At 58.0% G+C, this 57,048-nt stretch carries 57 protein-coding genes, 1 tRNA gene and 1 pseudogene (1 of these 59 only partly in view); 11 read left to right on the top strand and 48 right to left on the bottom strand.

Translation table 11 applies throughout. The features are described 5' to 3' along the window. Positions 1-112: 112 nt before the first annotated feature. Positions 113-349, bottom strand: a complete 237-nt coding sequence (locus tag EPE01S_RS12280) for a DUF1435 domain-containing protein (RefSeq protein WP_072277449.1) — start codon at positions 347-349, stop codon at positions 113-115. 296 nt (positions 350-645) lie between these two features. On the opposite strand from EPE01S_RS12280, the gene EPE01S_RS12285 reads away from it, so the two are divergent. Together EPE01S_RS12285 and EPE01S_RS12290 are read left to right on the top strand one after the other, a co-directional pair. Beyond that, on the top strand, positions 646-1,743 hold the full coding sequence (locus EPE01S_RS12285; protein WP_062745396.1) for a GGDEF domain-containing protein: 1,098 nt from the start codon (positions 646-648) through the stop codon (positions 1,741-1,743). Between the two features lie 224 nt (positions 1,744-1,967). Next, a complete protein-coding gene (locus EPE01S_RS12290; RefSeq protein ID WP_062745398.1) occupies positions 1,968-2,447 on the top strand; it encodes a YbaK/EbsC family protein in 480 nt (159 codons plus the stop codon). A gap of 17 nt (positions 2,448-2,464) precedes the next feature. Here EPE01S_RS12290 and EPE01S_RS12295 read toward each other — a convergent pair whose 3' ends face one another. From EPE01S_RS12295 to EPE01S_RS12335, 9 genes are all read right to left on the bottom strand, one after another. After that, on the bottom strand, positions 2,465-3,670 hold the full coding sequence (locus EPE01S_RS12295) for an MFS transporter (protein ID WP_062745400.1): 1,206 nt from the start codon (positions 3,668-3,670) through the stop codon (positions 2,465-2,467). 168 nt (positions 3,671-3,838) lie between these two features. Beyond that, positions 3,839-4,276, bottom strand: coding sequence for a VOC family protein (locus tag EPE01S_RS12300; protein ID WP_062745403.1), 438 nt, complete (start codon positions 4,274-4,276; stop codon positions 3,839-3,841). Positions 4,277-4,523: 247 nt separating this feature from the next. After that, the gene (locus EPE01S_RS12305) at positions 4,524-5,120 is read right to left on the bottom strand and encodes a hypothetical protein (protein WP_062745405.1); all 597 of its coding nucleotides are present in this window, start codon (positions 5,118-5,120) and stop codon (positions 4,524-4,526) included. After that, the gene (locus EPE01S_RS12310) at positions 5,117-5,446 is read right to left on the bottom strand and encodes a hypothetical protein (protein WP_198427162.1); all 330 of its coding nucleotides are present in this window, start codon (positions 5,444-5,446) and stop codon (positions 5,117-5,119) included. The genes EPE01S_RS12305 and EPE01S_RS12310 overlap by 4 nt, the downstream gene beginning before the upstream one ends. Continuing rightward, positions 5,430-5,996: a hypothetical protein gene (locus EPE01S_RS12315; RefSeq protein WP_137269105.1), complete on the bottom strand. Its 567-nt coding sequence runs from the start codon at positions 5,994-5,996 to the stop codon at positions 5,430-5,432. Before EPE01S_RS12315 ends, EPE01S_RS12310 begins: the two co-directional genes overlap by 17 nt. A 17-nt stretch (positions 5,997-6,013) precedes the next feature. Next, entirely contained in the window at positions 6,014-6,376 is a 363-nt protein-coding gene (locus tag EPE01S_RS12320; protein WP_062745411.1) for a DUF596 domain-containing protein, read from the bottom strand. After that, complete coding sequence (locus EPE01S_RS12325; RefSeq protein ID WP_062745413.1) at positions 6,373-14,349, bottom strand: two-partner secretion domain-containing protein; 7,977 nt, start codon at positions 14,347-14,349, stop codon at positions 6,373-6,375. Before EPE01S_RS12325 ends, EPE01S_RS12320 begins: the two co-directional genes overlap by 4 nt. A 19-nt stretch (positions 14,350-14,368) precedes the next feature. Further along, positions 14,369-14,887: a toxin-activating lysine-acyltransferase gene (locus EPE01S_RS12330; protein WP_062745415.1), complete on the bottom strand. Its 519-nt coding sequence runs from the start codon at positions 14,885-14,887 to the stop codon at positions 14,369-14,371. 1 nt (position 14,888) lies between these two features. After that, the gene (locus tag EPE01S_RS12335) at positions 14,889-16,592 is read right to left on the bottom strand and encodes a ShlB/FhaC/HecB family hemolysin secretion/activation protein (RefSeq protein ID WP_062745417.1); all 1,704 of its coding nucleotides are present in this window, start codon (positions 16,590-16,592) and stop codon (positions 14,889-14,891) included. Between the two features lie 421 nt (positions 16,593-17,013). On the opposite strand from EPE01S_RS12335, the gene EPE01S_RS12340 reads away from it, so the two are divergent. Beyond that, entirely contained in the window at positions 17,014-17,454 is a 441-nt protein-coding gene (locus tag EPE01S_RS12340; RefSeq protein WP_062745420.1) for a DUF2946 family protein, read from the top strand. Positions 17,455-17,505: 51 nt separating this feature from the next. Then, on the top strand, positions 17,506-18,945 hold the full coding sequence (locus EPE01S_RS12345) for a PepSY-associated TM helix domain-containing protein (protein ID WP_062745421.1): 1,440 nt from the start codon (positions 17,506-17,508) through the stop codon (positions 18,943-18,945). Between the two features lie 86 nt (positions 18,946-19,031). Here EPE01S_RS12345 and EPE01S_RS12350 read toward each other — a convergent pair whose 3' ends face one another. The 3 genes from EPE01S_RS12350 to EPE01S_RS12360 form a co-directional block, all read right to left on the bottom strand. Continuing rightward, a complete protein-coding gene (locus EPE01S_RS12350) occupies positions 19,032-20,018 on the bottom strand; it encodes a nucleoside hydrolase (RefSeq protein WP_062745424.1) in 987 nt (328 codons plus the stop codon). Between the two features lie 12 nt (positions 20,019-20,030). Further along, complete coding sequence (locus tag EPE01S_RS12355) at positions 20,031-21,047, bottom strand: LacI family DNA-binding transcriptional regulator (protein WP_062745425.1); 1,017 nt, start codon at positions 21,045-21,047, stop codon at positions 20,031-20,033. 126 nt (positions 21,048-21,173) lie between these two features. Next, a complete protein-coding gene (locus EPE01S_RS12360) occupies positions 21,174-22,568 on the bottom strand; it encodes an MFS transporter (RefSeq protein WP_062745427.1) in 1,395 nt (464 codons plus the stop codon). A gap of 651 nt (positions 22,569-23,219) precedes the next feature. Here EPE01S_RS12360 and EPE01S_RS12365 point away from each other — a divergent pair. Together EPE01S_RS12365 and EPE01S_RS12370 are read left to right on the top strand one after the other, a co-directional pair. Further along, positions 23,220-23,774 carry a histidine phosphatase family protein gene (locus tag EPE01S_RS12365; RefSeq protein WP_062745429.1) on the top strand — a complete coding sequence of 185 codons (555 nt, stop codon included), beginning with the start codon at positions 23,220-23,222 and terminating at the stop codon, positions 23,772-23,774. A gap of 172 nt (positions 23,775-23,946) precedes the next feature. Continuing rightward, a tRNA-Ile gene (locus EPE01S_RS12370) sits at positions 23,947-24,023 on the top strand. Positions 24,024-24,508: 485 nt separating this feature from the next. Here EPE01S_RS12370 and EPE01S_RS12375 read toward each other — a convergent pair. Together EPE01S_RS12375 and EPE01S_RS12380 are read right to left on the bottom strand one after the other, a co-directional pair. Next, a complete protein-coding gene (locus EPE01S_RS12375) occupies positions 24,509-25,510 on the bottom strand; it encodes an NADP-dependent oxidoreductase (RefSeq protein ID WP_062745431.1) in 1,002 nt (333 codons plus the stop codon). 81 nt (positions 25,511-25,591) lie between these two features. Next, positions 25,592-26,404 (bottom strand): oxidoreductase, encoded by an 813-nt coding sequence (locus EPE01S_RS12380; protein WP_062745433.1) that lies wholly within the window; start codon positions 26,402-26,404, stop codon positions 25,592-25,594. A gap of 180 nt (positions 26,405-26,584) precedes the next feature. On the opposite strand from EPE01S_RS12380, the gene EPE01S_RS12385 reads away from it, so the two are divergent. Together EPE01S_RS12385 and EPE01S_RS12390 are read left to right on the top strand one after the other, a co-directional pair. After that, positions 26,585-27,628, top strand: a complete 1,044-nt coding sequence (locus EPE01S_RS12385; protein ID WP_062745435.1) for an aldo/keto reductase — start codon at positions 26,585-26,587, stop codon at positions 27,626-27,628. Between the two features lie 82 nt (positions 27,629-27,710). Beyond that, complete coding sequence (locus EPE01S_RS12390) at positions 27,711-28,289, top strand: TetR family transcriptional regulator (protein WP_062745437.1); 579 nt, start codon at positions 27,711-27,713, stop codon at positions 28,287-28,289. 3 nt (positions 28,290-28,292) lie between these two features. Here EPE01S_RS12390 and pqqF read toward each other — a convergent pair whose 3' ends face one another. From pqqF to lysC, 23 genes and pseudogenes are all read right to left on the bottom strand, one after another. After that, a complete protein-coding gene (gene pqqF, locus EPE01S_RS12395; RefSeq protein ID WP_062745440.1) occupies positions 28,293-30,671 on the bottom strand; it encodes a pyrroloquinoline quinone biosynthesis protein PqqF in 2,379 nt (792 codons plus the stop codon). A 3-nt stretch (positions 30,672-30,674) separates the two neighbouring features. Then, on the bottom strand, positions 30,675-31,823 hold the full coding sequence (gene pqqE / locus EPE01S_RS12400; RefSeq protein WP_062745442.1) for a pyrroloquinoline quinone biosynthesis protein PqqE: 1,149 nt from the start codon (positions 31,821-31,823) through the stop codon (positions 30,675-30,677). Beyond that, positions 31,810-32,067: a pyrroloquinoline quinone biosynthesis peptide chaperone PqqD gene (pqqD, locus tag EPE01S_RS12405; protein WP_062745778.1), complete on the bottom strand. Its 258-nt coding sequence runs from the start codon at positions 32,065-32,067 to the stop codon at positions 31,810-31,812. The genes pqqE and pqqD overlap by 14 nt, the downstream gene beginning before the upstream one ends. A gap of 20 nt (positions 32,068-32,087) precedes the next feature. Further along, on the bottom strand, positions 32,088-32,843 hold the full coding sequence (gene pqqC, locus EPE01S_RS12410; protein ID WP_062745444.1) for a pyrroloquinoline-quinone synthase PqqC: 756 nt from the start codon (positions 32,841-32,843) through the stop codon (positions 32,088-32,090). Next, on the bottom strand, positions 32,840-33,751 hold the full coding sequence (gene pqqB, locus EPE01S_RS12415; RefSeq protein WP_062745446.1) for a pyrroloquinoline quinone biosynthesis protein PqqB: 912 nt from the start codon (positions 33,749-33,751) through the stop codon (positions 32,840-32,842). Before pqqB ends, pqqC begins: the two co-directional genes overlap by 4 nt. A 236-nt stretch (positions 33,752-33,987) precedes the next feature. Continuing rightward, the gene (gene pqqA / locus EPE01S_RS22910) at positions 33,988-34,059 is read right to left on the bottom strand and encodes a pyrroloquinoline quinone precursor peptide PqqA (RefSeq protein ID WP_072166356.1); all 72 of its coding nucleotides are present in this window, start codon (positions 34,057-34,059) and stop codon (positions 33,988-33,990) included. A gap of 181 nt (positions 34,060-34,240) precedes the next feature. Then, positions 34,241-35,278 carry a dipeptidase gene (locus EPE01S_RS12420; protein WP_062745449.1) on the bottom strand — a complete coding sequence of 346 codons (1,038 nt, stop codon included), beginning with the start codon at positions 35,276-35,278 and terminating at the stop codon, positions 34,241-34,243. A 100-nt stretch (positions 35,279-35,378) separates the two neighbouring features. Then, entirely contained in the window at positions 35,379-35,597 is a 219-nt protein-coding gene (locus EPE01S_RS12425; RefSeq protein ID WP_062745453.1) for an ogr/Delta-like zinc finger family protein, read from the bottom strand. Between the two features lie 75 nt (positions 35,598-35,672). After that, on the bottom strand, positions 35,673-36,812 hold the full coding sequence (locus EPE01S_RS12430; protein WP_062745457.1) for a contractile injection system protein, VgrG/Pvc8 family: 1,140 nt from the start codon (positions 36,810-36,812) through the stop codon (positions 35,673-35,675). Continuing rightward, on the bottom strand, positions 36,809-37,282 hold the full coding sequence (locus tag EPE01S_RS12435) for a phage tail protein (protein WP_062745460.1): 474 nt from the start codon (positions 37,280-37,282) through the stop codon (positions 36,809-36,811). The genes EPE01S_RS12430 and EPE01S_RS12435 overlap by 4 nt, the downstream gene beginning before the upstream one ends. A gap of 3 nt (positions 37,283-37,285) precedes the next feature. Then, positions 37,286-38,812 carry a phage tail tape measure protein gene (locus EPE01S_RS12440; RefSeq protein ID WP_062745463.1) on the bottom strand — a complete coding sequence of 509 codons (1,527 nt, stop codon included), beginning with the start codon at positions 38,810-38,812 and terminating at the stop codon, positions 37,286-37,288. Further along, on the bottom strand, positions 38,812-38,937 hold the full coding sequence (locus tag EPE01S_RS12445) for a GpE family phage tail protein (protein ID WP_062745465.1): 126 nt from the start codon (positions 38,935-38,937) through the stop codon (positions 38,812-38,814). The genes EPE01S_RS12440 and EPE01S_RS12445 overlap by 1 nt, the downstream gene beginning before the upstream one ends. A gap of 14 nt (positions 38,938-38,951) precedes the next feature. After that, entirely contained in the window at positions 38,952-39,248 is a 297-nt protein-coding gene (locus EPE01S_RS12450; RefSeq protein WP_062745467.1) for a phage tail assembly protein, read from the bottom strand. A 107-nt stretch (positions 39,249-39,355) separates the two neighbouring features. Further along, positions 39,356-39,865, bottom strand: coding sequence for a phage major tail tube protein (locus EPE01S_RS12455; protein WP_062745469.1), 510 nt, complete (start codon positions 39,863-39,865; stop codon positions 39,356-39,358). Positions 39,866-39,877: 12 nt separating this feature from the next. Next, positions 39,878-41,047 carry a phage tail sheath protein gene (locus tag EPE01S_RS12460; protein WP_062745471.1) on the bottom strand — a complete coding sequence of 390 codons (1,170 nt, stop codon included), beginning with the start codon at positions 41,045-41,047 and terminating at the stop codon, positions 39,878-39,880. Positions 41,048-41,287: 240 nt separating this feature from the next. Beyond that, positions 41,288-41,827, bottom strand: a complete 540-nt coding sequence (locus EPE01S_RS24085; protein WP_373279676.1) for a phage baseplate protein — start codon at positions 41,825-41,827, stop codon at positions 41,288-41,290. Beyond that, positions 41,819-42,682: pseudogene (locus EPE01S_RS23800) on the bottom strand (phage tail-collar fiber domain-containing protein); the annotation flags it as partial. The gene EPE01S_RS24085 and the pseudogene EPE01S_RS23800, both read right to left, overlap by 9 nt. Before the next feature lie 10 nt (positions 42,683-42,692). Beyond that, positions 42,693-43,220 carry a phage tail protein I gene (locus tag EPE01S_RS12470; RefSeq protein WP_062745473.1) on the bottom strand — a complete coding sequence of 176 codons (528 nt, stop codon included), beginning with the start codon at positions 43,218-43,220 and terminating at the stop codon, positions 42,693-42,695. Further along, entirely contained in the window at positions 43,213-44,121 is a 909-nt protein-coding gene (locus tag EPE01S_RS12475) for a baseplate assembly protein (RefSeq protein WP_062745476.1), read from the bottom strand. Before EPE01S_RS12475 ends, EPE01S_RS12470 begins: the two co-directional genes overlap by 8 nt. A gap of 5 nt (positions 44,122-44,126) precedes the next feature. Continuing rightward, positions 44,127-44,471, bottom strand: a complete 345-nt coding sequence (locus EPE01S_RS12480; RefSeq protein WP_062745478.1) for a GPW/gp25 family protein — start codon at positions 44,469-44,471, stop codon at positions 44,127-44,129. Then, on the bottom strand, positions 44,471-45,061 hold the full coding sequence (locus EPE01S_RS12485; protein WP_062745480.1) for a phage baseplate assembly protein V: 591 nt from the start codon (positions 45,059-45,061) through the stop codon (positions 44,471-44,473). The genes EPE01S_RS12480 and EPE01S_RS12485 overlap by 1 nt, the downstream gene beginning before the upstream one ends. A gap of 19 nt (positions 45,062-45,080) precedes the next feature. Continuing rightward, a complete protein-coding gene (locus EPE01S_RS12490; RefSeq protein ID WP_167550585.1) occupies positions 45,081-45,539 on the bottom strand; it encodes a phage tail protein in 459 nt (152 codons plus the stop codon). Beyond that, positions 45,472-45,786 carry an Rz1-like lysis system protein LysC gene (gene lysC, locus EPE01S_RS23805; protein WP_072277452.1) on the bottom strand — a complete coding sequence of 105 codons (315 nt, stop codon included), beginning with the start codon at positions 45,784-45,786 and terminating at the stop codon, positions 45,472-45,474. The genes EPE01S_RS12490 and lysC overlap by 68 nt, the downstream gene beginning before the upstream one ends. 4 nt (positions 45,787-45,790) lie before the next feature. On the opposite strand from lysC, the gene EPE01S_RS23810 reads away from it, so the two are divergent. Then, complete coding sequence (locus EPE01S_RS23810; RefSeq protein ID WP_218007819.1) at positions 45,791-46,054, top strand: hypothetical protein; 264 nt, start codon at positions 45,791-45,793, stop codon at positions 46,052-46,054. A gap of 5 nt (positions 46,055-46,059) precedes the next feature. On the opposite strand, the gene EPE01S_RS12500 is transcribed toward EPE01S_RS23810, so the two are convergent. From EPE01S_RS12500 to EPE01S_RS12515, 4 genes are all read right to left on the bottom strand, one after another. After that, the gene (locus EPE01S_RS12500; RefSeq protein WP_062745485.1) at positions 46,060-46,569 is read right to left on the bottom strand and encodes a lysozyme; all 510 of its coding nucleotides are present in this window, start codon (positions 46,567-46,569) and stop codon (positions 46,060-46,062) included. Beyond that, a complete protein-coding gene (locus tag EPE01S_RS12505) occupies positions 46,553-46,780 on the bottom strand; it encodes a phage holin family protein (protein ID WP_062745487.1) in 228 nt (75 codons plus the stop codon). The genes EPE01S_RS12500 and EPE01S_RS12505 overlap by 17 nt, the downstream gene beginning before the upstream one ends. A gap of 3 nt (positions 46,781-46,783) precedes the next feature. After that, complete coding sequence (locus EPE01S_RS12510; protein WP_062745489.1) at positions 46,784-46,987, bottom strand: tail protein X; 204 nt, start codon at positions 46,985-46,987, stop codon at positions 46,784-46,786. Positions 46,988-47,341: 354 nt separating this feature from the next. Then, positions 47,342-47,533, bottom strand: coding sequence for a hypothetical protein (locus tag EPE01S_RS12515; protein ID WP_062745491.1), 192 nt, complete (start codon positions 47,531-47,533; stop codon positions 47,342-47,344). Positions 47,534-47,989: 456 nt separating this feature from the next. On the opposite strand from EPE01S_RS12515, the gene EPE01S_RS12520 reads away from it, so the two are divergent. After that, complete coding sequence (locus EPE01S_RS12520; RefSeq protein ID WP_062745493.1) at positions 47,990-48,604, top strand: phage repressor protein CI; 615 nt, start codon at positions 47,990-47,992, stop codon at positions 48,602-48,604. Positions 48,605-48,649: 45 nt separating this feature from the next. On the opposite strand, the gene EPE01S_RS12525 is transcribed toward EPE01S_RS12520, so the two are convergent. The 6 genes from EPE01S_RS12525 to idnD form a co-directional block, all read right to left on the bottom strand. Next, complete coding sequence (locus EPE01S_RS12525; RefSeq protein WP_062745494.1) at positions 48,650-50,140, bottom strand: SulP family inorganic anion transporter; 1,491 nt, start codon at positions 50,138-50,140, stop codon at positions 48,650-48,652. Beyond that, complete coding sequence (locus tag EPE01S_RS12530; RefSeq protein ID WP_062745496.1) at positions 50,137-50,760, bottom strand: carbonic anhydrase; 624 nt, start codon at positions 50,758-50,760, stop codon at positions 50,137-50,139. The genes EPE01S_RS12525 and EPE01S_RS12530 overlap by 4 nt, the downstream gene beginning before the upstream one ends. A gap of 493 nt (positions 50,761-51,253) precedes the next feature. Next, positions 51,254-52,249: a DNA-binding transcriptional regulator IdnR gene (idnR, locus tag EPE01S_RS12535; protein WP_062745498.1), complete on the bottom strand. Its 996-nt coding sequence runs from the start codon at positions 52,247-52,249 to the stop codon at positions 51,254-51,256. 63 nt (positions 52,250-52,312) lie between these two features. Further along, positions 52,313-53,632 (bottom strand): gluconate:H+ symporter, encoded by a 1,320-nt coding sequence (locus tag EPE01S_RS12540; RefSeq protein WP_062745501.1) that lies wholly within the window; start codon positions 53,630-53,632, stop codon positions 52,313-52,315. 157 nt (positions 53,633-53,789) lie between these two features. Continuing rightward, positions 53,790-54,554: a gluconate 5-dehydrogenase gene (gene idnO / locus EPE01S_RS12545; protein WP_062745504.1), complete on the bottom strand. Its 765-nt coding sequence runs from the start codon at positions 54,552-54,554 to the stop codon at positions 53,790-53,792. Between the two features lie 9 nt (positions 54,555-54,563). Further along, positions 54,564-55,595 carry an L-idonate 5-dehydrogenase gene (idnD, locus tag EPE01S_RS12550; RefSeq protein WP_062745506.1) on the bottom strand — a complete coding sequence of 344 codons (1,032 nt, stop codon included), beginning with the start codon at positions 55,593-55,595 and terminating at the stop codon, positions 54,564-54,566. Positions 55,596-55,836: 241 nt separating this feature from the next. On the opposite strand from idnD, the gene EPE01S_RS12555 reads away from it, so the two are divergent. Next, positions 55,837-57,048: the 5' portion of an oxidoreductase gene (locus tag EPE01S_RS12555; RefSeq protein WP_062745508.1), read on the top strand. Its footprint extends 786 nt past the window's final position; 1,212 of the gene's 1,998 nt are visible here — the first part of the coding sequence; it begins with the start codon at positions 55,837-55,839; the stop codon falls past the right edge of the window.

The following is a 57,048-nucleotide window of genomic DNA, read 5'->3' on the forward strand; positions in this document are numbered from 1 at the left end:
ATGTTGAATACGTTGCATCCCCTGGTATTCCCCTCTTTCTGACCTCAGCATTATCCCAGCACACTCTCTTTCGATAATAAACCTCCCTGTTTTACTGCCCGATCTCGCTGAACTACATCCCGGAATAATTCACCGACAGTGCGACCAGTCCAGCGGCCAGTGCAATACAGGAGGGCAGCAGCATATAGTGGCGCAGACGCTTATGATACAGCATCACCACGGTTGCCAGGAAAGCCACCACCATCAGCACCCGCCACTCACTGAATGACAACTCCATTAGCGCCACCAGCGGCATCATCGCACAAGGCACCAGCACGCCCCAGCCGCTATCCAGTTTTTTGCCTGTCATCCCGCTTCCCCCCTATAAGCCGCACGCGGACACGACGCCCGTCAGCCTTGCAGTGTCCACACAATCGCAAATGGTAATGATTACCAATATCATATGATAGTTTTTATCACTTTGCAGCATATTGTTGTTGAAACTTTATCCCGCCAGATGACAGCTTCGCGTTTAAGTGGTAGATTGGCAGCGATCAATATTCAGAAAAATCTAATAATAACGGCTCTAAACTATTCCAATTACGAAATATCAGCGATTTAATAAGGTCGTGTTTAGGTATTTCAGGGCAGTCACGAGTAATCATAATGAAATTACAAAGCTACGATGAATTGCTTAACAGCAAGCATCGGCTATCGTTGATGCTATTTCTTTTTTTAAACACAGCGACTGCCGTATTTTCCATGCTCAATGTTAATCGTCTTTCCGCCCCGATGGTGACCCTACCTACGGCGACCATTATAATATTGAGCATCATGTTACTCATCTGGATGGTTTTAAAACCGCTGGGGACATTTCCACTATTAAATAGTGCGGCCCTGATCACCGGCGTACTTTGGGCCTGGCAAATTGGGCTGAAGTATCAGCAAAATTTTTATTTTGAAAACAGCTTCCTGCTGATCTCACTGGTGAGTGTGTTTTTTATCAGTGCCATCGCGCTGGGCGATCACCTGCTCGCGTTCTGTCTGCACACGGCCCCTGCCTCCGCAACAGTGCTGATACTGGACCATGGCCAGAATACCTTTGTGCTGCTGTTTACCATTATCCTGCCGCTGTTCGGTTTTACCCTGCATCACCTGATGCTGCGGCGGCGTGATAACTTTACCCGGCGTCTGGTGAGCCAGCTCTACGAAGAGAAAGAGACCTACAGCGACCTGAGTATGCTGGATCCGCTAACCGGGTTGTATAACCGGCGCGGGCTGAAAAACCGGCTGGAGAATATTCTGGATAACCATGCGGGCAGCCATTTTGTCCTGCTGCTGGATATTGATAACTTCAAAGCTTATAACGATAACTATGGTCATGCGATGGGGGATCAGGCACTGGCACGCGTCTCGGTCGCCATCCGCGATGCGGTACGCTCACGTGATATTGTGACGCGCTACGGTGGGGAAGAATTTCTGGTATTACTGACCAACGTAAATGAATCTATTGCCCTGAAACTGGCCGAGCGCATCCGTCAATATGTACTGGACCTGGAAATCCCTCACCGCTTCAACGATCGGGTTGCCACCCATGTGACCATTAGTGCCGGTATTGCCCCGCTGATGGGCGAAGATTTTGACAATGCACTGGCAAATGCCGATCGGGCGTTATATCTGGCTAAAAACCAGGGGCGTAATACTATTCTCTCCCATCATGACCTGGTAAAAAAACACTTAAGCCAGGCTGCCGATGCGTTATAAAAAATGAAGGCGGCCTTATTTAAGGCCCATTCATTTTAAAAGCTTAACCTTTTCTTTAATACAAATCCCCGTCCAGCCCGCTAAAAATAAGATATTGCTGCGAATTAAGTTTTTAAATGATTAACGATGGTGTTTGTTTCTTACCGGGCAAGAGCCATTTTTTTGACGTTTACAGATCGTGGACAATATGGCAATTTTATCTCTTCATCACGCAGGAGATAAGCATGAGTCTGGAGTCAGTACGGCAGTTTTTTGCAGATCGCGCACCCGAAATTGACATCATTGAACTGTCAGAAAGCACCGCCACCGTCGCCCTTGCTGCCGCCGCTCATCAGGTTGAGCCGGGGCAGATTGCCAAGACCCTGTCGTTAAAAGTGAAGGATCGTGTGGTTCTGATTGTCACGCGAGGTGACGCACGGCTGGATAACCGCAAACTGAAAGAGGCGCTCGGGGCAAAAGCCAGAATGCTGAATACCGATGAAGTGGTGAGCTGGACCGGTCATCCGGTGGGCGGCGTCTGCCCCTTTGGTCTGGAAAACCCGCTGACCGTCTACTGCGACGTGTCGCTCAGGGACTATCAGGAAGTGCTGCCGGCTGCCGGGGCCATTCACAGCGCGGTCCGCATTGCCCCTGAATATATGGCGCAGCTGACCGGGGCGCAGTGGATCGATGTCTGCCAGCCCCCCCTCCAGCAGGCAGGCTGACACGACGCCGGGGTGCGTTACGACTGACCCGAAATAATCGCCCCCCGCGTTTCCCGGCCAAAGGCGACAATCACACAAATCAACACCGCCACAGTACCGGCCACTATCGCCATCGCCAGCGCGTAATTGTTGCCGTTGGCAATGGCGATTTTTGACTGCAGCGTGGCGTTGACCGACGCCACCAGATTTCCTAACTGATAGACAAACCCCGGCAGAACCGCGCGCGCCCCGGCAGGCACCAGCTCCGTCAGCCAGCCCGGCACCACCCCCCATGCGCCCTGCACCATAAACTGCATCAGAAACGCGCCTGCACCCACCGCCCAGGATCCGCTGGAAAAAGCCCACAGCGGCAGCACCGGCAGCGCCAGGAAAGCTGCGATGATTATCGCCTTCTTACGGCCTGTTTTTTCCGACAGCGCCCCAAACAGAATGCCGCCAAGGATCGCCGCAATGTTGTAGAAAATGGCAATAATGCTGATGGTATGAGGTGCAAACCCCTGCTGCACTTTCAGATAGGTCGGGTAGAGATCCTGCGTACCGTGGCTGAAGAAGTTAAAGCAGGCCATCAGCAGCACCAGATAGACGCAGAGCTTCCAGTGGCTTTTCAGCACCGGCAGCAGCGCCACCGTCTCTTTGCGCTCGCGCGCTGCCAGCCACACCGGCGACTCGGGGACTTTAAAATAGATAAACGGCAGCAGTAACACCGGCAGCGCACCAATCAGGAACATCCCGCGCCAGCCTACCAGGCTGTAAAACAGACCAAACACCACGGAGGCCAGCAGATAGCCAAAAGGATAACCCGCCTGAAATACGCCTGACATCAGCCCCCGCGAGCGGTCAGGGATGGTTTCCATCGCCAGGGAAGAGGCGACTCCCCAGACGCCGCCCATCGCCACCCCGTAAATCACGCGGAAGGCCAGGAACCACAGTAGCGAGGGAGACCAGGCGGAGAGCAGCTCAAAAATCGTAAAGGCGATAATGTTGGCCATCAGCACAGGCCGGCGACCGAATTTTTCTGCCAGCCGGCCAAACAGCAGCGCGCCCAGTGGTCGCACCGCCAGCGTCAGCATAATCGCCAGTGATACATCGGTGATGCTGACGTGAAAATTATCCGCGATATCACTGAGCACGAAGACCAGGATAAAAAAGTCAAACGCATCCAGCGTCCAGCTGCCGAAACAGGCGAAAGCGACATTGCGCTGAGTCGAAGTCCAGTTAAGCATAGAGAGGGTCCTGTCTTAGAGGCTCACAAGAATGTTAATAACTTGTTTATATCATGTAAGACAGAAGTGGATTCTGGCGGTTTTGTCAGGCTTATCACCAGACTGTAAAAGGGGATGTCATTGTGTTACCAGACTAATAATTAGCCTGGTAATCAGCATTATCAGACGTTACAGATCACGGGCAATCATCGCCTGCAACCCCACCTGCTGGCCGTAAGAGAGTTCCAGCGTGTTGCCATCGGGATCGGCAAAGAAAGCCCAGTAGCCCACGGGCTCAGGGAACTGAACCGGCGCTTTGCGCAGCACGCCCTCTTTTTCTGCCAGCGCGACTTTACGGTCAATCTCTTCGCGGGTGGCGCAGGCAACGCCAAGGTGGCCGAACGGCCCGAGGGGCGTATCCCTTCTGACCGCAGTCTGCACCAGCACCAGCGCAAACGGTCGGGTCAGGTCAGAAAGCCAGGCCACTTTTTCGGCCTCCGGCACCCCCGGCTCGCGCTGGTGCACCACCTGCATCCCGGCATAGCGCTGATAGAAATCGATACTTTTTTGTAAGTCCTGCACTTCAAACGCTACGTGGGTGAACCCCACATCCACTGCACTACTCATCGCCCGCTCCTTGATTTATCGTCAGAGCCGTTATCATGGCGCGTTTGCGGCAAGGCAGGTGATCGTCAGTGCGGGCGGCGGGTATCAGGGCACAGATTGTGCTATTCGTGTTCAGTACGTGACCCGTGGCACCATCGTCTGCCAGCCGCCATCCTGCGGCAGGTATTTATTGCCGTAAGACACACAGGCAATGGGTTTCAGACCCCACCGCTGCTTTGCAGCTCTGATGGCGTGAGGGTCTCAGGGCTCATCGCAGGTCAACAGGGGGAGACGGAGGCACCAGCCTGTCCGGCATCTTTTTCCAGTTAGCATCTTCATGGCCATATTGCCCGCCCCAGGTGACATCACTGATGCGTTCCAGCTGCCACTGTCCCGCAGCATTCTGCTTCAGCTCGTACGGCAAACCGCGGCACTGGCGCAGACGTACGTCAACCTGCAACCCGAACTGATAGTCGTGCCCCTTCTTCGGTACAAAGCTCATGGTACTGCTGCACTGGTTGTTGCCGCCGTCATAGGCCAGACCGATGATGGTTTTCTGACCTGCCACCACCGGGGTTTCGTAATAGTCGCTCCAGGACGATTTGACCTGATCGCTGGCCACCGGCATCCCGCGATCCTGAATATGGGTCAGGACAAACTCACTGCTGCGCACCAGCCCTCCCGTCCTCTGGCCGTTGACTTCCTGCTCAATGGAGGCCTGCTCAGTGCCGCCGACAATACGCACCGAGGCGGTATTCTCACCCGCGGCAGGCGGGGTGAAAAAGGTATTATGCGGAAACTGGCTACAACCGCTGATGGAGGCCAGCAGCAGGGACAGGGACAGCGCTGTTTGACGATACCTCAATGTGCCTCCCTGTTGGTATCAGGCAGGATCAGAGCCAGTAGCTCAGTTGCCAGCGACCTGGCTTCCTGTTGATAATTTTCACGCCAGCTTGCCAATCCATGGACGGGACGCCCCTGCTCATCCCACTCCGCCAGCGCCAGGCCATTGACGATCTCCAGTTCAAACCACAGGCTCTGCCAGGCGTCGGTATCCGCTACCAGGGCGCGGTCCTGCCACAACAACTCGGTATACGCGACAAAACGGGCCCAACTGAAGAGGTCTTCACTGGCCCGCATACCCGACACGGCCAGCCACTGACGCGCGTCAGGCTTACTCTTCGGTGACAAGCCGCACCATTTTCTGCCAGCCGCCATCCTGCGGCAGATATTTATTGCCGTAAGTGACGTTGGCAATGGGTTTCAATACCCATTGTCCGCCCGCGTCTTTGACCAGTTCATTCGGCCAGGCACGGCAGCGATACATTTTCAGATCGACCGCCTGACTCAACTGATAATAATGTCCTTTCTCCGGGACAAAGCTAACGATATTCATGCAGCGGTTCTTACCGCGATTGTAACTGTGATACACCGTGGTTTTTCGGCCCGCATAAACCGGCGTTTCAAAATAATCACTGGTGTAGGTCGCTTCCTTACCGCTCACCCTGGGCATGCCCTGATCCTGCGTATTACGCAACACCAGACTGCTTTCACGGATGAGCCCCCCGCGCAGTTTACCGTTGTCCATTTGATACAGCGCATTACTCTCCGTGCTGCCCATAATGCGCAGCATGGCGACTTCCGCACCCGCTGGAGGCGGAGTAAAGAACTCCTGCTGTGGCAGCAGGCTACAGCCGCTGAGCAGAAACGCAGCCAGCGGCAAGATACGTTGATAAGGCATCGTCTCACTCCGCAGTATCATGTCCAGACTTCCTGCCCCTCAGGGGTGATCCACACCAGCCCCGCCGGCGCTTTCGCCAGGAACCAGAAGCCGGTTTCATCCAAATCGTCTAACTCATCGTAAGAGTCCGCCTGTGGCCAGGCATCTTTCAGGCACTGAAGCTGTTCCTCAACCGTACCCGTCAGGTAGACGCCATTACAGGCCAGGCGAACCTGACCAGCCGTCATCAGCTGTTGCAACAGTTCAAAGAAAAGTGCTTTTCTCAGGGCGCTGTTATCAGCCATGCCACGACATTCGACCTCAAGATGCTGCCAGACAGCGCCGAGCGACAGACCCCGGGCGCTGGCGATCACCGCCTGATAAATGCTCTCTCTGTTCACTGGAATTTCATCTCCACTTTTTTCCCTTTATTAATGGACGGCGTAATTACGTCAATGGTCCATTTAGCCCCGGTCTGCTCGGTGGAATTCGAGAAATCTCTCAGCGTCATGGTACTCCCGGCATTGGCACCACTGGTCACTTTAACGGAGTAAAGCGTTCCTTTACCGGGGATGGCTTTTGCCGCCGGCAGCACTTCCGCGCCTGAAATCTGCTGGAAGTAGGTCTTCACATCAGCCTCAGAGGCCCCTTTAAATACCGGCGCACCGATACTGGTCGTTGGATCAGCCATTAACGTTTTCCCGTTTATCGACAGTGAGAAGTCTTTCGGTGGCAGAGAGGCGTCATTATACATTGCTGCCAGATCATTGATCTTCTTTTGCGCCTGCTGCTGGAACACCATTCCCGTCGTTTTGCTACTCAGATCGGTTGCCGTTGTATTGTTATCGGCAATGCGCTTCAGGGCCGCCGCTTCTTCCATTATATTGGCGTTAGTGGATGTTTTTGGCGATACGGCAGGCGTTTTTACACTCCCCGGCATATACACGCTGGCGAGTGATACCGTAATAGCGTGCAGCTGCATCACCGTATCGTAGCGTTCCGCAATTTCATCCCAGCTTTTACCCGAATCCCTGGCGATAGCCGTAATCGCTCTGTCACGCGTGACGCTTCCGGCATCGACGCCTGACATAATGGCACTGGCATTAGCCGCATCCTGAGGATACAGCTCGCTGTACAGCATACGTACGCTGACGCTTTCCCCGTAGGTATCCAGCGCCTGTTGTGCCTTGCTTACCAGCGCAGTACACGCCGCACCACCTTTATTTCCGTTAGTACAAACGTCTTTGATTGCCTGATCGCGGGCTTTATCAACCGTGCGGGTCGCATTCAGCTCACTGGACTCCGCAGCGGTTAACGTCCCCAACCGCTCTTTACGCTCCAGTACCGCTTTGCGTTCCGCTTCGCCGGCACTGAGGTAATTATGCTCAATCGCATTATTACCGTTCGCGTACCCTTCTGCGGCACCTACGCTATCGCCACTACCGATGGCACCGGCAATGCTGGACGCGATCAACGCCAGGTTTTTAATCGTGCCCTTCTGCTGATCGTTAAGATCGCTGGTGGCCACTTCCGGATAGAGCGCGTTATGAATCGTGCGGATCGCCAGTTCACCGCCTCCAGCGCCCAGCGCACCGGCCGCCACATTTTGTCCGCTCATTTCTGCCACCACACCACCGAGGATTGCATGGGCAAAGGCATTGGTGGCGATCTCTTCTGCCGTTGGATTTTTCGGATCCGAAAGGGTCAGATCTTTAATGACACCGGCCATATAAGGAGCAGACGCCTGGGCCAGCGCTTTACTGGCATCCCCACCCGCCAGCGCAGTAATGGCGGTCACGGCGGCATCTGCGGCCATCTTGATTTTGCCGTCGTCCTTGTAGTCGGCCATCATATCTTTGTAGGTGTCGCTACCCCGCACCCGATCCCAGTAAGCCTCGCGATCTTTGATAGTGGCATCCGCACCCGGCGCTTCACCCGCTTCTTTAATTCCGGCTTCCAGCGCCCAGTATTCGCGCTCGGCGATCGCCGCACTGACGGTCTGGCTGGCAACCTGACCAATCAACTGCACTTTCTGCAGGCGCTTCTGCTCTTTTGCCTTATCAAAGATCGGGCTAAGCGTCTGATTGGCATGCTCAACATCGCGGCTCAGGGTGGCGACATCCTGCTGCTGCGCCTCCGGATTCCGCACAATCAGCGTGCCGTCAGATACCGCCGAGTAAGTTGTGCTCTCGCCGCTGCCGCTGGAACGGGATGCCGACATCGAATTCGGCGCCAGGTTATCGCCAAGCTGCTCCGTGACAGTACGTTTCACCGGTTGCTGGTCAGCCGGGAGCGATTCATCTGTTTTATCTTTGGTGGAGAAGGAGCTCGACATCCCCAGGCTGACGCCCGAAGCCGAATAATCGGCCTGGTTTTGAATATCGCTGAAACCAAGCGTGCCGGTATCCAGGCGATTCTTCGCCGCATCGGCGGTGCTGCCAATCACCGCCCCGTTAAGCTGGGTGTGATTGCCGACCGTCACGTCATAGCCGCCGTCCCCCGCGAAGATGCCGCTCTGTTCCTGCACGCTTTCGTAATTACTGGTTAACTTATTGTTGGTGATCGACAGACTGCCGCTGGCCGTCATCGTGCCAAAGGTGAAGCTCAGGCCGCCGCTGATATTCTGATCTTTCGACTTGTAGTTATTGCTGTCCTGCTCGCTGGTGATGGTCAGATCGCGCCCGACATCCGCCACGATGCGATCGGCGCTGACCTGCGCCCCGGTCAGGGTAGTATCGCGGCCGCTGAGCAGCGTGATTTTGTTACCCGCATCCAGCGTGGTTTCGTTATGGGTCAGACCGTCGCCGTTTTCGCTACCTTTTCCTTTGTTTCCATTAGCAAAAATACTGAGCCCGGCACCACCGGACCCCACGCCAAGGCTGGCACCAATCGCCCCCCCACCGCTGCTCTTGTCGCCGCTGGAGACCTGGCTGTTTTCTGCCGACAGCAGGTTGATATCGCGCGCAGCGGATAACAGCATCTCATTCCCCGCCTGCAGCTGGCTGCCCTGCACCAGAATATCGCCATCCTGAGCCGGACTGTCGCTGCCGGTCGCGAAGATATTCAGATTTTTTGCCGCCTGAATCGCGCTGCCTGCCGATGTCACCTGGTCGCTCTGGCTTTCACTCTGCGCTTTTTGCATGCCCAGAGACAGGCTGATGCCGACAAAACTGGTGTTAGTCGGATCCTGAACCGCGCCGCGTACAGCCTGGGCCGCCTGATAACCGTCCAGGCCCGCTTTGACCAGCTGCAAACGTGCCACGCGGTCATCCTGCTTATCGGTTTCCATCTCGGAAATCGTTTTCGCCGTATTCAGTGCGGTACCCACCGCGCCGGACAGGGCCAGCGTCAGTCCGCTGGAACTCGATTCTGTCGTGGAATGCTTGCTGGCGCGATTCTCTGCCGAACTGATTTCCACGTTTTTGCCAACCAGGTTGATATCATTCCCGGCGATCACTTCTGAACCTTTAACCTGCAGATCGTTACCGGCCATCAGCGTGGTATCACCACTGACCGATCCCAGCTGACTGCCCTGCGACGTCAGTCCGGTGGTTTCATCGGTGGATTTATTCATCATGGAGCCGGCAGTGAAGCCAATGCCACCGGTGCTCAACAGGCCTGACTTGGTTTTCTTCGTCATTGCCCAGCCGTCGCGGCTCTCCTGAGCCGTGCCCACCGTCAGATTGTTACCTGCTTTCATCGTCAGTGAATCATCTGCGGCAACATTACTGCCGCTGACGCCCAGGTCATGCCCGGCCGACAGCGTAATGTTGTCCCCACCCAGACTGCTGGCAGCGGCGTTCTGCTGGTTAAACCCGGCGCGAGTAGTGGTGGTATTGCTCGACAGGAAGCCTGATCCCTTAACCTTCGACGCCATATCCAGCGACGACTGCTCATCTGCCGTACCGATGCTGATGTCGTTACCGGCGCTCAGGTTAAGCGCGTTGCCCGCATTCAGCCTGGCGGCCGCTGTGGTAATATTATTGGCCGCCTGCATCAGCACATTGCCCGCGCCGGTGATCTCACTGCCCTGTGCGGTGGTGGTACTCTGGCTCAGGTGATTGTCTTTATTCCAGACGATGTTGTCACTGCTGCCAGAATTCACCGCCGTCAGATTAATATCGCGCCCGGCGACCACGGTGGTCTGGCTGTTTTCCCCGGCGTTGACCACTTTCGCTCCCTGCAGATTGACGTCGCGTGCCGCCTGCAGCGCCAGTTTGCCGTCATCCTGCTGCACGTACATGCCAGCCACGCGCGACACCGTGTCGCGACTAAAGCGGTTGCTGCCGTTGGTGCTTTCCGTATGGGTGGTCTGCGATACGAGGTTAAGATCGCGTCCCGCGCTGGCTACCAGCGAATTCTGCGCCTGGATCAGCCCGCCGTTATTGGTCAGATCCGTGTTGGCCAGCAGCTGCACGCTGCCGCCACTGATAATACCGCCGACGTTGGTGATCGTATCCCCGCTGATACTCAACAGCTGGCTGGCATTGACCCGTCCGGTATTGAGCATGTTACCGCTGACGCCGATGGCAATGTTGCGTCCGGCAAGCAGTGCGCCGCTGCCGTCCATGTCGCCCTGTTTAACCTGCGCATAGACCTGCGGCACCAGCACGCTCTGACGGCTGCCATCGGCCAGCGTGACGTCGCGCGCCACCAGCCACACCATATCGCTGGTCACGTTGGCCATCTGACTGGCGGTCAGCGCCACGCCCGGTACCAGACCAAAGGCTTTACCGAAGGCCACGCCAGACTCCATCAGCGCCTTGTACTGCTCTTCATCACTCTGATAGCCCGCCAGATAGCGATCGCCGGTCAGTTCCACCAGCTGCTCGCGCACCAGGCGCTGTTCATAGAAGCCGTCGCCCAGGCGTTTCTGGGTGATATCCGGATCGGACTGTAACTGCGACAGCATAAAGTCGGAACTGAGCCAGGTTTTCTGGTTGGTATAGCGCGGATCGGTCTCGATCAGGTAGCTGCTGGAGGCGGAGGGTAGCTGACTGAACAGGCTGTTTTCCGGCAGCGTGGTGTCCGGTACCTGCGAACGGATGACCGTCGCATCCGTTTGGCCCGCAATTTCAATACGCTGGCCACCCGGCAGGGAAGCCAGATCGCCGCCGTTCAGCAGGCCCAGGCTGTAGCCATCTAACGTCGGGGCACTGCTCTGTACCTGGGTATTGCCTTTGACAACGCCCGGTGACAGAGAAATAGACTGGATTTCATCCGGCGGCGTATAAGGTGAAGCATCGCGTTTCTGTTTATCATGCCCTTTCTTGTGGATGCGATCCCATTCGATCACCTGTCCCACTTTCTGCACCAGTAATGTGCCAGCCACTTCCACGTTTTTCAGGTTGGCATTGCTGATCAGCAGATCGCCCCCGGCGATAATACGGCTCTTATCGTTCAGGGTACTGTCGGCATTGATCCCCAGGCTGCCGCCCGCAATGATCTGGGCAGGATCGGATTCGGTGACCTGTTCCTGCCAGGTATTCTGCGTATAGGCATACTGATAGTAGTGATCCTGTTTGCACACGACACCGTTAATGCAGATGTGCTGCACTTCATTGTGCGAGAAGGTAATGTCGTAGTCGTTGGTGCCGTAATGGACGCCGTTGTTCAGCGACGGCACCATATATTCTTCTTTCTGCTCCTCCGAGATGTGTACCATCTGGGTGGCAAAATGGTCATTGATGTTGTTCAGCGTGCCGGTATTGATCAGCATATTACCGGCGGATTCAATGGTGGCGCTGTGGTTGTTGAGGGTGGTAGCACGCCCTGCGGCGGCATCATTCTCATCCAGCTGACCGCCAATCGACATCTCACCACCGCTGTAGATCAGGCTGTGGGCCGTGTTGTTCAGTGTGCCGACGCCCAGATCCAGACGCTGACGGGCGGCGATTGTCGCCGCACTTTCGCCTTCGGTCAGGTTATTCAGTTCCCCGGCCTGAATCGCCAGGTGATCGCCGTAAATGCGGCCGGTGCCGATATTATTCACCGTCCCCGCCTTCAGCACGGTTTCGACACCATCAATAATGCCCCGGTTGGTCAGGCTGCCGGCCATATTCAGATCGGTGCTCTGTCCGCTGATGTCACCGCTCTGCTGATTATTCAGGTTGGCCGCCGTCACTGCTAACTGCTGGCCCGCGCCCAGCTGACCGGCATTATCCAGCGAGCCCTGCACACTGAGGTCGAGGTTGCCATTGGCCAGCGTACTGCCGGTATGGGTGAAGTCGCCGTTAACGCCCAGCTGCATATCGCCCAGAGACAGCAGTTGCCCGCTGCCGTTCACCGACTGGAGGCTGGCATCGAGGTTTTTCCCGGCAATGATTTTGCCGCCCTCGTTATTCAGCGCGCCCGCCGTCAGCGTTGCGTTCTCCACGGCGGCAATACCGCCATTCTGGTTGTTCAGCGCCAGGCCGCCCGTTTCCAGCGTCAACTGCTGGCCGACCACCGTTCCGCCGACGTTATTGAGGCCTGCGCTACGTACCTGTACATTCCCTGCGGACTCCAGCCGTCCACCGTTATTGTCGAGCTGGGCACCATTCAGCGAGAGATCGCCACTCAGCGCGGAGATCATGCCGCGATCGTTATTGATCGCTCCCGGTGTCGTCACCGTCACCGCCGAACCCGCGCTGCGGCTGCCGCTCAGATCAATGTCTGCGGCCTGTACGTCGAGCTTGCCCGCCGCCAGATTCTGCCCGTGGCTGGCCAGTTTACCGCTGCTGGTCAGCGTCAGATCGCCGCTTTGTCTCACGCTACCGTCAGCGTTAATACCGCCGCCAAAGACCGAATTTATTCCGCTGCTTATCTCTCCGGCGCGGGCGTGCGTATCGCGACCGGCAGCAATCAGCCCGTCATTACTCAGCTGCCCGCTGACGCTGGCGCTCACATCACGTCCGGCATAAACCGAGCCCCCGCTGTTGGTTAACTGGCCGCTGGTCAGCGTCAGATCGCCCCGGGTGGCAGAGATTGCGCCGCGATCGTTGTTCAGCACGCCCCCGGCTGTCACCGCCACCTCCGCCCCGCTGCTCTGGCTGTCGCTGAGATCAATATCTGTCCCCGTCACCGCCAGTTTGCCTGCCGCCAGGTTCTGTCCATGGCTGGCCAGTTTTCCGCTGCTGGCGAGGGTCAGATCGCCGCTTTCCCCCAGGCTGCCCGCGTTCTTCACCCCGGCACCAAACACGCCTTTTTTGCTGCTGTCGATCTCGCCTGCGCCGACGCTGGTGTGCCGCGCCGCCACAATCATACCCGCATTGTTCAACTGACCGCTGACGGTGGCCTTCATGTCGCGCTGGGCATACAGCGTACCGCTGTTACTCAACCCGCTGCCGCTGACCTGAATATCATCGCTGGCATTCACGGTGCCGCTGTTTTCAATATGTCCGTCAGCGCTGATAGTGACGCTGCCGGCCTGGGCACCGAGGGTCCCGGCGTTACGCACGCCGACACCGCGCTCCGTACCGATCAGTCGGATCTTTCCGGCGTACATGCCACCCAGTTCGGACACATCCAGTGCCACCACCGGCTTCACCGCGTTATCATCGGTTGTCCCGGCATTTTTGCTGACGCTCTCCCCGTCGGCGCTGACACGGTTTTTGCCGGTCGTCACCTTCAGGTCTTTCGCCCAGACACCGCTGTTCACTTTGACCGTTTGCGCTATCAGGTCGGTGTAATCCTGGCGACTGCTGTCCAGACCGGCCCCCTTGACCACAATCTCGCCGCCATTGACCTGATAACCGGCAATCTGACCGTTCTGCATAATCGCTTTACCGGTGGTCATCGTCGCGCGGTTGGCATTGATAAAACCGCAGCCTTCACAGGTGATCCCGGCAGGGTTAGCAATCACCACCTGGGCTTTTTTACCGGCCACTTCGATATAGCCATTCAGCTTGCTGGGGTCACGTGAGTTCACCTCATTCAGAATGACTTTTGCCTCGCCGCGCGCCAGGTAAGGGTTACCCGATACCCAGCCTCCCTGCTGCGACTGCACGTTTCGGTGGGAGTTGTTCAGCACCACGCCTTTTTTATCCACATCGAACTGGCTGTAGGTGTTACGCGACACGCCGCCCGCGCTCGGGGCCTGAATATTGACCTGCGGCGTCCCGTTGGCCGTCTTGCCGACCATCGGCTGCTGGCCGGCAGGCGCCTTACCGTCTGCGGCGATCCCTGCCGCCTGCGCCTGGGGCAGCAGCGCTACCATGCCCAGCACGCCCAGAGTGAAGAACGCCAGCGGTGACAACTGCCCAATCAGCTGACTGAGCGTATGCCCTTCGCCGCTGGCCGCCGGACCCTTGCCGTGACCACGACCGTTTTCAGCCACCACCATCAACAGGCCGCGTGCCTTGTTGAAAATTACGCGATAAAGATTCTTATTCACCGGGGTTCATCCCTTCCAGTTAACGGCTTGCCAGCGGCGTTTCGCGCTGCCAGCGTGCAAATTCCTGATGCGTGACCGCATCGCCACGGAAATTCATAACGCGCAAACCGCGCTGTTCGCCTTTGTGATACAGCGAACGTACGCAGTGGTGCGGAAACAGCGTGCCGCCGACCAGCCGGCGCAGCGCCTGCTGATCTCCGAACGGCGCAATCCAGTCGCGGATCCACAGGCGGTCACCGCTGTTCCAGTCCCGTTCCTGTACGTGGATGCCGGACTGCGTGAGATAACGCTGCTCCGCCTCTTCATCCATCCACGCCCAGCTGAGGAAAAACACCGGCCTGCCGTCACGTATCGCCAGCGCAAACTGCTGGTGCTTGATGGCGGGCAGCAGCAGCGTCGGCAGCGCGCTGAGCGGAATGTCGCGATGCTGCGCCGAGTGCATCCACAGCCAGACGCTGGTTCCCAGCACTTCGGACTCGCTGAAGGTGTCACTCAGCAGCGGGGAAATAACCTGAAAACCCTTCACCGGGATCGCCATATCAGTATTGCCAGCTCAGATTGAAACCAAGGGTGACCGGGCTGGTACTGAAACCGTCCGGTTTAGAGAACGGCACCCCGGCGAACAGGTCATAGCCGGTATTAAAGGCATTACCGCGCAGGCCAATCACGCCGCCCGCCAGATGACGCCCAACCTGATAATCAATACCGCCCTTCACTTCGCCATAGTCCGCACCCAGGTAAATTTCCTGATTCGGTAACGGGGTTCGCCACGCGATGTCATTACGCACGTACCAGCCTTCGTCGCCGTTCAGGGTAAATTCCCCGTCAAAACCACGCACCGTCCAGCGGTTACCAATGGACATCTGATCCTGCGGCGTCAGCCGGGAGTGGGTCATCTGACGCTGGAACTGGCCGTTATAGCGGAAGGACTGCCCCCACAGTTCGAACGGTGCATCCAGCTGCAGGGAGAGTTGAATAATCTTCGCCAGCCCGGTGCCTTCATCAAAATTCTCTTCCGGAGCAGGCTGGGCACCAAACCAGCGGGTACCGCGCTGATAGCTGACACCCGCATCCAGCGTGGCCTGACCGATATAGTGGCGATGCTGTAAGCCCAGGCGCCAGGCAGAGGTCTGACGCCGCTGCTGCTCAATCTCTGTGTCGTTAATGTAGTTACTGGATTCGCGTGTCATCACCTCATAAGTAAAAGAGGTTTTCTGGCTGCCGCTGCGGTGCAGAACGCGTCCCAGCTGGAAATTAAGGTTCTTGCTCTTGCCGCTGTAGCGGTAGTCGAAGCCGGTTCCCAGCCCCGACTGACGATAGTCGTAGTCACTGAAGGTGACGCCGGTCGTCCAGTAACCGAAGGGGACGGAGTAGTGGATCAGGGTATTTTTACTGTCGCGGTCGCTTTTCGGCTGCAAAGCCTGACCGGCTGAAACATAGAACAGGTCGCTGAGTGACAGCGGGTTATCCACGGAGAGCGTCAGGCCGCCCTGATAGCGTCCGGTGCTTCTGCTGCCGGAATCATCCAGCGACGCGCCCAGCCGCCAGTGGCGGGCCTGTTTCCAACTGACGTTGATATCGCTTTCCCCCGGCTGCTCACCGGGAACAATCTGCATATCCGCCTGTACGGTCGGCAGGCGCTGCAGATTTTCCAGTCCCTGTTCAATATCGCGCAGATCCAGCAACTCTCCGGAACGGGAAGGCAGAGCGGTATAAAGCTGGATGTAGCGATCGCTGTCCGGCGTCAGGCGGATGTTGCGCACCTTTCCGGGTACCAGCATCAGCTTCAGCGTGCCGCTGTTAATATCCTGCGGCGGTGCCAGCACGCGGGCGGTGACATAACCATGATCCACCAGGCGATTCTGCAGGGCGCTCATCAGCAGGTTGATCCCCTTCCCGCCGAGGCACTGCCCCTGCGCCTGATCGGCCAGCTTTTGCAGTGGCATCCAGTGCGGGAAGGCATCCCGGCCCTGCAACTCAATGTGTTGCAGCGGGAAACAGGGCTGTTCGCTGGGGAACTGAAGGCGGCTGAAGAAGCTGCCTGGTGCCTGTAAACGCACGTCCGGGGCGGGCGGCGTCAGCTGACGTTCCGCAGCACGCTGACGTTCCTGCTGATTAATCAGCTGCTGATCGCCAGCCGTGGCAGCGGCCACGCTTCCTGCGTGAAATAAACTAATAATAACGGCCAGACTACTGAGACGTGCAGGGGTTACCCCGTCTTTTCCAGACGCAATCCGTAGCATAGTGTTGCCCTGAGCAAGGTTTATTATTTATACGATGTTGATGCCAGGTACTTTAACGATTTCTCTTCCAGGATTGTTCCTAAACTTACATTAAACTTACATTTGACTGACATTTTTGAATACAAAAGCACCAGGCAAAAGGGAATGCACTTCGGTAAAACTCATAATTAATTCGTTAACAATCAATGCATTATTCTATATTTAAGAAAAAATACATAAATCACCATAAGTCAAATTACCCCACTGGAATTAACCGGAAACAAGTAGAAATAGTTAAGATAATACCCCAAGTATATAGTCGCCACTGGTACGGAAAAATACCCCGCTTTATTACGCCAGGCCGCCAGAAAAGAGATTACTTTTACCTACGGCTGCAAATTCAAGTACACTCCCGCCGGGTATTCCTGCTTAAAGAAAAGACGTGTCACTGATCTCATTTTCTGCCACCCGCAGCCGTCCTGCCGCCTGGCTGGCCCTGCTGGCTATTTTGCTGCTGTTCGTTGCACCGGTGATCTCTAAATCACTGGCGCAGGTGCGTGGCGGTGAAAGCAGGATGATGATGCATCATGGCATGATGATGGACATGTCTGAGATGCCCGCTGTACATCATGAGATGGCGGACACCGGCGATGCGGAGGCCCTGCCCCGACACCATCCGATGTCCATGATGGATGACAATGCCTGCGGCTACTGCGTGCTGCTGGTTCATCTGCCCCTCGATCTGATGACGCTGCCACTGCTGTGGTCTTCATTACAGGCTGCCACGCTGCCGGACGTGCCGCTGTTCCAGCCGGTCGTCGCCCGCTTTGTTCCTCACTGCTTCCATCCCCGCGCCCCGCCGCTGGCGCTCGCCTCACGTTAATTTAACCTGCGGGCCCGCCGCAGACCCCGTGAATACCTGCAAAACAGGTGGATGGAAGAGACTATGTCAGAGAATATCCGACGTGCGGCTGCGCACGTCACCCACACCCGCAGCGCGCTGATTGCGCTGCTGCGTCGACTGCATTTCTATATCGGGCTGTTTATCGCACCGTTTATCTTTATCGCGGCACTGACCGGCACGCTGTATGTGATGACGCCACAGCTGGAAAACCGGCTGTATCATTCGCAGCTGTTTACCACCGCAACCGGGCCGGACCAGCCGCTGTCCTCACAGGTTGCCAAAGCGGTCAGCGTGATGGGCACGGACGCCAGGATCGCTGCCGTGCGCCCGGCACCGCATGAGGGAGAGACGACCCGCGTGATGTTTGCCAGCGCCGATCTCGGTCCGTCGGAAACCCGGGCGGTGTTTATTGACCCGAAAACGCTGGACGTCACGGGGGTGATAACGGTATACGGCACCAGCGGCGTGCTGCCGTTGCGCACGTGGCTGGACTATCTGCACCGCAATCTGCTGCTGGGGGATATTGGCCGCAACTACAGTGAGCTGGCAGCCAGCTGGCTGTGGATTGCCGCGCTTGGTGGCGCGCTGCTGTGGGCCACTCAGCGCGCACCGCGCCGTAAACCTCTGCGGGGAGCGCCGACGCGGGCACAGCGTCTGGCCGGTCATCGCCACTGGCACACCACGCTGGGTATTACCCTGCTGCTGGGACTGGTATTCTTCTCCGCGACGGGACTGACCTGGTCACGCTGGGCCGGGGACAATATCGCCCTGATGCGCAGCCACTTTGGCTGGATGACGCCCGCGGTGAACACCGCTCTGCAGCCTGACCCCGCCCTGAAAATGGCGATGCCGGCGGATGAACATGCGGAGCATTACGGCCATATGAACGTTCACCCTCATGCTGCACCGCCAGCCCACCCGGTTACCGTCAGTCCGGCGCAGTTTGATGGCGTGCTCAACGCGGCGCGTGCCGCAGGGATCGACGCGGCGAAGCTGGAAATCCGCCCCTCCTACCTGGCGGATAAAGCCTGGACCGTGAATGAAATCGACCGCCGCTGGCCGACGCAGGTTGACAGCGTGGCAGTGGATGCGCAGAACAACAGCGTGATCGATAAAGTGGCGTTCGCCGACTTTGGCCTGCTGGCCAAACTGACGCGCTGGGGAGTGGATGCGCACATGGGCGTGCTGTTCGGCGTAGCAAACCAGCTGGTACTGGTGCTGTCTGGTGGTGGGCTGTGCGTGATGATTGTGATGGGTTATCGCATGTGGTGGCTGCGCCGGCCGCAGAGTGGCCAGATTTCCCCGCTGGATACCCTGCTGGGCTGCTGGCAGCCGTTGTCGATCAGCGCGCGCTTTCTGCTGCTGGTGGTAACGGCGGTGGCGGCGGTCTGCCTGCCGGTGATGGGGGTCAGTCTGCTGGTGCTGCTGGCAATTGATATCTGGCGCTGGCGGCGCGCCGTGCACGCCTGATCATCCATACGGCACCGGGATATCTGTAGGGGCTGACCGTTTGTTCCGGTCAGCCCGTTCGGATCGCGCAATCCACGGGTTGGACGTTACGCTAATGGCTTCGCCAGATAATGCTCCAGCATGGCCAGCAGCAACTGATTATCCACCGTCTGCAGGACATGCACCTGCCCGCCTGACGGCTCACCGATAGCCACATCCACCCGCAGCGGCTGGCGAAAACGCCATGACTTGCCGCGGGTCATTCCCGGGCGCAGCTCCACATCGACAAAATAGTCTGCCGCTGTCGCCACCCGCTGATTCAGCAGCCAGGCCACCACCAGCGCATCGTGGATCCAGCAGCCCGGCAGATGACGGGTCTGAATGGAATAATCAATCCACGGACGCAGCGTCTCGGTGACGAAACGCGCCAGCGGGGTATCAATTTGCGCTATACGGTTCAGATCCTGATGCGTCATCAGCGTCTGGCTGGTGACATCCATCGGCACCAGGGTGATATTGGCCCCGCTGGTCAGCACCCGGTGCGCGGCCTCCGGGTCAATACCGAAGTTGGTGTCTTTAATAAAATCATCCAGCGCAAAAACGCCGCCCATAATGGCGATTTCCTGAACCGCGTCGGCCATCTCCGGGTAACGTTCCAGCGCCAGCGCGACGTTAGTCAGCGGGCCGATCGCCACCAGGGTAATTTTTCCCGGATTGGCACAAATCAGCTGCCCCATTGCGTCTGCCGCCTCGACCGCAGGCGCAGGAAATGACTGAGGCTGACGCACCCCGCGCCACAGGTGTGCCAGTTGGTTGCTGTGGACGCGCTTATCCAACGCGTCACGCCACGGAGCCGCTGGCTCTGACAGCGCTGCCTCTGCCCCTTTCGCTACCGTTACCGGCAGTCCGAGGCGCGCCATCAGATCCTTCACCACGCTGTATCCCACCTGGCTGGGGGTGTTTCCCGCCACGGTGGTGATCAGCTCCAGTGAAATTTCCGGCGCGGCCAGCGCCAGAGCAAGGGCCAGTCCGTCGTCGACGTTAGCTCCCGTAATTCCGTTCCCCGGATCACAATCAATAATCAATCTTTTCATGGTTTTATCTTATTATTTTTCCGGCTTACAGCCGCAGGACTCACCCAGTTCGAGGTGATGAGAGAATTCAGTTAACGTCTCCTCCCCTCTCCATGCCGCCAGCATTTGAATGGCGGTCTCTGCCATTTTGCGCACCGGCTGACGCACGGTGGTCAGCGAGGGCACGTGATAGGCCGACTGATCGGTACCGTTAAAGCAGACCAGCGCCAGTTGATCCGGCACGCGGATCGCCTGTTCCGCCAGCGCCCGTATACAGCCGACGGCCTGGGCTTCATTCGAGGCAAACAGCGCGCGCGGGCGCGTTGCCCCCTGCATCATTCGCTGTGCCGCCTGATAGCCCCCATCGCGGGTATAAGGGGTATGGAATATCCACTCCGGGCGTTCTTCCACGCCGTACTCCGCCAGCGCATCGCGCCAGCCGCGCAGACGATCCTGCGTGTTCAGCATCTCTGCCGGGCCGCAGATGATCCCCACCTCCTGATAGCCGTGACTTAACAGATGGGCGGTGACCTGATGCGACGCCGCCCGCTCGTCAACACGGATCACGCTCACCGGCAGCCCGGGGTCAACCCTGTCCAGCATGACAAACGGCGTACCGCTGGACTTCAGGACATCAATGTAGGGATGACGATCGACGCTGATATAGAACAGGCCGTTCACCTGCTGGCTTAACAGATTATTGATCAGCTGCAGTTCACGCTTGCGGCTGTCACCGGCATCGCCCAGCAGCATCACCATGTCGTTGGCCAGCGCCTGCTGTTGCAGCTCATGGGCCAGCGAAGCAATAAACGCATTGCCGATGTTGGGTACCACCAGGCCGTAGGTTTTGGTCGTCCCGGAAGCCAGCGCACGCGCCACGCTATTGGGACGGTAGCCGGTGCTTTTGATCGCCGCCAGTACGCGTTCGCGGGTGGCGGGCGCAACCGGACGCGGACCGTTGTTGACCACATAGCTCACCACGGCAACCGACGTTCCGGCTTCTTTCGCCACGTCGGCACGGGTAGCACGGTGATGAATGGTTTTTGCCACAGGCACTCTCCTCACCAATAAATAGCTTCAGGCCGGATAAAAATCCGGCCTGCGAGTTCCTTAAGATTGCCCCTGCACGTCAATATGTGGGCCGCAGCCCACACGATTTAATGCTGTCTTCCGTGGTTAAATCGCATCTTCCGGTGCATTCAGATCGCGGCCACGGGTTTCCGGGGCCACAAACGTGGTCAGGAAGCCGATACCCGCCATCACGGCAAAATAGGTCGCAATTGGCCACCAGTGACCGGTCCAGGCCAGCAGCGCAGAGGCCACCAGCGGTGCCGTACCGCCGGAGAGGATCGATCCCAGCTCTTTCGCGGTGGCCATTTTGGTATAGCGATGATGGACGCCAAACATCTCCACGCCCCAGGCCGCCTGCACGCCGAAGATACCCAGCGATGCCAGCCCCATACCTGTCACAATAGTCGCCATCACAATGGCCGGCTCACGCGAGTCAAGCAACATAAAGGCCGGGAACGCGTAGATAATCAGCAGCAGGCAGAAGCAGCGATAGGTAATACGCCGCCCAAAGCGGTCTGACAGCCAGCCGGCCAGCGGGATGATCAGGAAGCCGAGCAGCGACGCAATAAACACTGCCGTGGTCGCCACGGATTTATCCACTGCCAGTACTTTCACCACATAACCGATAATAAAGCCCTGCGCCAGATACGACGGTCCGTTCTCACCGATGCGCAGTCCGACCATGGTCAGGAAGGCACGGCTGCGACGCCAGAATCCACGGGTGTCCTGCACGGGTGGCTCGGCGGCCAGTACCTGCTCACGCTGCGCTTCCAGCTCGGCTTTTTTGCGTTCAAATACCGGCGTTTCCCGCAGGTGACGGCGGATCCACAGTGCCACCAGCGCAATCAGCGAGCTGCACAGGAACGGAATACGCCAGCCCCATTCCTGGAGTGACTGCTGGTCCATCTGAACCACGGCCAGCCATACCAGGGATGCCAGCAGCGTGCCGCTGTTTGAACCCAGGGCGATAATTGAAGAGACCAGCCCGCGACGCTGCGCCGGAGCGTATTCACCCAGCATCACCGTACCGCCGGACAGCTCTGCACCCGCCCCAAAGCCCTGACTAAAGCGTAGCAGCACCAGACATGCCGGTGCCCATACGCCAATCGAGGCATAGCTGGGGATCAGACCAATCAGCGTGGTGGAGGCCCCCATCAGGATGATGGTCGAGACCATGACGACTTTCCGACCTTTACGGTCGCCCAGCCAGCCAAAGAAGAGCGCGCCAATGGGACGGGCAATAAAGCCAACCGACCAGGTCGCAAACGTAGAGAGGAGTGCCATTGACGGGGTGGCTTCAGGGAAGAAAACATCGCCAAAAATAATACCAGCTGCCAGACCATACAACGCAAAATCGGCGTATTCCATTGCCGTGCCCAGCCAGCAGGAGAGCGTCGCACGCCAGAAATCCTTGCGCCCTTCCGGGGTGGCCAGACGTTCATCAGCCGCCGAGTCGGCTTGCATTGCCATATCCTGTGCAACGCGTTGAGGTGTAGACATGAAAAATTCCCTGAATGAAGAGTTCTGATCGTTACCTTCCCTGGCACGCACTCCTCCTGCGGAGGAAAATTCGCCAGTGAAGATGCCGTGTTACAAAGCATGACGAAAGGTCGATCTGCCCTGAATGAGGGGGTGCTGGAAAATAGGGTCAACCCTGGAGAGGGGAGAGATCTTTTTCTGGTCACCCCGCATCTGGCGGGCAGTAAGGTTCCCTGGTGTTGGAACGCATCTATTCGCTTTGCGCCGACGGCCAAAAATTGACCGGTCGTATAAGTTACGCGAAACAAACATTGACCTTCAGGACGCTGATAACCATCAAGCACCGTGAATTTTCACTACACAGCTATTGTATCTACACGCGTAGATAAATCAAGGAAGCCTGATGACATTAATTAGATTTTCTTGACATTCACCTGTTGGGAGTTGTCAGAAAACCAAATAAAATCAATGAAATAATTAGCCTGAAAAATAGCCGATTTTTTTTCACCGTTCAAACATCACGCGCTCTTAATACAAATGCGCGTTGCGCCGCTGAGCGTATCGTTTTAGCGCAACACTGTGACGGGGAGATGACAGGGCGAGCGCCCCGGAAGTTTGTGTTTCGCCGGGGGGGTGAGTAAGCTGAAACGCGAACTTCACAGGTGAACAATAATGACCATTACATTGATGCGCCACGGCAAGCCTGACCACCACCTGCCCGGTCGCCGTTCTGCGCTGGCGATGGCCGAGTGGTGTGAGGCTTACGATCTGGCCGAGATCTGCGACCTGCCGCCCGAACGCAGTCTGCGGCTGGCTGCGGAAGCGGCGGTGATCGTCACCAGTACGCTGCCGCGTGCACGCTCATCGCTGGCAAAACTCGGTAAACCCGCCAGCCATATCGATGAGCTGTACTGTGAGGTGGCAATGCCCGTCATGCCGCTGACTTTCCCCGCCCTGCCGCCCTTGTTCTGGCTGCCGGTGCTGCGGTGTTTGTGGCTGTTTGGTTATGCCGGGAAGGTCGAATCCTGTACTCAGGCCAGGCAGCGGGCAATACTGGCCGCCGATCGGCTGATCGCGCTTTCTGCCGAGGGAAATGTGCTGCTGGTGGGGCACGGTATTATGAACAAGCTGATCGCGCGCAGGCTGCGGCACCTTGGCTGGCTGGGAGAAAAACACGCCAGTAGCCGCTACTGGAGCAGCGCAATCTATCATCCGCCGGTGATTTAACCCCTCTCTGATGTGACTGACCCGGGTCGTGCAGGCCGCATGGGCGCAGTGCCGGAGAGATTACGGTTATTTTTCAATCAGTTCGGAAAAATGCTATTTTGCCTGGAAATGCAGCAGACGCAAGTTAAGCGCTGGATCGCGCCGCTGAGTTACATTATAATCCTGCGCCTCAGGCCCCATAGCTCAGTTGGTTAGAGCACGCGACTCATAATCGCTTGGTCGCTGGTTCAAGTCCAGCTGGGGCCACCAGATTTTACCTGTTAAATCAGGGCATTAAGCCACTTCGTAAGGAGTGGCTTTTTTGTTTCTACCCCATCATTGGCAGCAAAATGGCGATGGAATTTTAACGCCACGCCTTACCACCTGGCGATGGTGCTCATCATAAGATCGTTTATCAATCTTCCTTACCCATTCCCCTGCAACAGCTCGCACTCCCCCTCTGAAAAGACGACAAGTGACAGGCCAATTGATGAAATATCTATTCACTTATCTATTCATTCAGTGATTCAACATTATGCCTGATCGCTTCGACACGATACGCCTGCCGCTCAGTCAGAGGTCAAAAAAACCACGGTAACTCATTGAAAAAATGAAAATTACCCAACCAACACTGTCTCGCCCTTTTAGGGGGTCTGGTGATGATCTTGTTAGAATCGAGGCAAGCTCATCTATTCAAAATAGTGGACTCAACGTTCCTTAGCGGTTCATTTTCCCGATCAACCTACTTCAGGTAGCTACTCCACCCGCACCACCACCTTCCCCTTCGCTCGCCCGGTTTCGACATACGCCAGCGCCTCCCGGGTTTCGGCGAAGGGAAACACCCGGTCGATCACGGGCCGGATCGCCCCCGATTCCACCAGGGTGCCGATCTCAGCGAGCTGCTCGCCGCTGGCGCGCATAAAGACAAACGAATAGCGTATGCCGCGCCGTTTAGCCTGCCTCCGGATGCGGTAACTCAGCAGGCGCATCACCTGCTTCAGCCCCCAGGAGAGCCCCTGTTCCGTGGCAAATGCCGGGGTTGGCGGTCCGGAGATGGAGATCAGCTGGCCGCCGGGTTTCAGCACCTGCAGCGATTTTGCCAGCACATCAGCGCCCAGGCTGTTCAGCACCACGTCGTAATCGTGCAGCAGGGTAGAGAAATCCTCCGTTTTATAGTCGATCACCACATCCGCCCCCAGCGCTTTGACCCACGCCGCACTGGCGGCACTGGTGGTGGTCGCCACATACGCCCCCAGGTGTTTCGCCAGTTGAATGGCCACGGTGCCGACGCCACCGGACCCGGCGTGGATCAGTACCTTCTGTCCCCGCTCAAGCTTTGCCGTCTCTACCAGCACCTGCCAGGCGGTCAGGCTGACCAGCGGCAGGGAAGCGGCCTCTTCCATACTGAGACTGGCAGGTTTTAACGCCAGATCGCGCTCACTGAGCGCAATAAATTCAGCAAAGGAGCCCATACGTCGTGCGTCAGGTCGTGCATACACCTCGTCCCCAGGGCGGAAGCGCTGCACCTCCGCGCCGACCCGCACCACCACGCCCGCGAGGTCGTTACCGAGGATCAGGGGCAGAGGATACGGCAGGATCATTTTGAATTCCCCCTGGCGAATTTTGGCGTCCAGCACGTTGATGCTGGCCGCCTTTACCTGCACCAGCACGTCGTCGCCCCGCAGCACGGGCTCCGGCATCTCAGCTATTCGTCCGCCGTTTTGACGGCCATAACCGTCAATGATATACGCCTGCATAATCTGTCTCCCGCCATTGATTCAGTGCTGTGTCTGTTCGCCCCTGAGCCTTCAGGGGCAACCGTGCAATAACGCCTCGCGCTAGGCCAGCTTCAGGTTTTTACGAATGCCCGCGTCCAGCACGCTGTCCGGCGCAAAATGACGTAACAACCGCAGCCGGGCAGCGGCCTTACCGGCGGTATAACGGCGTTGAGGCCTGGCGGCACGCGCGGCTTTCAGCACCACAGCGGCGACCACAGAGGGGGCGTCAGCGCTCGCCATCGCCTGACCGACCGCAAGGCTGACCGTCTCCCGCTCGCCGGCATACTCTGTCAGCAGCGCATCCGCCATCAGGTTATTCGCCTCAAACGGGGTGCGGATATAGGCCGGTTCGATGACCGACACCCGGATCCCCCGATTGCGCAGCTCATGATCCAGCGCTTCCGAATACCCCGCCACCGCATGTTTACTGGCGACATACAGCGCCACATACGGCACGGGTACCAGCCCGAGGATGGAGCCAATATTGATGATCCGCCCGCTGCCCTGCTGCCGCATATAGGGAACCACCGCACGGATCATCCGCACCATGCCAAAGAAATTGATATCAAACAGCGCCTGCGCCTGCAGCACAGAGCTCTCTTCCGCACCCGCCGGGCTGAGGCCGACCCCGGCATTGTTCACCAGCAGGTCGATACGACCTTCACGCTGCATCAGCTCGCTGACCGCCTCTGCCACTGATGCCTCCCGGGTGACGTCCAGCGCCAGCATCGGCAGCGATCCGGGCGCAGTGTCGGCAGCGCGTCTGCTGGTGCCGTAGACGGTGTAACCGGCCTGCAACAGCGCCTCCGCCGTCGCTTTGCCTATGCCGGACGACGCGCCGGTGACCAGTGCAACGGGTTTAGTGGATGTCATGGGCACGATCTCCGGTCAGGAGGGTGAACAGGCCGGTGTCGGGCTGTAAGCAGGTCAGTCTCATGGCGGCGCTCTCTTTAATCGGGTTTATAGATGATGGTTATCATCATTGCGTTTTTAGATGATGTATGACATATATAATAAATGTCAATCAACATTTAAAAACAACGAGGCATCCACATGAAATACACCACGTTTGGCCGTAACACCGGTTTACGCGTCTCTGAGCTGGCGCTCGGCACCGGTAACTTTGGTACCGGCTGGGGCTATGGTTCGGAAAGGGAAGAAGCAAAGCAGGTCTTTGACAGCTACGCCGAAGCTGGCGGTAACTTTATTGATACCGCCGATGCCTATCAGTTTGGCCAGTCCGAACAGCTGGTCGGGGAGTTTATCGCCGCAGAGCGCGATCACTTTGTGGTCGCGACAAAATACACCCTGGGTGCCTCCCCCGCAGGCGGGATCTCACGCACCGGTAACAGCCGGAAGAATATGATCCAGTCGGTGGAGAGCAGCCTTAAGCGGCTGAAAACCGACCGTATCGATCTGCTGTGGGCGCACTTCGATGACCAGCTAACGCCGCTGGAGGAGATCGTGCGTGCTTTCGACGATCTGGTGCGGGCCGGTAAGATCCAGTATGCCGGATTATCAAACTTCCCCGCCTGGCGTGTGTCCCGCGCAGATACCCTCGCAGAGCTGCGCGGCTGGTCGCGCATTGCCGGGATCCAGGTAGAATACAGCCTGGTGCAGCGCACCGCCGAGCGCGATATGCTGCCGATGGCCGAAGCCCTGGGCATGGCTGCAACGCTGTGGTCACCGCTGGGTGGTGGCCTGCTTACCGGCAAATATCGTCAGAGCAACGAAGGCCGTCTGACCGGCTTCGGCGGGCGGCTGGTGCATACCGAGCAGGACACCACCCTGCTGGATACGGTGATTGCCATTGCCGGGGAGCTGCAGATCCTGCCGCTGCAGGTCGCCATCGCCTGGCTGCAGCATAAAGCCGCCCGCGCCAGCACCAGCCTGATCCCGATCCTGGGTTCACGGCACCAGGGGCAGTTAAACGATACCCTGCAGGCCCTGACGGTCAGACTGGAGGCGGCCCAGGTCGAACGGCTGGATGCCGTCAGCGCAATCCCGGCCGGCACCCCGCATGAGCAGATTGCCGGAACATTACCCTCGACCCGGGGCGGCATGGACCTGGCGTCAGGCTGGCCGCCGCGCGCCTGAGTCCGTGAGTGAAGTAGCATCACCGGTTGAGTCAGTGAGACGCATCCCCTAAGATGAGGCCCGGATAAAGCAGGAGAAGACAATGGCGCGGGTATCAAAACAGCAGATGGAACGTCACCGCGAGGAGATTATCAGCGTCTCCTCGGCGCTCTTTCGTGAGCGGGGTCTGAACGGCGTCAGCGTCAACGATCTGATGGCCGCCGCCGGGTTAACGCACGGCGGTTTTTATGGTCACTTTAACTCCAAAGACGATCTGGCGGCCATCGCCAGCCGCAAGGCCTTTGACGACTCGCGGGCGCGCTGGGAGGCGATGCCGGGCCATCGGGATCTGCACGCGCTGGTGGAACACTATCTCTCCGCTGACCACCGTGACGGCGTTCAGGGCGGCTGTGCGATCGCGGCGTTAGCCAGCGATATCGCCAGGGAAAGCCCGGATAAACCGGTGCGCAACGTCTGGCTTGAGGGCGTAGAAGGGATGCTGGCGATGCTGGAGTCGGTCTCTGACTGCGGGGATGAGGCGCAGCGCCGTCAGCAGGCTCTGATGCAGCTTGCGCTGCTGACCGGGGCACTGACGCTGGCCCGGGCCACGTCCGGGGACGGCCTGTCCGATGAATTCCTGACCGCCGCAAAAGACGCATTGCTGGCAGAGAAGAAGATCTAGCGATCAAAAAAGGGAGTGGTTAACCAGATTGAAGGCGCGCTGACCGTCGGCCAGCAGGCGCTGATGGAACGCCAGCACGCTGTCAGGCGTCAGCGCCTGCAAGTCGGTGATACCAGGCTGAGAAATCATCTGTTGTGCCTGCAGCCAGCGATCGCGACTGGCTTTCAGCGCCCCGCCCGGCACCTGCTGCTGTTCCTTCAGCAAAATCTGGCATGTTTCCCACAGCGCCTGCGGGCTGAGCGTCGCCAGCTCGGTATTCATCTGCACTAAAAAGTGGTCAATGTATGCCGCCAGCTCCGCCGTCGTGAGATGCGGGGATTGCAGCGCAAACAGGATACCCGATCGCCCCGCCACCTGATAAAAACGACAGCTCACCACATAGCCAATATTCTGTTCCACGCGCAGGCGCTGGAAAAACAGCGGCTGATAAATCATCGCCAGCAGCTGCCAGGCGGCCAGGCACGCCGTACTCTCCTCCACCAGCGGGCAGAAGCGCAGCAGGGCGGCCTCCGGGCTGCGTGTTGTCACCCGGTATTCAGGCTGTGGCGTTAAAGCCTCAGGCAGCGCACGTTTCGCCGGGTTAATGGCAGCCGGAAAGGCACTCAGCAGGCAGGCGAGCTGCCGGTGCAGCGCGTGATCGCCGCCTTCCAGTACCGCATGCCAGGGGAGGTTGAGCGGCGTCTGGGCGTCTGCGGGAGGGTGCAGCGGCTGCAACTTTTCCGGCAGCGCACCGAGTAATGCCCGCACGGCAATATCATCGTGCAGCGCCTGACGCTGGCGCAGAGACTCACGCTCACCGCGTGCTATCACCCCAGGCGGAATAGCCGCCAGCAGCGCATTTAGCGATGCCAGGGTGCTGACCATCAGCCCCGCCTCCCCCTGTAACTGGACAAGCCAGCGTCCCTGCGGGCAACCGATCGCCAGTTCGCCCCCGCGATGGGCACAACCCGCCGCCAGCGCCCGCAGACGGGCCTGCACGATCTGCCCCCAGGGGGCTGGCAGGTTGCATTCAGGACTGAGCAGCAGCACAGCGGGCGATTCATCGCGGCGATGATGGGCCAGCGTTGCCTGACGCACAGGCAACGTGGGGATGGCAGGCGGCAGGGTGTGTGGGAAGAACACGAACGCCTCGCCTGAGCTATCAGGCTGTACCGGTGCCCGAACGCCCGGCTGGCAGGCCAGCGTCCAGCCCTGCACCTCGAGCTGATCCAACGGGGTGCTGTCAGCAATCCACAGCCGTGATAAGGGCGCGGCAGAGAGCAGTGGGAACAGTATCGCGCCCTCGTCGTCCCCGGCCGGAGCAAAACCAAAGGCACGTTCGCGCAACTGATCCATCACCGGCAACTGCGCGAAGCGACGGCTGGCCAGCTGCGCGTAATGAGCGCGCTGCGCGGGCGTCAGTCGGCCCAGCTGTGCCAGCCAGCGATGGACGCACGCTTCAGCCCGATCGGCATCCCCGGCGTCCACCAGAACCAGTTCAAGGGTGATCACCGCCTGCTGTGCGCTGCGATACGGTAACAACAAGCGGGCAGCATCGCACAGTGCCTGCTCGCGCAGCGTGGCCATCAGGCTGCCCGCCGCTTCGTCCAGCAGCAGCTGGCGCAGCACTGTCAGCCCGCCGTCGATACGTTGGTTCAGCAAAAAGGAGAGACGCAGGCGCGGCGCACCGGTCAGTTGCAGGGCGATATCACGCTCAGCAGCGAGCGTTAATGCAGGCAACGCGGGGGGAAGCGCCACGCCCGCCGGGAAGACTTCGGCGGCCTGTTGGGCCAGTGACCACAGCGCCGCGATCGGCTGCGGTCCCTGCACCCACAGCGTCACCGTATCCGCATGGTAATAACGCTGATGGAACTGCTGCAGCGCCGCACGCAGCGCAGTGTGATCGTCGCCAAAGCCCGCTGCATTACCCGTCTGAAAGCGGTGCCACAGATGGGAAACGAAGGCTGTGCTCAGCGCCGCATCACACAGCGTGTCCTGATGGTCGGCCAGCAGGCGGCATTCGGCATCAATAGTCGCGACCTCCTGGCGGATCGCGCTGGCAGACAACAGCGGTGCCACCAGCATATCCGTCAGTCGGGGCAGCGCATCGGCCAGTTGTTCGGGGGCGCACTCGAAAAAGTACGCCGTGCTGCTGCCGAGCGTGGTGGCGTTCAGCCGTCCGCCGCGTGCGGGCAGCCAGGCCATCAGCCGCTGGTCATCCTGAAAAGCCTGGCTGCCGGCAAACAGCAGGTGCTCCAGCAGATGGGCCAGCCCCGGCCACGCGTCCGGTTCATGATGGCTGCCCACCTCCACCTGCAGCAGCGCGGCGGCGCGTGTGGCCTGCGGATCGTGGATCAGCTCAACCCGTAAACCGTTGCTTAAGCGTCGCGGCAGATGCTGCATCCGTTACCCTTTAAAGATCAGCTGAGCGTTGACCCGCTGTGAGTTCGCGCGGTTGCGGAACTGGAGCTGGCTCACCTGAATATTGGTACAGTTGGCCTGCTCACGCGCCTCAAGGATCATACCGTGATGCTCTGATTTACTGCACACCGGGTCAGCATTATCCGCATTGCCGGTCAGCATAAAGGCCTGACAGCGGCAGCCGCCAAAGTCCTTCTCTTTTTCTGAACAGGAACGACAGGGTTCCGGCATCCAGTCAAAGCCGCGATAGCGGTTAAAGCCGAAAGAGTGAAACCAGATATCTTCCAGGCTCTGTTCCAGCACCGACGGAAACTGCACGGGCAGCTGGCGCGCGCTGTGGCACGGCAGCGCCATGCCTTCCGGCGTGACGCTGAGAAAGATCGCCCCCCAGCCGCCCATGCAGCCCTTAGGCCGCTCTTCGTAATAATCGGGCGTGACAAACAGCAGGTTAGCCAGGTTATCGCTGGCGGCCATTTTCTCGCGATAGCGATGCACCACCGCTTCCGCCCGCTCGATCTGCTCACGCGTGGGCAGCAGCCCTTCGCGGTTGAGCTGGGCCCAGCCGTAAAACTGGCAGGTGGCCAGTTCGACATCGTCCGCTTCCAGCTCAATACAGAGTTCGATGATACGGTCGATCTGGTCGATATTATGGCGGTGCAGCACGAAATTCAGCACCATCGGGTAACCGTGTGCCTTTACCGCCCGCGCCATCTCCAGCTTCTGCTGAAACGCTTTCTTTGACCCGGCCAGGGCCGCATTCAGCACTTCATCGCTGGCCTGGAAGCTGATCTGGATATGATCCAGCCCGGCTTCCGCAAAGGCGTCGATCTTCTTCTGCGTCAGACCGATGCCGGAGGTGATCAGATTGGTGTAAAAACCCAGATCGCGGGCGGCCTTGATCAACTCAGGCAGATCCTTACGCACCAGCGGTTCCCCCCCGGAGAAACCGATCTGCACTGCGCCCATCGCCCGCGCCTGTTTAAAGACCTCGATCCACTGCGCGGTGGTCAGCTCTTTTTCCTGCTGCGCAAAGTCCAGCGGGTTAGAGCAGTACGGGCACTGCAGCGGACAGCGGTAGGTCAGCTCGGCCAGCAGCCAGAGCGGCGGTTTAACGGCTGGGTTAAGCGGGTTCACGGAAGATAATCCACTTCTGTTCGCGGGCTGCCGCGAAGAACTCTTTCACGTCATCATCCACGCCGCCCGCTTCCGGGAAACGGGTGTTAAGCACCGCGATAATATCGGCCAGCGTGCGCTGCCCATCGACCAGTTCGAGGATCAGGGTGGCACTGTCGTTCAGTTTTGCCATGCCTTCCGGGTAGAGGATCACATGGCAGTTCTGCACTTCTTCCCACTGCAGGCGATAGCCACGGCGGAACATCGGGGTGGTTTGCTCATTGATCACAGCAGTTTTCCTCTGTGCCAGACCGCCTGGTCCGTCACGGTATGGTACGGCGGGCGGTTAAGGACGTAAGCCAGGGTCATGGCGTCCAGCATGGTCCACAGGATATCGAGTTTGAACTGTAAAATTTCCAGCATCCGCTGCTGTTTTTCCACGGTGTTACAGTATTCCAGCGCCAGCTGTAAACCATGCTCTACGTCGCGGCGCGCCTGGCTCAGACGGCCACGGAAATAACCGTATCCCTCTTCTTCAATCCAGGTGTAGTGCTGTGGCCAGCTGTCGAGCCGCGACTGGTGGATCTGCGGTGCAAACAGCTCGGTCAGCGAGCTACAGGCCGCTTCCTGCCACACCGCGCGGCGGGCAAAGTTAACGTAAGCATCCACGGCGAAACGCACGCCGGGTAAGACCATCCGCTCAGAAAGCAGCACCTCACGATCCAGCCCTACGGCTTCCCCCAGCCGCAGCCAGGCTTCGATGCCGCCATCACTGTCGCCCTGCCCGTCATGGTCGAGAATGCGTTGCACCCACTTACGCCGCGTCAGCGGATCCGGGCAGTTCGCCATGATCGCCGCATCTTTCAGCGGGATGCGGGTCTGGTAATAAAAACGGTTCGCCACCCAGCCCTGGATCTGTTCGCGTGTGGCCTCACCGTTATGCATAGCAATATGGAACGGATGGTGGATATGGTAAAAAGCACCGCGATCGCGCAGCGCCTGTTCAAACTGTTCCGGGGTCATCAGCGTCGGTTGGGTCATAGTTCAATACTCATGCCATCATAACTGACCTCAATGCCCCGCGCGGTCAGCGCCTGGCGCTCGGCAGAGGATTCATCAAGGATCGGGTTAGTGTTATTAATATGGATCAGGATTTTACGTTTTGCCGGCAGACGGCTCAGCACCGTCATCAGGCCCTGCTCTTCACCCAGCGCCAGGTGGCCCATGTCGCGGCCCGTATTGCGCCCGACGCCGGTATTCGCCAGCTCGTTGTCCTGCCACAGCGTGCCATCAATCAGCAGACAGTCGGCCTGCGCCATTAACGCCAGCAGCGGCGCATCGGGCTCACCTAAGCCTGGCGCATACAGCAGCTTACTGCCGCTGGTGGTATTTTCGATCATCAGCGCTATGTTGTGGCCCGGGAGCGGTCGCCCGCGATACGGTGAATAGGGGGGCGCATTGCTGAGGATCGGGATCGCGGTAAAGGTTAACGCCGGGCAGACCGCCACAGAGAAAGGCTGCGCGGGCGCAATGGCGTGGTGGATCAGTCCGCCGTTCCAGTGCTTTAGCATGGTAAAGATCGGGAAGCCGCTGGTCAGATCCGCGTGCACTTCCGGGGTACACCACACCGGATGCGGGCAACCTTCACGCAGGTTAAGTAAACCGGTGCAGTGGTCGATCTGGCTGTCGGTCAGAATGATCGATCCTATCGCCGTGCCGCGCAGCACGCCCTGCCTGTGCAGCTCCGGGTTGGCGGCAATCTGGTGGCAAATATCCGGTGAGGCATTACACAGCACCCAGTCGGTACCGTTATCACTGACGGCAATCGAGGACTGCGTCCGCGCGGTGGCGGGGATAGTGCCGTCACGTACGCCCTGGCAGTTGTGACAGTGACAGTTCCATTGTGGGAAACCACCGCCAGCCGCAGAGCCGAGAACTTTGATTTTCATGGGTCAACCAGCAGAAGAAATAAAAATGCCTGCTACAGCGCAGGCATCCACATGACTTACCTGAATAATTCGTGCTGTCGCAGTGACAGTGCGAAGTAGGGAGATCAGGCATTAGCCTAAATAATTCGAGTTGCAGCAAGGCGGCAAGTGTGAGAATCCCCGGGAGCTTACTCAGGTAAGTGACCGGGGTGAGCACACGCAGCCAACGCAGTTGCAGCTTGAAGTATGACGGCGAATTAGCGGTTGGAGATGTACAGAGTCACTTCCAGGCCCAGACGCATATCGATAAAGGTCGGTTTAGTCCACATAGTCATTTCCTCAGGTGTTTAAAAAACGGCCGCACTGCATTCAGTGTCGGCAAATGATCGGCATGTTGTCAAATTACAGGAATTTGGCGGCACAGATGTTGCGCCTATGATAAATCGATATCAACCCTAAAATCTGCGCGGTTTATGCTGTTTTTGAACTATTTGGTTCAAAACTCAGATCTTATTCACCCCAGGTTTTTTTCAGCACCCGCAGCCAGTTGGTTCGACAAAGTTTAGCCAGCAGCGGTTCCCCGTAACCCGCTTCACGCAGCGCGTCCAGCAGGCGCGGCAGCCCGGTCACATCCCCGATCTCGTTGGGCAGGTTGATGCCATCAAAGTCCGAGCCAAAAGCAACGCGGTCTTCCCCCAGCTTTTCCAGCAGATAATCGAGGTGCTGCACCATCACACTGAGCGGCATATCGCCGTCACGTTTGCCGTCAGGACGCAGAAACGCCGTACCGAAGTTCAGCCCCACCAGCCCGTCGCTTTCTGCAATAGCGGCCAGCTGCCTGTCGGTCAGATTGCGCGGTTGCGGGCATATGGCGTGGACATTTGAGTGGCTGGCCACCAGCGGCGCTTCGCTCAGGCGCGCCGTGTCCCAAAAGGCTTTTTCATTCATGTGCGACAGGTCTACCATCAGGCGGCGCTGATTGCAGGCGCGGATCAGACGCTCACCTGCGGCGGTCAGCCCGTCTCCGGTATCCGGTGAACCCGGGAAGCTGCCGCTGATCCCCGTACCAAAGCGGTTCGGCAGGTTCCAGAAGGGCCCGATGCTGCGCAACCCGGCCTGCTGCCAGCTTTCCAGCTGGCTGAGATCCTCATCCAGCGCGTCTGCACCTTCCATATGCATCACCATCGCCAGCACGCCGTTTGCCATACACTGCTCGATGTCGCTGACGCCGCGGCAGATTTTCGCCTGGCCTGCCGACTGCGCCTCCAGCTGGTGCAGGATGGCGATCTGCTCTCCGGTGATGGTCAGCGCATCGAACGGCTCTGCCTGACGCGTGGGGAACTTCGCCACGTAATCCGCTGGCGGCACAAAAATCGCAAACAGACCGCCGGCAAAGCCGCCTTCGCGCATCCGCGTCAGGTCAAGATGGCCACTGAGGCGCTGATGCAGGAAGGCCTGCGCCGGATCCTGCGCATGGTGCAGCCAGAGATGCAGTAACACATCGTTATGACCGTCAAAGAGGGGAGCGTTCGGAGAAGAGTTTGTCATGGTTGCGCCAGCGTTCGCCTGAGAAGCAGAACAGGATAGCGCAGTTTGGCGGGATGGGGGACAGGCAAAAACCAGGGCGGGCACAAACCCGCCGCTGGGGTTAGCTGCCAAGACGGCTGGTACGGGTTTTCACCGCTGCCGGTGGCGGCGTGGTGGCCTCCACCGGCCGGGCCACAATTCCGGTAATACTCTCCATCGATTTAAAGGTACAACTGCAGTTCAGATTCTGGCACTGGTGATAGCGTTCCTTGGTCTCACTGCTGAGGATCCGGCTGGAACGGGCATGGCTGTTATGCTGGCAAATCGGGCAAGGCATCATGGCTGACCTCCACTGGTCATCAGTTAAACTCACACATTGTGAATAAAACTAATTATATTCACTTAAAGTGAATCATCAAGTGGTTTTTTCACTTCCCGTGACATTATTCGGTTTAACGTCAATGTCCCAGGTTTCACCACCCACCGATTTTTCCAGGTTCACCGTTGTACGAAATCCATTATTATCAATCACATGATTCACTTTGATTATTGTCCACTGTTGGGCATCAATCATCGTTTTGAACCCGCTCAACCGTATCGGTGTTTCCGGTATCAACACTGGCATTCCCTGAGCAATCACAAAACTCATGCTCGCGGTCATCGCCTGGCGTTTCTTCCAGTCAGCCTTCGCGGCGTCCATCGCCTCTTCCTGGGTTTTAAATACCCCAGGTATCTGAGCATAACGTTCATAAAGCGGCTGCGGGATGTCCTGTCTGGCCGTGCCGGGAAAACGCTCGGGTTGGTTTTCAGGGATGACTCGGAACACTCTCACCGTGCCACTGCTGGCTTTATCGAGCTGCATCCATTTGGCCTTAACGCCACTAAAATGCATCTGTGATACCACCTGATAATCATGCTTATCACCGTCTTTACGTGTGAGCAGGAGTTGTGGGATCGCCTGCCCACTGACGGTTTTGTTCGCCCCCCGTACCAGCATCAACACTTTGTCCTTCTTGATCGTGACCGTTGCACCATATTTTGTTGCCATGGTGGTCAGAAACTGCGCGTCGGTAAGACCACTCTGATCTTCATGAACAATCTCAATTGAGGCCAGTTCACCAGCAACTTCTGCCCCAAGTTCATTGCGTTTCGCAATCTGCAATACCATGGCCCCCAGCGTGGTCTTATCGTATGAATGGTTTCCCTTTTCCATTAACGAATCACTCAGATTGGCGCTGCGCCCGACCAGCTTCAACTGATCGGGAGCACCGCTGTGATGCAACTCATCAATAACAAAATCCCCTTTGCAGAACAGTGGCCTGCCCTGCCAGCCGATATACACCCGCAGGATAGCGCCACGCTGCGGCATCATGAGCCTGCCATCACTGTCATCCAGTAACAGCGTCAGCGCGTCAGCTTCTAAACCGCGAGCATCATCAATGGTCATACTCAGCAGGCGTGGCCGCAGATTCTCAGTGATATCCAGATTATTGAGTTGAATCAGATAGTCAGGTGCCAACGGCGCACCGATATCCACCGGTAAACTGTTATTCATACGATGCTCCCTGCCAGGGTTGAGACCTGGGAACTCACATTGCCGTAAATTCGCTCCGCCTGCTGCTTGAGATCACCGAACATGGCACTTCTCGATTCATCGACTCGTTTCAGTTTTAGCGTAAAATTGATCTTCCGAGCCGTGCCGTTTTCCAGTAAGTCAGCATGCACACCGTTGATATTTTCAATGACAAACATGCCATAAAGAAATCCTTCACCATTGAGTAAAGGCCATGCCTGCCCCGCTTCTGCTATATCCATCAGCGCCGCCAACGCAGGAGCTCCCCCGGTGATTTCCGGGCGCAACTCGCCCTGCAACGTGATGTTTTCTTCGCCGACACCCAGAAACTGTTGTGCCGGGCGAGTACCAATACGGCTGCCCGCTGCCCAACGATACGCACTTTCCTGGGTCATCGTCTGAAATGGCAAAGTGCGACGTTTAAAAATAAACATACCGAGTATCATCATCATGGTTTATTGCCCCCAGAAGCTGCTGCGTTGGTTGATAGCAGCACGCGCCTGCGTTTGCTGCTGATGGTTGTCGATCATCGTGCGAACCTCCGCTTCCCCCATACCTGTAGGAACGTTGATCACATAGCTGCTGTTAAAGGTGTTCTGCTGGCTGTTGCTGGTGCTGGACGCTGTAACGGGTTGATAGCGGGCACCGCCAAAGGCGACAGGTGCGGGAGTATCCGGCGCAGCGAAGTCTGCGCCCTCCAGGGCGGCCGAGGGATGCTGTGCCGACGGATCGTCACTCAGCGAGGTTTCTGCATCGGCCGCTTTTTTATCGGCTAACCCAAGCTTTTCCAGCAGCCAGGTGACTTTTCCACCGAGCGTACGTAAAATCGTCAGGGGCAAACTCAATCCATTTACCAAAGCCTCACCGACAAAACGCCCAAGATTCCCCAGCTGCTCCAGCTTCTGCGCCGTCATTTCAATCGGTGAGAAAAACGCCTTTATACTGTCAAAAGCACTATCAATCTGCTTACCTGCCTCATCAAAAATGACCGTTAACGGTTTAAATGCGTCGAATAGTGGCGTCAGCACAGCGCTGATCCCTTCAACCACCCCGCCAAAGAATGCGCTGAGCGGCTCCCAGTACTGGTAAATCAACGCAGCAGCGCCGACGATAGCGGCAATGGCTATACCGACAGGCAACGTGATCGCCCCCAGCGCCGCAGCGATCGCCCCACCAGCAAAAGTAAACACGCTACTCAGGATCCCAGCGCCCGCCATCAACAGATTCAGGCCACTGAGCACCGGTACCACCACCGAGCCGATCGCCCCCAGCGCACCGACGAGGATCACCCCGGCCGCCACCAGTTGGGTGATCCCGCCCGCCAGCGCGGGGTTGTCCTGGATCCATTGATCAACGCCGGTTAATAGCCCGGTGGCGGTCTGCGTCAGGGAACGCAGCGTACCGTCCAGTTGGGTAAACACTGTCAGCCTGATGCTGTCGATCGCCGCATTAAGCTGGCCGATATCCCCCGCGAGGTTATCGGCGGCGGGCATGGCGATGGCGGACGGCGGGCGGACATCAGACGATGTTGCCGCCTCCTTTGGCGGCGCGCCCGACCGTGCCGCCATCACCTGATAGCCCGGCTGCAGCAGCTTCGCCCCCTGGCGCGCCACGCCCATCGCCTGGCTGCTGACCGCACCGATTTTATCCACCACGCCCTGCCCGGTCTGAAAGCGCTGCTGCACCTTGCCTTGCCCGAGCTGAAAGCGCTGCTGTGCTTTATTAAGGTTATTTCTGACACGCTGTGGGCGCTTTTGCGCCTCGGTCACGCGGATCACCTGCAGGCGTTCCTTACTGGCGTCGAGTGCGGATTTGCTGTTGCGCGTTGCTGCCCGGGTACGTTCGGCGCTAGCCCTCAGCGCCACGCGCTGCTGAAACATCGCAAGGCCGAGGGATTGGGTTTCCCCCGGCAGATCGTTTAAAAACAGGTTCGCCCGGATCACCGCTTTGCGCAGCCCATCCAGACCGAGGTTAATACTCATCACGACTCTCCACTCTGTGTACCGCTACGCACAATGGCCTTATGCCGCCAGTCGAGCAGTTCTGCCAGCGACATGGCGTTCATTTCCGACGGCGGCCAGTGAAAGATGGCGGCGATATCCGCCATCAGATCCTCTACCGTCAGGCCGTTGGGCCAGCGGACGTGTCCGGTTTCGCGGACAAAAAACCGATCACCCGTCCGCCCAGCTCAATCAGATCGACCGGGTCGAGATTGAGGCATTCCGATTTGGTCAGGTTCGGCAGCGTGATACGCGGCAGAACAGTGATCAACGCGTCGACGTCCGATCCGGCCAGATCGACCAGACGCGTACCGCGCAGCGTGCCGGCGTTGGGTTTAATCAGTTCCACGCTGTTAATCACGGTATCGCCACGCACGATCGGCGTGACCAGCTGGAGGGTATTTTCTGCTTGTGACATAAGCGTTCCTTTACGGGTAAAGCGGGTCGGATATGCCCGACTCCTGCGGGGTATGCAATTAGGGGCGGGTCTGCCCGCCCCCTGCGGTTACGTCATTACGGGACGGGTTACACCAGGCCGATGTTTTTACGGTGCCCGGCCAGGCGGTCGACACCATTCACTATCTCGACCATGTTCACAGTGTCGATCTCGATCAGCGGTTTACCGTTCCAGGTCAGCTTGTAATAGGTGCATTTGGTGGTGATTTTGGTTTCACTCTCCTCACCCTGCTTACTTTCACCAAAATCGAACTGCTGATGCTTGCCGCGCAGTTCCACCTCCACTGCGATGGTCTCGTCGGTGTCGTCACGCTGGTAAGATCCCATAAAGCGCAGCGGCACCGTGGCCCCGCCCCACTGGGTAAGGATGCGATCGTCGAGTCCGGCAAGGGTCCATTCAAGATCCAGCGCATCGTCTTCCAGACCGTTATCAATGTGCGCCACGCCGTTCATGCCGCCGCCGCGATAGGGATCCAGCTTGCGCGCCAGTTTCGGCAGCGTCAGCGAGGTCACCACGCCCTGGTAGCTGTTAGCATCGTTGAATAAATTCAGGTATTTCAGTTTCTTGGGCATTGCCATTGGGTTTTCTCCTTAGCGGTTCACAGAAGCGGCGAAGTTCGCCAGGTAGCTGTCGGTAATACGCTGACGCAGCGTCAGATCTTCCAGCGGCGGCACCGGGGTGTAGTCGTAGTCGATATACAGCTTGCCGGCTTTCAGGCTCTCCTGATTATTGGCGCTTTCGTCGTACCAGCAGTTGGCGCCCAGCAGGTAACCGGCGTTGATCAGCTCGCGGAATTTCGCGTTGATGCCGGCGATGATTTCGCGCACCAGCGTGGGCGTCAGCGGTTTGTCGTTGGCCCACATATGCGCATCGGCCATGGTGTCGGCAATCACCTGCGCCGAGCGGGTGTAGTTCTCGAAGGCGAACAGCGGGTCATCGCTACAGGTGCGGTTGCCCCAGAAGCGGAAGCCGTCTTTGCGGACCAGGGTGGTCACGCCGGCTTCGTTCAGCAGGTCGGCATCGGTACCGGTCTGCTGCAGATCCCAGAACACCGAGGCGGAAACGCCAGTGACGCCGTTAACGCCAACGTTGGACAGGGTCTTATGCCAGCCGGTGTCGTTGTCAATTTTGGCGCGCAGTCCGAGCGCCCGCGCCGTCGCCCAGGCGGTGTCGGCCTCGCTGGTACGGGTGTTCCAGGCCACAAAATCTGGCCAGATCACCATCAGCTCGCGCTGGCTGAAGTTATCGCGATACTTGATGGCTTCCGTCAGGGTTTTACAGCCATACGCCGAGATATAACCGAACGCACGCAGCTGCTGACACACCGAGGCCAGGGCGGTGGCGACCTCCAGCGAGTCCAGCCCTGGCACGCCAAGAATGCGCGGTTTTACGCCGAGATCGGTCTGCGCACTCAGTAGCGCCTTCATCCCGGTATAACGCCCGTTCTCGTCAGTGCCGCCGATAATGTTGCTGGTTGTCTCAGCGGCGTCTTTACCTTCCGCTACGCGCACCACAACGGTCACCGGCTTACTCTGGTCGGCAATCGCACGCAGTGACTGTGCCAGGGTACCCTGGGAACCGGCTTTACCCAGCGCGGCCAGGACATCAGTGATCAATACCGCCGTATTCAGCGGGAAGGTGGTGGCATCGGCATCTTCTGCAGTACATATCATGCCGACGATGGAAGTGGAAACCGCTGAGATGCTGCGGGTTCCGTCATTCACTTCTACGACGCGTACGCCGTGGTGGTAATTTGCCATCTTTGTTGCACTCCTTTGTTGGGGTGAGGTCATGATGACAAGAAATTAACGGGCGGGCATGCGATGGCCGTTGTGGGGCGGAGGGGACAACGTGGAATTTAAAAATAACTTAAAAACATAAAGTTACATCAATAGAAAAATAAATAAAGATCGGCTTTTACACGCCAAAAACCAATAAAAAGGCTCCCCTGTGTTGCCAGCAGGGGAGCCGTAATTAAATAACAAGTTTTAGGTAAGAGATTATGCGCTGCGGTACCAGCCCATCAGTTTAATAAATGAGTTAGTAATATCCATGGCCGTACCAGATCCGGTATTTGCTGTGGTGCCGGAAAGAGTGTGGGTATGCGCGGCAGAAGCACTAATCGAAACCGTATGCGTGTGCGCGCCAGCAGAATCCGTAGCCCCCAGGTTTTGGTAGTTAAACCGTGTCCAGTTGCTACCCCCAATCTCCCATGGTCCTGTCCTGGACGGTACTCCACCATGTGTATGCGCTCCCGCAGAGTTGGTACTACCGGTATGCGTATGTTGACCGTTGCTACTGGTCGTCCCCGAAAACGTATGACCATGCGCAGGCAAATTCGCCACCGACAGGCTGACCGCATCCGCGCCACCAGTGGTGAAAATATCGCTTCCGTTCGCTTTTGCCAGGCGAATGGTTCTGTTTTCACCAATATATTTCCACGTCGTGCCGGGGAACAGCGTGTTCGGGTTTTTATTCTGGGCAAACCAGGTGACGATCCCAACTGGATAGATCTCGTTCAGAACGTTGCGGTTAGCCAGATCGTAGGCCGCTTTTACCGCTTTTGGCGTTGCGGCCTGCGTTTCACTGCTACTGTTGGTGGCGCTACTCAGCATCACCACCCCTTTTGCGCTGAGCGTCGCATCAGGCTGAGTGCGGTTAGCCAGATCGTAAGCCGCTTTCACCGCTTTTGGTGTCGCAGCCTGCGTTTCACTGCTGCTGTTGGTGGCGCTGCTCAGCATCACCACCCCCTTTGCCGCGAGCGTCGCATCAGGCTGAGTGCGGTTAGCCAGGTCGTAAGCCGCTTTCACCGCTTTTGGCGTCGCGGCCTGCGTTTCACTGCTGCTATTGATAGCGCTGCTCAGCATCACCATTCCCTTCGCCGCCAGCGTGGCATCAGGATGATTACGGCTCTGTTCATGGCTGGCAATGCGCAGATTGACATACTCTTCGGTAGCAAAGATCAGGCTGTCATCCAGCGTCAGGGCAATCGCTTCACTGCTGCTGACCGCCAGCACCATACGCAGGGTCTGCGTTCGTCCCGAACCCTCCTCCAGCGCTGGCTTATAAGTCTCGGCCATATTACTTACCGCCAGCAGCGTGCCGTCTCCCGCCAGAAGGCCCAGCTCACGCATCCAGAACCCACCAGCGCTGGCCGGGATAATCGTTTCAATCACCAGCCAGTTTTTATGGCTGCTCTCCACCTTGACCGAATTGACAGCCTGACGGTACACCTCATGCACCAGTCCGGTCTGCCCCGGCAACGGCGTGGTCGGCTGGCCGCTGCCGTCACCGACTACCATGGTTTTGATATCGACCTGAGTACCACCCTGCATCGCTGCGGCGATGCGCGCCTGTCCTGCCGTGGTCACGACAGATTTAAATTTTAACGCCATGTAAAACCTCTCACGCGGGGAAAATCGTTACCGTTTCAGCGTCATACTGAACGGCACCTGTCCAGACAATGCCCTGAATATCCTGGGTGATCGTCAGGGCGGTTAAATGACGGCTGACGGCTTTTGCATCCGCAATCAGCCGCTCCATCTCGTTAAACATCGCTTCATCAATACCCGACTCCAGCACGCCAATTTCCAGACGAAACGTGCCCGGCGGCTCCTGGTTCTGCCACCATTCGGTGATGTTGATGACATACCCCAGCGGCTCGACCACGCGCCGGATCGCGGCGATGGTGCCCTTTCGGCGGTGAACGAACTGTGCGGACGCCACCACGGCACGCTTTGTCTCCTCCGGCCAGGTCTGATCCCAGCGGTCAACGGACCAGGCCCAGGCCAGATAGGGCAACAGCGCGACCGGACAGGTCTGCGGGTTCCATAGGGTGCGCAGCGGCACCGGTAACTGCTGAAGATGGGCGCAGGCTTCGGCGGCAGCCACCTCCAGTGGCGACGATCCGGCGGGCAGCAGACGATCACTCATCGGAGCCTCCCACACGGATCCGGTGGCCGGTACACCAGCCTGCCTGGGTTTTATCCAGCACCACGTCGCGTGCGGGCTGAGTCAGCTCCACTCGTTGCACCCCTTCAACGTGCAGCGCAGCAAACAGCGCCGACTGGCGGATATCGCGCCCCAGACGGCTCTGGGCGGTGACAAAGGCAGCCAGCCGCGCTTCTGCCGCCGCGCGGATGGGTTCCGCTTCCGGGCCGGGATAGAGGTACAGCGTGGCATCCACGCTGTACTCCACGATAGCCGCCGACCGCACGCTGACGCGGTCAGCGACCGGGCGGACATTTTCATCATTCAGCGCGATATTGACCGCCGCCAGCACCTCCGCACTGGCCTCGCCACGACCTTCGCGTGACAGCACAGTGATCAGCACTTCTGCCGGGGCCGGACTGGTCGCACTGACATCAGCCACCCGCCCGTCAGCGCTGCGGGCGTGGTACTCATACGCCCCACCCGGACCGGCCACGCTCAGTCCCTCAAAAGCCTGAGCGATACGCAGACGGAAATCGTCGTCGCTCTCAAGTAACGCGGGTACGGGTGGCCGGGTGCTGTTATCAGCGGGCCTCAGGACCAGACGGGTCACGCCATTGTTGATACCGAGCTGGTCGAGATCGCTTCCCGTCGCGAAGGCCACCATCGTGCCTTTCGCGGCCTCATTAATCCGCTGCCGCAGGATCAGTTCGCGATAGGCATTCTCCTCCAGCAGCTTAACAATGGGCTCAGACTCCAGTTCAAGAGTGCGGGTGATGACCGCCTGCTGATCGGCCGGATAGAGCGCAATCAGACGGGTTTTACGCGCCTGAAGCAGCGTTTCAAAATCCAGCGCTTCGACGATGTTCGGCGCAGGTAACTGACTTAAATCAATGGTGGCCATAGTAGTTAACTCACTGGAATGGATAAGGAAAAAGTGGACTGATTGCTGGTACCGCTCAACGCGACCTCCATGCGGCCGTCAAGACCCGGCTGGTAGCTGATGCTGTCGAGGGTGATACGCGGCTCCCAGCGCAGCAACGCCATGTAGCAGGCTGACATAATCTGCAGACGCAGCGTCTCGTTCTGCGGCTGGTCGATCAGCGCCGACAGCAGCGATCCGTAGTCGCGGCGCATCACCCGTGATCCCTGCGGGGTCAGCAGAATATCGCGCACCGACTGGCGAACATGATCGATATCCGCCAGCTGCAGGCCGCTGTCGCGCTGCATGCCTGACCAGGTTGCTGTATTCATCACTGTGGCCCCGCTGTTTTGCTGCCGCCGCTCTCGACACCCGCGTGAACGTGGCTGTGGACGACGATACCGTTCGAAGAGAAGCTGCCGCCGCTGTGGCTGATCGTGCCCTGTAGCGTGCCCCCCTCGCTGAGCACAAATGTTTTCGCCTTCAGCTGCTGAGTGCACTCCACCAGCGGGCTGTCGAGGGTGATTTTTACCGCCGCCCGGATGCTGGCCGACTGGATACCGCTGGCTGTCAGCGCACCGCTCTGCGGTTCGTAGGCGATCTGCGCCCCGTCCGGGAACTGCCAGCACACCGCATCCTGCGATGCCGAAGGCGGCGGGAAAGCATCAGAGAAGATCCCCGGCAGCACAAAGGCGGTGGTCAGTTCACCGCTCAGCGCCAGCAGCAGCACCTGCTCACCCGGTGAGGGCGCATGCCAGCTGCGAACCTGGCCCGCGCTGCTGCTCAGCCACGGCAGCCAGCCGGTGAGGTTGCCGTCGCTCTTTACCCGGCATCGCGCCCGGGGAAGATCGACCTCGCTGACCGTACCGATGCGCAACAGGTTGTTGAGCTGGCGGCGGGTTTCCACGACAAATTCATTCATTGCGTACTCCTTCTGGCTTTCAGACTGCAGGCCATTCACTGACCAGCTGATGGTTGATATAGAGCTGCCACGGGCGGGACACGGCTTCCGGCACCGCTGGCTCCGGCAAATGGGTCACACTCAGGGCCCCGTCGCTTTCGCTGACCAGCACGCGCTCGGTCAGCGGGATCACCAGGCTGAAGTCGCCGTTAACGCTGCTGCTGAACACCATGCCGTTTTCACGTCTGGCCGCCGTGGTCATCAGGTCGGGTTGATTTTCCCGCAGCCACAGCAGCAGGGAGACCACCAGGGCATCCCGGTCGTCGCCGGCGTCGCTGACGGTAATGCGCAGCGGGTACTGGTATTCAAAACTCAGTGAGGCAGCGGGCGTACAGACTACCCTGCCCTGCTCCAGCGAAAGGGTCAGCCGTTCAGGGTGATTCTGCAGGTCGGGTACGCGGGCCAGTAAGGCCTCGCGCAGTCGTTTGGGTTTTAACATCATGTTGCTCCTGACACTGTTTAAGGGTTTCGACTTGCAGGCCGCACGTCAGTAGCGCCTGCTCCAGCTGGCGGATCGCTGTCAGCAGATCCCCCTGCGTCTCTGGCTGAACCGCCGGTACCGGACAACTGCTGATGACGGGACAACCACGCCAGATAATCACTGGCGGTGGCGAAAGCGGGGTGCTGCTGCAGCCGGATAATCCCGTCAGGCAGAGCAGCATGGCTCCAGTTTTGTAGTGCCTCATTGCTGTGCAGGACCCTCTGATCGTTGACATATTGTTTCAGGGTGATATCGCCGGCCCTGAGCAGGGACTGGCGCAGCGTGCGCTCGGCCTCGGCCTGGCGGGAGATATCCGCTTTCAATTGCCTGATGACGGCGTTTCGCTGATCCACCCCCGCGTGGAGCACGGCATTACGCTGCTGCAGTTCGATGCGCTCACGGTAAAGAATGGCCAGCCAGCGCCCGCCGCCACCCAGCGCGATCAGCAGCGTCAGCACCAGGGTTATCCATAATCGGGTCATCCCACCCCCTTCAGGCACAGGGCGCGTTCAGCGCTTCTTCGCGCCTCAATTCCCTTATTACGTACGCCCGCGACATACACCCAGCGCATCAGCTGATCGCAGGCTGCCCGCCACTGCTGCTGATTGATCAGCCGGGCATAGGTGGAGCGACAGACCGCGCTCACGCCGACGTTAAAGGCAAAGGAGACCGTGGCGTCCCAGACCCCCTGCGGCATCGTCACCTGCAGGCAGCGGGCGATACCGCGCTCTACCCGCTGCACGTCATCAATCAGATTGACCGCTACCTGACGCTCACTGACCGCCGTCACGGGCGTCATCCCCCGGGTATGGCCGATACCGTTCGTCCAGACACCCGCACTGCACTGATACGGTGAAGTCCGGCAGCCCTCGGCACTGGCCAGCAGCTGCAGGCCCTCGCCGGAGATCTGCAGCGTGGAGAACGACGGCAGCGTGACGGCCAGCGCCAGTACAATCAGCACCGCACATTTTTTAGCGGGTGAATTCATCTTCGCTCCCGTTTCTCTGTCGCTGTTGCCACAACCGCCAGGTCTTACGGCGGTAATGCCAGTTGATAAAGAAGTTCGCGATGTTGATGCACAGCGTCACCACAGCCACCAGCGCACCCACCATAAAGGCGATGTCCTGTACGGTGTGCCGGCTGGCCCACATCATCATCACACTGGTGAAATAGCCGATCAGTGAGCTGCTTTTCTCCATCGGTCAGCTCCACAGATTGAGCGTTTCGTGGGTGGCAGAAAGGGAGAGCGACGGAAGCTCAATCGGATAACCGTGAGGCAACCGGGCTCCCTGTTCAGCCAGTCCGCGATTCGCGGCATAAACGGCTTCCACCACCTGCCGCGTGCGGCCATAGTGGCGAAAACAGATCTCATCGACGCAGTCATCCTGCAGGGCATAAATTTTCATTTTTCACTCCCCCGTAGCGGGTATTACGCTGACAGAAACGGCCGGGAAAGAGGTTGGTGTGATGACTTCCGCTTCCCAGTGCCGGGTAATCTCAACCAGTGTGCGTTCTCAACTTATGGCGCTCAATTGGGGGGTGTTGTAGGACAGGTGTGACAACGTGAACCCCCTGTCCGGGACGAATACGGGCGGTATTCAGCCACCGGCGGCGGTAAGATGGGGGCAACAGACATAAAAAAAGCCCCCATAAAGGGAGCTTGAGCAGAACAGAATGCAGGAGGATATTTCAGGGACGGGCACGCAGTGAACAGAACGCCCGGACGGCAAATAACACGCGGATCGCGTGCTTAAAAAGCGTTAACGTTCGGTATTAGGGGGGGAAAAGACAACGGAGAACTGGCCATTTTTCAGCTCTATACCGCTGGCAAGATCCGCGATCAAATGCAGCGCAATCTCACGATCCCGCTCCCTGCAAACCCCTTCAGAGGTTAATCTTGCTATCAGTTCTACGCGCTCCAGAATCACGCTTTCGGCTAATTCTTTGTCCACAACTCCCCCTCCTTTTCACTGTACATACATACAGTATCATAGCACTTACCAATAAGAAAAGTTTTTTACGTGTACCTGCAACAATGTTTATCACACTGATAATTATAAAAATAATAAATTTCCCCCACCTTGTCCTGCCTGTAGGGATTGAGGCGTTGCCACTCTTTTTTGAGAGGACAGAGAAGAGAAGTGACGGTGAAAAACGGGAATTAACGGGCGCTTAATTAATTAGCGACACTCATATTCAGGCCGCGCTGGCCGTGGATGGAGAGGCGCATTCACTTAAGATGAATTGCCGGGCTGGGGAAGGAAAACCGATGGTGTTACGGGTTGTAAAAATGGCCTCCATCGGGCAAAATCTCATAGAATTCCTGTTCTCTCTATCCTGATGTGCCCTTAAAGCTACAATAATAAATTGCGCACTCCCCAAAAAATGAAATCACCAGGAGTATGAGAGTGAGCCTAAAAATCGACTTTCAGAATGGCGCAAAAGAGGTGCTGGATCGCGTACTCCAGGCCTACGGATTTTCGACGAAACTGGCGCTGGCTGAACACCTCGGCATTGCCAGTAGCAGCCTGGCTAATCGCTATTCGCGCGGTCATTTTCCCTCTGACATCGTGATCCGCTGCATGGCCGATACGCAGGCCTCATTACAGTGGCTGGCAACCGGTGAGGGAGAGTCTCCGTCGGCCACCTCAGTAACGGATGCTCCACAGGCATCGCCGTCAGCGCATCTCCTGTCGCTCCCCCGCCAGCGTCTGGACGGCGGGAAACTGACCGATCTGACCGACATGACGCTGGAAGCGGCCTTCTTTGAAGGCTGGTCCATCATCCCCGAACGGCCGCTACTGCTGATTGATGGCCAGCAACAGTTCATCGCCGAGCAGCTGTTCAGCGAGATCCAGGACGGTGACTGGCTGGTGTCGCTGGAGGGCCAGGTCAGCGTCCGCAGTCTCACCCGTATTCCTCCGGGACGGGTGCGGGTGGCCAACGGCCAGCAGCAGTTCGAATGTGGACTGAATGAGATCATCCCCCTGGCCCGCATGGTGATTGCCTGCCGCCCGGTGTAATAACGATAAAGTACAAGGCCACGTCCTGTGGCCTGAAGAACGGCGTTATCCCTGTGTCAGTGTCCCCTGCCATGGCCACTGATTGAGCTGAATTCCCCGTTTTTTCGCGCCTTCACCAAAATCATGCAGCAACGCTTTGACGTCCGGGTCGATATATTCTGCGCTATCGTGATCCACAATCACCACGCTGTTCTCCGGGATCTCCGCCAGCAGCCCCTTCAGGCGCGGATTGTGCATAAAGGTCAAGTTCTGCTGGAAGCGCAGAACATAATGGTCATCGTAGCGCGTCAGCAGCATGGCATTACGGTGGCTTTTATAGATGCTGAACAGGATCTGCGTCGCCAGGCCGATACCAATTCCCGCCAGCATACCGAACATCAGAATACCGCCAATCGTGGCAAGGAACGGCACCGACTGCGGCGCGCCCTGCCGGATCTGCGAGACAAACAGTCCCGGCGTGGCCAGCTTGTAGCCGGTATACAACAGAACGGCGGCAAGGCTCGCCAGCGGGATAGCATTCAGCACCCCGCTAAACCACAGGCCACACACCAGCAGCAGCGCGCCATGAAGCAGGATCGACAGCTTGCTCTGCGCGCCCGCGCTGACGTTGACCGAACTGCGCACGATCACCGCAGTAATGGGCAGGCCACCGAGAAAACCGGACAAGGCATTACCGATCCCCTGGGCGCGCATCTCTTTATCCGGTGACGGGGCCGGATGCTGCGGGCGCAGCTTTTTCAGCGCTTCCTGACTGAGCAGGGTTTCCAGGCTGGCCACAATCGCCAGCGTGGCGGCAATCAGATAAACCGCTGGGTTCTGCCATGCCTGCCAGTCCGGCCGCTCCAGCTCGCTGGTCAGAGCCGCAACGCTGTCAAAGGTGGGCAGAGAGATTCGCGGCAGACCGGACGCGAGGTCGGGGAAAAAGCGCCCCCCCAGCACCGTGGCCAGGCAGCCCAGCAACACCGCCATCAGCGGGCCCGGCATCCAGCCCAGCCAGCGGTTATTTTTGACGGTTTTAGTGGTCCACAGCCAGAGTACCAGCAGCCCGGCAGACGCCACGGCGATCGCGGGCAGAGAGATATTCAGCGACCCGCCGTTCAGCAGTGAGGTCAAATCGCTTTCACCTGCCGCCCCAAGGGCAACCGGGATTTGCTGGATGATCAGCAGGATGCCGATCGCGGCCAGCATCCCCTTGATCACACTGCCCGGTACCAGGGTAATAAAACGTCCGGCACGCAGCGCCCCCATCAGGAACTGCAACACACCGGCTATCATCAGCGCCAGCAGCAGGGCTGAAAAGGATCCCAGCGTCTCGACAGCCCCGGTAACAATCGTGACCAGCCCGGCAGCCGGGCCGCTGACCGCAAATTTTGACGGGCTGAAGGTGGTGACTACCAGCCCCCCTATCACCCCGGTCAGCAGGCCGACAAACGGCGGCAGCCCGCTGGCCTGGGCAATCCCCAGGCATAAAGGGAGCGCCACCAGAAACACCACCAGCCCGGCGGGAATATCCTGACGTAAGCTCTTCATATTCATACGATCCCCTCTTCTGTCTGCTGGACAAGCTCTTTCAGATGCCCGCTGTGCAGATCGTACACGCAGCCAAACACCTCCAGCGCCACACCTTCACGCCAGGCCTTCAGCACCGGGTCGGTTTTCACCAGCTGGCTGAACTGCGCCAGCACATTCGCTTCCACCAGGCGATTGAGGTGCGCGCCCGGTTCCTCATCGCCCGCCTGCGTTGCCAGGGCGGGTGACAGGGCATTTCTCAGTTGGGTGATACGCCGTGCCAGCGGAGAGTTTTCATCCCCCAGGGGGATGTCCGGCAGGGTCAGCGCCGCCTGCACGCCCCCACAGCCGTAATGCCCACAAAGCACAATGCTGGAAACCTTCAAATATTCAAGGGCATACTGCAATACGCTCATAAAGTTATCGTCATGACTCACGACCATATTGGCGATATTACGATGTACAAAGAGCTCCCCGGGGTGCGCACCGGTCAGCACCTCCGCCGGGACGCGGCTGTCAGAACACCCGATCCATAAAGCATGGGGCTGCTGCCCGTCCACATTTTGCCGGAAATAGTGCGGATTACGTTGGCGTCGCTGTAAGGCCCAACTGCGGTTTTTCGCTAACAGGGGTTTTAGGGTCGTCAAAATAGAATCTCTCTTCCGGGAAGCTGGGAAATAAGTTCTAACATCTTAGCGAATAGAAAGTGATTAAGATTAATCTTAACTGACGATAAATAACGGAAATGTAAACTTGCTTAAAGTTACTTTATTTACACCGATTATGCAGGCATGGGAAAATATAAGAAAAGCTTATACCTCGGTCAGAATTAATATTGAATTTATTTAATATAACATATAAATCAATGAATTAAATAATAACACTAACAAGGGGAAATAGCGGATATTTTAGATGAGGATGTTTTTTAAATACTCGCATCTCTTTAATTAACTAATAAAAGCAAAATACTTTTTTCTTCCACGTCGGGTTGAATCCGTATCTTACTGCTCAGGCTGAATTTATTATTTAGTTACCCGGGTTATCAATTATTGTCAGTAAATGCGCCATAATTTAAGCGCATTTACATTTTACAGTCTGCCAGGGAAGACCCGTCGCGGCGGGGATCCTGCTTTGCCCGCGTCAGATTGTCTCCCCCATAAAGATCTGATAGCTCAGATCGATGGAGTCTGCCGAGAAGCGGCTGTCACCGATCTTTTTCAGCAGCAGTTCAGCGGCGGTATAACCGATAGCGTAACGAGGCGTGATCACGCTGGCCATGGTCGGGTACATCTCGCGGCTGATATCCAGTCCGTGGAAACCGGCAATCGCGATGCGGCCCGGTACGGCAATGCCGTGGCGCTGGCAGTGCAGCAGGGCGCCCAGCGACAGATCGTCGTTGGTGCAGAACACGGCATCCAGATCGGGAAACTGCTCCAGCGCGCTGGCCAGCATCGCGGCCCCCAGTTTCTGTGAGGAGATCGCTTTCGGGTTAACCCGGTTACCCACGCCGCCGCGTTCCTCCATCGCCTGACAGTAACCGCGATAGCGAAACTCATCCCGGCGGTCATCCTGGGAACCGAAGTAGATCACCCGCCTGCGCCCCTGATCGAGCAGCGTGCGCGTCATATCGTAACCGGCGCTGAAGTTGTTAAACCCCACCTGCATGTCCAGGCAGGAGCCCTGGGTATCCATCACTTCAACAATCGGGATCTGCGCCGCCCGCAGGTACTTTACCGCGCGCAGGGTGTGATCTTTTTCACTGAGGATAATGCCGTCAATGTTGTACGACAGCAGATTAATGATCTGCTCCTCTTCAGTCTGTTTGTCGTAGTTGTAGTTGGCAATCAGCGTCTGGTAGCGCCCCTCCTGGGTCGCCGCTTCGATACCGCTGAGAAGGTCAGCAAAGATCTGATTTTTAAACGAGGGGATCAGCACGCCGAGGGTATAGCTCTTCGAGCTGAGGAGCATCTCCGGCGCACGGTTAGGAATGTAGTTAATTTCTTCGATAATCTGCGCGATCTTCGCCCCGGTTTCCGGTGATACCCGGTCAGGCGTGCGCAGGTAACGGCTGACCGTCATTTTCGTCACGCCAGCCAGCGTGGCGATGTCCTGTAGCGATATGCGGTGCGATCTCATGCGTTTCCAGCGTTCAAAAGAAAAAAGGGCCAGGCACCTGCCTGACCCTGTGTCGCCGCCAGGTTAATGGATGATGGCGTTTAGAATCAGCACACCGGCCAGGCCGAGGAAGGAGATCAGCGTTTCCATCACCGTCCAGGTTTTCAGCGTCTCAATCACGCTCAGGTTGAAATAGCCTTTAAACAGCCAGAAGCCCGGGTCATTAACGTGTGAAGCAATGACGCTACCGGAACCCACGGCCAGCACCATCAGCGCCGGGTCGGCGTGGGTAATGGCAATAATGGGCGTAACGATACCGGCGGTGGTAATAGCCGCCACGGTGGCAGAACCCAGCGCAATACGCAGCATTGCCGCTACCGTCCAGCACATCAGCAACGGAGAGAGCGATGAACCCTTCATCATGTTAGCAATGTAGTCACCCACGCCGCTGTCCACCAGCACCTGCTTAAAGGCACCGCCGCCCGCAATAATAAAGACGATCATGGCGATAGCCGCAATGGATGAACTGCACATCTCCATCACTTCTTCCATTTTACGCCCGTTGCGCAGACCCAGCGTAAACACCGCAATCACCACTGAGATAAACAGCGCGACCGCCGGATTCCCCACAAATTCGAAGAACTGGCGCAGCACGTTCTCTTTCGGCGTGGTCAGCTCAAATACTGCCGCCACGGCCATCAGGATCACCGGGATCACGGCAGCAAAGATGCTGGTCCAGAACCCTGGCATTTCGTGATCTTCAAAGATTTTCGGGTTATACAGGCCTTCCGGCGGCGACTTCTCGAAGCCTTTGAGGAATTTGGAGAAGATCGGCCCGGCGATAATCACGGTAGGAATGGTGATGATCATGCCATAGAGCAGCGTGGTGCCCAGATTTGCGCCAAAGATGGTGGCAATGGCCGTAGGCCCCGGATGCGGCGGCAGGAAGCAGTGCGTCACGGACAGCGCGGCAACCATCGGCAGCCCCACGTACAGCATCGGCATGCCCGAGGCGGCGACCACGGTAAACACCAGCGGCAGCAGCAGCACAAAGCCGATTTCGTAGAACATCGCCAGCCCGACGATCAGGCCGGTGACCATCAGCGCCCACTGCACGCGCTGTTTGCCGAAGGAGGCAATCAGCGTGGTGGCGACGCGCTGCGCGGCCCCGGTATCTGACACCAGCTTACCCAGCATCGCCCCGAAGCCGAGGATCAGCGCCAGGCTGCCGAGCGTACCGCCGACCCCTTTCTGAATGGAGGCGATCACCGCCAGCGGTGTCATCCCCTCTGCCACACCAACCACGGCAGAGACAAATATCAGCGCAATAAAGCCGTTGACCTTGAAGACGATCATCAGCACCAGCAGCAGGATTACGCCAATAGCTATTATTGTAATGGGCATAAAGCACTTCCTTTAAAAGTAGAGGTACAGTTCTGATAAGCGTGCTTATCCGGAAGGTTTCAGGTTGCAACAGGGCGGCGACTCAGCAGCGCCCTGGAGCGTAACCAGGTCGCGCGCAGAAGCCGACACCGCTGCCGCCTGAAAGATAAAGGATAAACTACACCGCGACGCGCATCCCACCATCGACAAAAAGTAGGTGCCCGTTCACAAAATCAGACGCTTTCGAGGCGAGGAACACCGCCGCGCCGATCAACTCCTCCGGGTTACCCCAGCGTGCAGCAGGCGTACGTTTGCATAACCAGGCGGTGAAGGCTTCATCGTCGGCCAGCGCCTGGGTCATCTCGGTTTTGAAGTAACCCGGGGCAATACCGTTAACCTGAATGTTGTGGCGCGCCAGCTCAACGCACATACCGCGCGTCAGCATGGTGACGGCCCCTTTCGATGCGGCATAGGGGGTAATCGTGTCACGCCCCAGTTCGCTCTGCATGGAGCCGATATTGATAATTTTGCCTTTCTGGCGCGTTACCATCTTTCGGGCAACGGCCTGGGAGACCAGGAATACGGCCGTCTGATTGACCGCGATCACGTCGTTCCAGTCCTGCTCCGGGAACTCGAGAAACGGGCGACGGCGCTGAATACCGGCGTTGTTGACCAGAACATCAATCGGGCCAATCTCAGCCTCAATTTTCTCGACTGCCGCATTCACTTCGGCGGACTGCGTCACATTAAACGCTACTGCGTGGGCCCTGAATCCCTGCTGACGCAGGTCGTCGGCAGCCTTATCGGCCCCCTGCTGGGTGGTGGCGTTAATAATCACCTCCGCCCCGGCTTCAGCCAGTCCTCTGGCCATCAGGAAACCAATACCGCGGCCGGAACCGGTGATCAGCACACGTTTATTATCGAGCGAAAAAAGCGTTGTCATGGTCATCCTTTAAAAAGTCAGCTGCACTTTGGCAGCCCGGCTCTTGTCACCGGCAAACTGCAGTGCCGCATCAATATTCTGGTAGTCATATTCGCCGCTGAACAGCGGCAGCGGGTTAACGGTGCCGTTACCCAGCCACTCCACCGCCGTGTTGAATTCGCTGGTAAAGCGGAACGAGCCCACCAGACTGATCTCTTTAGCGATCAGCATCATGATCGGGAAGGCGGGTACGTCACCGCCCATGCCCACCTGCACCAGGGTGCCTTTCGCCCGCGTGACTTCCAGGCAGCGCGTCAGTGAGGAGGGATGGCCCGAGGCTTCAAACGCCACGTCAAAGTAGCCTTTGTCTGCCAGGTACGGGGTGAAGTCCCCGCTGGCGGCATGAACAGTGGCGGTTGCCCCCATCGCAACAGCCATTTCCAGCGAGCGCTCGCTGACGTCGGCACAAACCACTTCTGCCGCCCCTTTGGCCCTTGCGGCGGCGGCAATCAGGCAACCGATCGGGCCCACGCCAGAGATAAAGACCTTTTTGCCGTGCAATTCGCCACCCTGATTGGCGGCGTGGATGCAGACCGCCAGCGGCTCGGCAAACACCATCACTTTATCGTCTGCGGCATTGTCGTAAGGGATGCACTGGCTGCTGTCGACGACTTTGAACTGGGTGAAGCCACCGTCCACGTGCGGGTAGTACATTGCACTGCCGAAGAAGCGCATGGTGGTGCACTGGTTATCTTCACCGGCCAGGCAGTATTTACAGCTGCCGCAGGGTTTTGACGGATTGACCGCCACTTTCTGGCCCTCGTGCAGCGCCGGATTGTCGCTTTTTACCACCTGCCCAATCACTTCGTGACCGAGGATCATCGGCATTTTTACGGCAAAACTGCCGACTTTACCGTGCTGATAATAGTGCAGGTCGGAGCCGCAGATGCCGCCACGGGTGATGCGAACCAGCGTGCCTTCGCCCAGGTAATTCACCTGCTGGCTGATAACTTCAACCTGCTCTTTACCGTTGATCATGCAGGATTGTGTGAGGGTGCTCATGGTCGTCTCCAGTACGTATCGGGTCATGGCGCCTATCAAATCGATGTTTAACTTGTAATTCTGTGAATCAGATCACCAAAATTCATGTTACTAAATCAATGTTACGCATAACGTGAAGCACGTTGCCCTTTCTCTGCGAGATATTCAGTGGCATTCATCACAAAGCGATTAACTGCACTTTCATCGCGGTCATTTGACCGCTACAGTGAAACTCATCCGACCACTTCAGGAATCACTGACGATGAGCGTGTCACTGTTCTCCCCGCTGGACCTGGGATTCACCCAGCTTAAAAACCGTTTTCTGATGGGATCGATGCATACCGGGCTGGAAGAACATCCGGATGGCCCGGCGCGGCTTGCCGCATTCTATGCAGAGCGCGCCCGCGCCGGGGTGGCGCTGATTGTGACTGGCGGTATTGCGCCTTCGCCAGAGGGCGTGGTCAGCGCCGGAGCATCGGTGCTGAATGATGAGGCACAGCTCCCTCATCATCGGCAGGTGACGGATGCGGTACACGAGGCGGGGGGTAAAATTGCCCTGCAAATCCTGCACGCCGGGCGCTACAGCTATCAGCCCGCGCTGGTCGCCCCTTCCGCTCTCCAGGCCCCGATTAACCCCTTTACCCCACGGGCGTTAAGCCATGATGAGATTCTGCAACTGATTGCCAGTTACGCGCGCTGTGCGCGCCTGGCGCAGCAGGCAGGCTATGATGGCGTGGAGATTATGGCGTCGGAAGGCTACCTGATTAATCAGTTTCTGGTGGCGCACACCAACCAGCGTGACGATGAGTGGGGAGGCGATGAGCCCCGCCGCCAGCGGTTTGCACTGGATATTCTCAGGGCGGTGCGGGCCGCCGTTGGCGCGGAGTTTATTATTATCTTCCGTCTGTCGATGCTCGATCTGGTGGAACAGGGCAGCACGCTTGAGCAGACCGTCCGGCTGGCGCAGGCGGTTGAGCAGGCGGGGGCAACGCTGATTAACACCGGTATCGGCTGGCATGAGGCGCGTATTCCTACCATCGCCACCGCCGTACCGCGTGCGGCCTTCGCCTGGGTCACGCAGGCGCTCCGGCAGCACGTCACGATCCCGCTGATCGCCACTAACCGAATTAACCATCCTGACGTCGCCCAGCGCGTACTGGATGAAGGCTGCGCCGATATGGTGTCCATGGCCCGCCCCTTTCTGGCCGACGCTGAATTTGTGCTCAAAGCCCGTGAGGGGCGCAGCGATGAGATCAACACCTGCATCGCCTGCAATCAGGCCTGCCTCGATCAGATCTTCGTGGGTAAGCTCACCTCCTGTCTGGTGAATCCCCGCGCCTGCCATGAAACGGTGATGGTCATGACGCCTGCCGTGCAGAGCAAATCGCTGGCGGTGGTCGGGGCCGGCCCTGCCGGGCTGGCGTTTGCGGTCAACGCCGCACAGCGCGGCCACCGGGTGACGCTGTTTGATGCA

This window comes from Erwinia persicina NBRC 102418, assembly GCF_001571305.1.
GTDB lineage: Bacteria > Pseudomonadota > Gammaproteobacteria > Enterobacterales > Enterobacteriaceae > Erwinia > Erwinia persicina.

What these genes read in the sequence shown, in the direction of transcription:
- EPE01S_RS12335 (WP_062745417.1), bottom strand. Translation starts at nt 16,592, where the DNA reads ATGCTACGGATTGCGTCTGGAAAAGACGGGGTAACCCCTGCACGTCTC.
- EPE01S_RS12330 (WP_062745415.1), bottom strand. Translation starts at nt 14,887, where the DNA reads ATGGCGATCCCGGTGAAGGGTTTTCAGGTTATTTCCCCGCTGCTGAGT.
- EPE01S_RS12420 (WP_062745449.1), bottom strand. Translation starts at nt 35,278, where the DNA reads ATGACAAACTCTTCTCCGAACGCTCCCCTCTTTGACGGTCATAACGAT.
- EPE01S_RS12470 (WP_062745473.1), bottom strand. Translation starts at nt 43,220, where the DNA reads ATGAGTGATCGTCTGCTGCCCGCCGGATCGTCGCCACTGGAGGTGGCT.
- EPE01S_RS12390 (WP_062745437.1), top strand. Translation starts at nt 27,711, where the DNA reads ATGGCGCGGGTATCAAAACAGCAGATGGAACGTCACCGCGAGGAGATT.
- EPE01S_RS12315 (WP_137269105.1), bottom strand. Translation starts at nt 5,996, where the DNA reads ATGCCTTATCAACGTATCTTGCCGCTGGCTGCGTTTCTGCTCAGCGGC.
- EPE01S_RS12345 (WP_062745421.1), top strand. Translation starts at nt 17,506, where the DNA reads ATGGAAGAGACTATGTCAGAGAATATCCGACGTGCGGCTGCGCACGTC.
- EPE01S_RS12510 (WP_062745489.1), bottom strand. Translation starts at nt 46,987, where the DNA reads ATGAAAATTTATGCCCTGCAGGATGACTGCGTCGATGAGATCTGTTTT.
- EPE01S_RS12360 (WP_062745427.1), bottom strand. Translation starts at nt 22,568, where the DNA reads ATGTCTACACCTCAACGCGTTGCACAGGATATGGCAATGCAAGCCGAC.
- pqqD (WP_062745778.1), bottom strand. Translation starts at nt 32,067, where the DNA reads ATGTTCCGCCGTGGCTATCGCCTGCAGTGGGAAGAAGTGCAGAACTGC.
- EPE01S_RS12285 (WP_062745396.1), top strand. Translation starts at nt 646, where the DNA reads ATGAAATTACAAAGCTACGATGAATTGCTTAACAGCAAGCATCGGCTA.
- EPE01S_RS12380 (WP_062745433.1), bottom strand. Translation starts at nt 26,404, where the DNA reads ATGACATCCACTAAACCCGTTGCACTGGTCACCGGCGCGTCGTCCGGC.
- EPE01S_RS12440 (WP_062745463.1), bottom strand. Translation starts at nt 38,812, where the DNA reads ATGAGTATTAACCTCGGTCTGGATGGGCTGCGCAAAGCGGTGATCCGG.
- EPE01S_RS12280 (WP_072277449.1), bottom strand. Translation starts at nt 349, where the DNA reads ATGACAGGCAAAAAACTGGATAGCGGCTGGGGCGTGCTGGTGCCTTGT.
- idnR (WP_062745498.1), bottom strand. Translation starts at nt 52,249, where the DNA reads ATGAGATCGCACCGCATATCGCTACAGGACATCGCCACGCTGGCTGGC.
- EPE01S_RS12385 (WP_062745435.1), top strand. Translation starts at nt 26,585, where the DNA reads ATGAAATACACCACGTTTGGCCGTAACACCGGTTTACGCGTCTCTGAG.
- EPE01S_RS12475 (WP_062745476.1), bottom strand. Translation starts at nt 44,121, where the DNA reads ATGGCCACCATTGATTTAAGTCAGTTACCTGCGCCGAACATCGTCGAA.
- EPE01S_RS12445 (WP_062745465.1), bottom strand. Translation starts at nt 38,937, where the DNA reads ATGGCGGATATCGCCGCCATCTTTCACTGGCCGCCGTCGGAAATGAAC.
- lysC (WP_072277452.1), bottom strand. Translation starts at nt 45,786, where the DNA reads ATGAGGCACTACAAAACTGGAGCCATGCTGCTCTGCCTGACGGGATTA.
- EPE01S_RS12430 (WP_062745457.1), bottom strand. Translation starts at nt 36,812, where the DNA reads ATGAATAACAGTTTACCGGTGGATATCGGTGCGCCGTTGGCACCTGAC.
- EPE01S_RS12485 (WP_062745480.1), bottom strand. Translation starts at nt 45,061, where the DNA reads ATGAATGAATTTGTCGTGGAAACCCGCCGCCAGCTCAACAACCTGTTG.
- EPE01S_RS12450 (WP_062745467.1), bottom strand. Translation starts at nt 39,248, where the DNA reads ATGTCACAAGCAGAAAATACCCTCCAGCTGGTCACGCCGATCGTGCGT.
- EPE01S_RS12525 (WP_062745494.1), bottom strand. Translation starts at nt 50,140, where the DNA reads ATGAATATGAAGAGCTTACGTCAGGATATTCCCGCCGGGCTGGTGGTG.
- EPE01S_RS12480 (WP_062745478.1), bottom strand. Translation starts at nt 44,471, where the DNA reads ATGAATACAGCAACCTGGTCAGGCATGCAGCGCGACAGCGGCCTGCAG.
- EPE01S_RS12500 (WP_062745485.1), bottom strand. Translation starts at nt 46,569, where the DNA reads ATGAATTCACCCGCTAAAAAATGTGCGGTGCTGATTGTACTGGCGCTG.
- EPE01S_RS12295 (WP_062745400.1), bottom strand. Translation starts at nt 3,670, where the DNA reads ATGCTTAACTGGACTTCGACTCAGCGCAATGTCGCTTTCGCCTGTTTC.
- EPE01S_RS12290 (WP_062745398.1), top strand. Translation starts at nt 1,968, where the DNA reads ATGAGTCTGGAGTCAGTACGGCAGTTTTTTGCAGATCGCGCACCCGAA.
- EPE01S_RS12540 (WP_062745501.1), bottom strand. Translation starts at nt 53,632, where the DNA reads ATGCCCATTACAATAATAGCTATTGGCGTAATCCTGCTGCTGGTGCTG.
- EPE01S_RS12490 (WP_167550585.1), bottom strand. Translation starts at nt 45,539, where the DNA reads ATGTTAAAACCCAAACGACTGCGCGAGGCCTTACTGGCCCGCGTACCC.
- pqqB (WP_062745446.1), bottom strand. Translation starts at nt 33,751, where the DNA reads ATGAAAATCAAAGTTCTCGGCTCTGCGGCTGGCGGTGGTTTCCCACAA.
- idnD (WP_062745506.1), bottom strand. Translation starts at nt 55,595, where the DNA reads ATGAGCACCCTCACACAATCCTGCATGATCAACGGTAAAGAGCAGGTT.
- EPE01S_RS12375 (WP_062745431.1), bottom strand. Translation starts at nt 25,510, where the DNA reads ATGCAGGCGTATATCATTGACGGTTATGGCCGTCAAAACGGCGGACGA.
- pqqC (WP_062745444.1), bottom strand. Translation starts at nt 32,843, where the DNA reads ATGACCCAACCGACGCTGATGACCCCGGAACAGTTTGAACAGGCGCTG.
- EPE01S_RS12425 (WP_062745453.1), bottom strand. Translation starts at nt 35,597, where the DNA reads ATGATGCCTTGCCCGATTTGCCAGCATAACAGCCATGCCCGTTCCAGC.
- EPE01S_RS12435 (WP_062745460.1), bottom strand. Translation starts at nt 37,282, where the DNA reads ATGATGATGATACTCGGTATGTTTATTTTTAAACGTCGCACTTTGCCA.
- EPE01S_RS12300 (WP_062745403.1), bottom strand. Translation starts at nt 4,276, where the DNA reads ATGAGTAGTGCAGTGGATGTGGGGTTCACCCACGTAGCGTTTGAAGTG.
- idnO (WP_062745504.1), bottom strand. Translation starts at nt 54,554, where the DNA reads ATGACAACGCTTTTTTCGCTCGATAATAAACGTGTGCTGATCACCGGT.
- EPE01S_RS12455 (WP_062745469.1), bottom strand. Translation starts at nt 39,865, where the DNA reads ATGGCAATGCCCAAGAAACTGAAATACCTGAATTTATTCAACGATGCT.
- EPE01S_RS12365 (WP_062745429.1), top strand. Translation starts at nt 23,220, where the DNA reads ATGACCATTACATTGATGCGCCACGGCAAGCCTGACCACCACCTGCCC.
- pqqF (WP_062745440.1), bottom strand. Translation starts at nt 30,671, where the DNA reads ATGCAGCATCTGCCGCGACGCTTAAGCAACGGTTTACGGGTTGAGCTG.
- EPE01S_RS12460 (WP_062745471.1), bottom strand. Translation starts at nt 41,047, where the DNA reads ATGGCAAATTACCACCACGGCGTACGCGTCGTAGAAGTGAATGACGGA.
- EPE01S_RS12350 (WP_062745424.1), bottom strand. Translation starts at nt 20,018, where the DNA reads ATGAAAAGATTGATTATTGATTGTGATCCGGGGAACGGAATTACGGGA.
- EPE01S_RS12505 (WP_062745487.1), bottom strand. Translation starts at nt 46,780, where the DNA reads ATGGAGAAAAGCAGCTCACTGATCGGCTATTTCACCAGTGTGATGATG.